The sequence below is a fragment of the Nonomuraea sp. NPDC047897 genome, assembly GCF_043204415.1.
Taxonomy (GTDB): Bacteria; Actinomycetota; Actinomycetes; order Streptosporangiales; family Streptosporangiaceae; genus Nonomuraea.
Genome location: NZ_JBIDCC010000007.1, coordinates 373,452 through 420,107, shown reverse-complemented (window position 1 = coordinate 420,107; position 46,656 = coordinate 373,452). Strand labels below are relative to the sequence as shown.

44 protein-coding genes, 2 tRNA genes and 2 pseudogenes (1 of these 48 cut by a window edge) are annotated in these 46,656 nt (G+C 69.0%); 29 read left to right on the top strand and 19 right to left on the bottom strand.

Annotated features, from left to right (window positions below):
• Positions 1–485: 485 nt before the first annotated feature.
• Positions 486–782, bottom strand: coding sequence for a nucleoside triphosphate pyrophosphohydrolase (locus ACGF0J_RS18825; protein ID WP_393147307.1), 297 nt, complete (start codon positions 780–782; stop codon positions 486–488).
• Between the two features lie 153 nt (positions 783–935).
• On the bottom strand, positions 936–1,961 hold the full coding sequence (locus tag ACGF0J_RS18820; protein ID WP_393147306.1) for a hypothetical protein: 1,026 nt from the start codon (positions 1,959–1,961) through the stop codon (positions 936–938).
• A 418-nt stretch (positions 1,962–2,379) separates the two neighbouring features.
• Between ACGF0J_RS18820 and ACGF0J_RS18815 the strand changes: the two genes are divergently transcribed.
• Positions 2,380–4,254: a DUF2075 domain-containing protein gene (locus ACGF0J_RS18815; protein ID WP_393147305.1), complete on the top strand. Its 1,875-nt coding sequence runs from the start codon at positions 2,380–2,382 to the stop codon at positions 4,252–4,254.
• 520 nt (positions 4,255–4,774) lie between these two features.
• Here ACGF0J_RS18815 and ACGF0J_RS18810 read toward each other — a convergent pair.
• Positions 4,775–4,847: transfer RNA gene (locus ACGF0J_RS18810), tRNA-Arg, on the bottom strand.
• 1,083 nt (positions 4,848–5,930) lie between these two features.
• On the opposite strand from ACGF0J_RS18810, the gene ACGF0J_RS18805 reads away from it, so the two are divergent.
• Entirely contained in the window at positions 5,931–6,983 is a 1,053-nt protein-coding gene (locus tag ACGF0J_RS18805; RefSeq protein WP_393147347.1) for a D-alanyl-D-alanine carboxypeptidase family protein, read from the top strand.
• Here ACGF0J_RS18805 and ACGF0J_RS18800 read toward each other — a convergent pair.
• Both ACGF0J_RS18800 and ACGF0J_RS18795 read right to left on the bottom strand, forming a co-directional pair.
• Complete coding sequence (locus ACGF0J_RS18800) at positions 6,980–7,738, bottom strand: SAF domain-containing protein (protein WP_393147304.1); 759 nt, start codon at positions 7,736–7,738, stop codon at positions 6,980–6,982. The genes ACGF0J_RS18805 and ACGF0J_RS18800 overlap by 4 nt on opposite strands.
• Entirely contained in the window at positions 7,735–8,541 is an 807-nt protein-coding gene (locus tag ACGF0J_RS18795; protein ID WP_393147302.1) for an S-methyl-5'-thioadenosine phosphorylase, read from the bottom strand. The genes ACGF0J_RS18800 and ACGF0J_RS18795 overlap by 4 nt, the downstream gene beginning before the upstream one ends.
• A 133-nt stretch (positions 8,542–8,674) precedes the next feature.
• On the opposite strand from ACGF0J_RS18795, the gene ACGF0J_RS18790 reads away from it, so the two are divergent.
• Both ACGF0J_RS18790 and ACGF0J_RS18785 read left to right on the top strand, forming a co-directional pair.
• Positions 8,675–10,651: a DHA2 family efflux MFS transporter permease subunit gene (locus ACGF0J_RS18790; RefSeq protein WP_393147300.1), complete on the top strand. Its 1,977-nt coding sequence runs from the start codon at positions 8,675–8,677 to the stop codon at positions 10,649–10,651.
• A 524-nt stretch (positions 10,652–11,175) separates the two neighbouring features.
• Positions 11,176–11,325 (top strand): hypothetical protein, encoded by a 150-nt coding sequence (locus ACGF0J_RS18785; protein ID WP_393147349.1) that lies wholly within the window; start codon positions 11,176–11,178, stop codon positions 11,323–11,325.
• 14 nt (positions 11,326–11,339) lie between these two features.
• On the opposite strand, the pseudogene ACGF0J_RS18780 reads toward ACGF0J_RS18785, so the two are convergent.
• The 3 genes and pseudogenes from ACGF0J_RS18780 to ACGF0J_RS18770 all read right to left on the bottom strand — a co-directional run.
• Positions 11,340–11,480 (bottom strand): annotated as a pseudogene (locus ACGF0J_RS18780) (FmdB family zinc ribbon protein); the annotation flags it as partial.
• Positions 11,481–11,548: 68 nt separating this feature from the next.
• Positions 11,549–13,051: a potassium/proton antiporter gene (locus tag ACGF0J_RS18775; RefSeq protein ID WP_393147298.1), complete on the bottom strand. Its 1,503-nt coding sequence runs from the start codon at positions 13,049–13,051 to the stop codon at positions 11,549–11,551.
• A gap of 23 nt (positions 13,052–13,074) precedes the next feature.
• Positions 13,075–13,644 (bottom strand): 5-formyltetrahydrofolate cyclo-ligase, encoded by a 570-nt coding sequence (locus ACGF0J_RS18770; protein WP_393147296.1) that lies wholly within the window; start codon positions 13,642–13,644, stop codon positions 13,075–13,077.
• A gap of 24 nt (positions 13,645–13,668) precedes the next feature.
• Here ACGF0J_RS18770 and galU point away from each other — a divergent pair, with 24 nt between their 5' ends.
• From galU to ACGF0J_RS18715, 11 genes are all read left to right on the top strand, one after another.
• Positions 13,669–14,571: a UTP--glucose-1-phosphate uridylyltransferase GalU gene (gene galU / locus ACGF0J_RS18765; RefSeq protein WP_393147294.1), complete on the top strand. Its 903-nt coding sequence runs from the start codon at positions 13,669–13,671 to the stop codon at positions 14,569–14,571.
• On the top strand, positions 14,558–15,745 hold the full coding sequence (glp, locus tag ACGF0J_RS18760; protein ID WP_393147292.1) for a gephyrin-like molybdotransferase Glp: 1,188 nt from the start codon (positions 14,558–14,560) through the stop codon (positions 15,743–15,745). The genes galU and glp overlap by 14 nt, the downstream gene beginning before the upstream one ends.
• Positions 15,746–15,783: 38 nt before the next feature.
• Positions 15,784–16,212 (top strand): cyclic pyranopterin monophosphate synthase MoaC, encoded by a 429-nt coding sequence (gene moaC / locus ACGF0J_RS18755; protein WP_393147345.1) that lies wholly within the window; start codon positions 15,784–15,786, stop codon positions 16,210–16,212.
• On the top strand, positions 16,209–16,685 hold the full coding sequence (locus ACGF0J_RS18750; RefSeq protein ID WP_393147290.1) for a molybdenum cofactor biosynthesis protein B: 477 nt from the start codon (positions 16,209–16,211) through the stop codon (positions 16,683–16,685). The genes moaC and ACGF0J_RS18750 overlap by 4 nt, the downstream gene beginning before the upstream one ends.
• Before the next feature lie 40 nt (positions 16,686–16,725).
• The gene (locus tag ACGF0J_RS18745; RefSeq protein ID WP_393147288.1) at positions 16,726–17,370 is read left to right on the top strand and encodes a GNAT family N-acetyltransferase; all 645 of its coding nucleotides are present in this window, start codon (positions 16,726–16,728) and stop codon (positions 17,368–17,370) included.
• Between the two features lie 124 nt (positions 17,371–17,494).
• Complete coding sequence (locus tag ACGF0J_RS18740; RefSeq protein ID WP_393147286.1) at positions 17,495–18,082, top strand: hypothetical protein; 588 nt, start codon at positions 17,495–17,497, stop codon at positions 18,080–18,082.
• A 47-nt stretch (positions 18,083–18,129) separates the two neighbouring features.
• Positions 18,130–18,203 (top strand) — tRNA-Ala (locus tag ACGF0J_RS18735).
• 402 nt (positions 18,204–18,605) lie between these two features.
• Positions 18,606–18,887 carry a UTRA domain-containing protein gene (locus ACGF0J_RS18730; protein ID WP_393147284.1) on the top strand — a complete coding sequence of 94 codons (282 nt, stop codon included), beginning with the start codon at positions 18,606–18,608 and terminating at the stop codon, positions 18,885–18,887.
• A 9-nt stretch (positions 18,888–18,896) separates the two neighbouring features.
• Positions 18,897–19,538 (top strand): 2'-5' RNA ligase family protein, encoded by a 642-nt coding sequence (locus tag ACGF0J_RS18725; RefSeq protein ID WP_393147283.1) that lies wholly within the window; start codon positions 18,897–18,899, stop codon positions 19,536–19,538.
• A 731-nt stretch (positions 19,539–20,269) separates the two neighbouring features.
• Entirely contained in the window at positions 20,270–20,500 is a 231-nt protein-coding gene (locus ACGF0J_RS18720) for a hypothetical protein (RefSeq protein ID WP_393147281.1), read from the top strand.
• A gap of 466 nt (positions 20,501–20,966) precedes the next feature.
• Positions 20,967–21,353, top strand: coding sequence for an NUDIX domain-containing protein (locus tag ACGF0J_RS18715; RefSeq protein WP_393147343.1), 387 nt, complete (start codon positions 20,967–20,969; stop codon positions 21,351–21,353).
• A 90-nt stretch (positions 21,354–21,443) separates the two neighbouring features.
• Here ACGF0J_RS18715 and ACGF0J_RS18710 read toward each other — a convergent pair whose 3' ends face one another.
• Both ACGF0J_RS18710 and ACGF0J_RS18705 read right to left on the bottom strand, forming a co-directional pair.
• On the bottom strand, positions 21,444–21,665 hold the full coding sequence (locus ACGF0J_RS18710; protein WP_393147279.1) for a tyrosine-type recombinase/integrase: 222 nt from the start codon (positions 21,663–21,665) through the stop codon (positions 21,444–21,446).
• 350 nt (positions 21,666–22,015) lie between these two features.
• The gene (locus tag ACGF0J_RS18705; RefSeq protein ID WP_393147277.1) at positions 22,016–23,230 is read right to left on the bottom strand and encodes a serine hydrolase domain-containing protein; all 1,215 of its coding nucleotides are present in this window, start codon (positions 23,228–23,230) and stop codon (positions 22,016–22,018) included.
• Positions 23,231–23,410: 180 nt separating this feature from the next.
• Here ACGF0J_RS18705 and ACGF0J_RS18700 point away from each other — a divergent pair, with 180 nt between their 5' ends.
• The 7 genes and pseudogenes from ACGF0J_RS18700 to ACGF0J_RS18670 all read left to right on the top strand — a co-directional run bounded on the left by ACGF0J_RS18700 (position 23,411) and on the right by ACGF0J_RS18670 (position 30,992).
• Complete coding sequence (locus ACGF0J_RS18700; protein WP_393147275.1) at positions 23,411–24,001, top strand: TetR/AcrR family transcriptional regulator; 591 nt, start codon at positions 23,411–23,413, stop codon at positions 23,999–24,001.
• 229 nt (positions 24,002–24,230) lie between these two features.
• Positions 24,231–24,821 carry a TetR family transcriptional regulator gene (locus ACGF0J_RS18695; RefSeq protein WP_393147273.1) on the top strand — a complete coding sequence of 197 codons (591 nt, stop codon included), beginning with the start codon at positions 24,231–24,233 and terminating at the stop codon, positions 24,819–24,821.
• A 50-nt stretch (positions 24,822–24,871) separates the two neighbouring features.
• Complete coding sequence (locus ACGF0J_RS18690) at positions 24,872–25,759, top strand: NmrA family NAD(P)-binding protein (protein WP_393147271.1); 888 nt, start codon at positions 24,872–24,874, stop codon at positions 25,757–25,759.
• Between the two features lie 434 nt (positions 25,760–26,193).
• Positions 26,194–29,493: a WD40 repeat domain-containing serine/threonine protein kinase gene (locus ACGF0J_RS18685; RefSeq protein WP_393147269.1), complete on the top strand. Its 3,300-nt coding sequence runs from the start codon at positions 26,194–26,196 to the stop codon at positions 29,491–29,493.
• A 365-nt stretch (positions 29,494–29,858) separates the two neighbouring features.
• Positions 29,859–30,101: a hypothetical protein gene (locus ACGF0J_RS18680; RefSeq protein WP_393147268.1), complete on the top strand. Its 243-nt coding sequence runs from the start codon at positions 29,859–29,861 to the stop codon at positions 30,099–30,101.
• A 50-nt stretch (positions 30,102–30,151) separates the two neighbouring features.
• Positions 30,152–30,241, top strand: a pseudogene (locus ACGF0J_RS18675) (IS5/IS1182 family transposase); the annotation flags it as partial.
• 511 nt (positions 30,242–30,752) lie between these two features.
• Positions 30,753–30,992 (top strand): nitroreductase/quinone reductase family protein, encoded by a 240-nt coding sequence (locus tag ACGF0J_RS18670; protein WP_393147266.1) that lies wholly within the window; start codon positions 30,753–30,755, stop codon positions 30,990–30,992.
• 63 nt (positions 30,993–31,055) lie between these two features.
• Here ACGF0J_RS18670 and ACGF0J_RS18665 read toward each other — a convergent pair whose 3' ends face one another.
• The 3 genes from ACGF0J_RS18665 to ACGF0J_RS18655 all read right to left on the bottom strand — a co-directional run bounded on the left by ACGF0J_RS18665 (position 31,056) and on the right by ACGF0J_RS18655 (position 33,029).
• Positions 31,056–31,598, bottom strand: coding sequence for a hypothetical protein (locus ACGF0J_RS18665; RefSeq protein WP_393147264.1), 543 nt, complete (start codon positions 31,596–31,598; stop codon positions 31,056–31,058).
• A gap of 345 nt (positions 31,599–31,943) precedes the next feature.
• Positions 31,944–32,609 (bottom strand): GNAT family N-acetyltransferase, encoded by a 666-nt coding sequence (locus ACGF0J_RS18660; protein WP_393147262.1) that lies wholly within the window; start codon positions 32,607–32,609, stop codon positions 31,944–31,946.
• 33 nt (positions 32,610–32,642) lie between these two features.
• Positions 32,643–33,029, bottom strand: a complete 387-nt coding sequence (locus ACGF0J_RS18655; protein WP_393147260.1) for a MerR family transcriptional regulator — start codon at positions 33,027–33,029, stop codon at positions 32,643–32,645.
• 77 nt (positions 33,030–33,106) lie between these two features.
• Between ACGF0J_RS18655 and ACGF0J_RS18650 the strand changes: the two genes are divergently transcribed.
• Positions 33,107–33,772: an SDR family NAD(P)-dependent oxidoreductase gene (locus ACGF0J_RS18650; RefSeq protein ID WP_393147258.1), complete on the top strand. Its 666-nt coding sequence runs from the start codon at positions 33,107–33,109 to the stop codon at positions 33,770–33,772.
• 211 nt (positions 33,773–33,983) lie between these two features.
• Here the strand turns inward: ACGF0J_RS18650 and ACGF0J_RS18645 are convergent, their stop codons facing one another.
• Positions 33,984–34,679, bottom strand: a complete 696-nt coding sequence (locus ACGF0J_RS18645; RefSeq protein WP_393147256.1) for a hypothetical protein — start codon at positions 34,677–34,679, stop codon at positions 33,984–33,986.
• A 213-nt stretch (positions 34,680–34,892) separates the two neighbouring features.
• On the opposite strand from ACGF0J_RS18645, the gene ACGF0J_RS18640 reads away from it, so the two are divergent.
• Together ACGF0J_RS18640 and ACGF0J_RS18635 are read left to right on the top strand one after the other, a co-directional pair.
• Complete coding sequence (locus tag ACGF0J_RS18640) at positions 34,893–36,746, top strand: FAD-dependent monooxygenase (RefSeq protein WP_393147254.1); 1,854 nt, start codon at positions 34,893–34,895, stop codon at positions 36,744–36,746.
• Complete coding sequence (locus ACGF0J_RS18635) at positions 36,629–37,759, top strand: RNA-guided endonuclease InsQ/TnpB family protein (protein ID WP_393147341.1); 1,131 nt, start codon at positions 36,629–36,631, stop codon at positions 37,757–37,759. The genes ACGF0J_RS18640 and ACGF0J_RS18635 overlap by 118 nt, the downstream gene beginning before the upstream one ends.
• 61 nt (positions 37,760–37,820) lie before the next feature.
• On the opposite strand, the gene ACGF0J_RS18630 is transcribed toward ACGF0J_RS18635, so the two are convergent.
• Together ACGF0J_RS18630 and ACGF0J_RS18625 are read right to left on the bottom strand one after the other, a co-directional pair.
• Positions 37,821–38,333 (bottom strand): hypothetical protein, encoded by a 513-nt coding sequence (locus tag ACGF0J_RS18630; RefSeq protein WP_393147252.1) that lies wholly within the window; start codon positions 38,331–38,333, stop codon positions 37,821–37,823.
• Positions 38,330–39,061: a 2OG-Fe(II) oxygenase gene (locus ACGF0J_RS18625; RefSeq protein WP_393147250.1), complete on the bottom strand. Its 732-nt coding sequence runs from the start codon at positions 39,059–39,061 to the stop codon at positions 38,330–38,332. Before ACGF0J_RS18625 ends, ACGF0J_RS18630 begins: the two co-directional genes overlap by 4 nt.
• A gap of 477 nt (positions 39,062–39,538) precedes the next feature.
• On the opposite strand from ACGF0J_RS18625, the gene ACGF0J_RS18620 reads away from it, so the two are divergent.
• Positions 39,539–40,150 (top strand): DUF6461 domain-containing protein, encoded by a 612-nt coding sequence (locus ACGF0J_RS18620; protein ID WP_393147248.1) that lies wholly within the window; start codon positions 39,539–39,541, stop codon positions 40,148–40,150.
• A gap of 144 nt (positions 40,151–40,294) precedes the next feature.
• On the opposite strand, the gene ACGF0J_RS18615 is transcribed toward ACGF0J_RS18620, so the two are convergent.
• The 3 genes from ACGF0J_RS18615 to ACGF0J_RS18605 form a co-directional block, all read right to left on the bottom strand.
• Complete coding sequence (locus ACGF0J_RS18615) at positions 40,295–41,026, bottom strand: FadR/GntR family transcriptional regulator (RefSeq protein ID WP_393147246.1); 732 nt, start codon at positions 41,024–41,026, stop codon at positions 40,295–40,297.
• A 136-nt stretch (positions 41,027–41,162) separates the two neighbouring features.
• Complete coding sequence (locus ACGF0J_RS18610; RefSeq protein WP_393147244.1) at positions 41,163–43,076, bottom strand: exo-alpha-sialidase; 1,914 nt, start codon at positions 43,074–43,076, stop codon at positions 41,163–41,165.
• A gap of 103 nt (positions 43,077–43,179) precedes the next feature.
• Positions 43,180–43,896 carry a FadR/GntR family transcriptional regulator gene (locus ACGF0J_RS18605; RefSeq protein ID WP_393147242.1) on the bottom strand — a complete coding sequence of 239 codons (717 nt, stop codon included), beginning with the start codon at positions 43,894–43,896 and terminating at the stop codon, positions 43,180–43,182.
• Positions 43,897–44,035: 139 nt separating this feature from the next.
• On the opposite strand from ACGF0J_RS18605, the gene ACGF0J_RS18600 reads away from it, so the two are divergent.
• The 3 genes in view from ACGF0J_RS18600 to ACGF0J_RS18590 are tightly spaced (at most 6 nt apart) and all read left to right on the top strand, a layout consistent with a single transcriptional unit that may run on beyond the window.
• Positions 44,036–45,643: an ABC transporter substrate-binding protein gene (locus tag ACGF0J_RS18600; protein WP_393147240.1), complete on the top strand. Its 1,608-nt coding sequence runs from the start codon at positions 44,036–44,038 to the stop codon at positions 45,641–45,643.
• A 6-nt stretch (positions 45,644–45,649) separates the two neighbouring features.
• A complete protein-coding gene (locus tag ACGF0J_RS18595) occupies positions 45,650–46,609 on the top strand; it encodes an ABC transporter permease (RefSeq protein WP_393147238.1) in 960 nt (319 codons plus the stop codon).
• A protein-coding gene (locus ACGF0J_RS18590) for a dipeptide/oligopeptide/nickel ABC transporter permease/ATP-binding protein (protein ID WP_393147236.1) crosses the window boundary here: on the top strand, positions 46,606–46,656 show its start. It continues 1,941 nt past the right edge of the window; the window shows 51 of its 1,992 coding nt (coding positions 1–51); it begins with the start codon at positions 46,606–46,608; the stop codon falls past the right edge of the window. The genes ACGF0J_RS18595 and ACGF0J_RS18590 overlap by 4 nt, the downstream gene beginning before the upstream one ends.

The following is a 46,656-nucleotide window of genomic DNA, read 5'->3' as shown; positions in this document are numbered from 1 at the left end:
CGCTGAAAGATCTCCCATAACTCATCAGGCACCAGCCGCTGCAGGAACACTTCCACGACCCATACAACGAGCAACCACCAAATGAGTCACGCTCTAACTCGCGGCATGATGGGCACCGCTGTGTACTCGGTTGATCCGGCGACGCAAGAGTACCTGGCGAAGCTGCTGGAGCCGCGTCTGTGAGTGCCCCTACGTAGTTTGGGGCGCCCATACGTCCACGTCCAGTAGCGCCGCATCCCTGAACCGATCAGATTGGCAAGGGTGAGCCTGCTGACCTGCTGGAGCCGGCCAAGCTGTGGGAGGCGGCCGAAGTCCTCACCTGGCCGTGTCCGGTGCAGTCTGCTGCCAGCATCTACGGGTGGTACTTCCTTCAGCGTACGCATCCCAGCTTGCCCGCCGACCGCCACCTCTATATGGGAATTGCCCCTCGCCGCATGGCGACCCGGGCGAGCAAGCAGAATCTTCGGAGCAAGGCACGTGCGGCGTCACGCCAAGTAGAGGCGGTCACGAAATGTACCGCGCTCTTCACGTTTGGTGGCTGCCAACTTTTCGACCTCAGCCCAGTCATGCCCGTGAACCGCTGCTAGCGCGCGAAGAACCTCATACACATCGGCGATTTCCTCCACGACCTCGGCACGAGACGCCTCGTTGAGCTCGGTCGCCTTTTCGAACAGTTTCGCCAGCAGGGCTGTACGATAATCGGCCTCGAGCACGGTAATGACTGCTTCTCTGCCGTCTTGGCGGATGATATCCGGGATATTGTCCCGTACCAGCTTGCCCATTCTCGCGTCCTCCGCTTACCGAAGCCCCACGTGTAGGGCATGCGTCCGGCCGGCCCGGCCCTCCGCGCTGGAGAGAGTCGGACCATCCAGATATCCCTACGGGTTGGCCGATCCGTCCAATTGATACATGTCATTGAGGCAAGATCAGAAATATCAAACGTTCGCCCATGCCTGCATCATGTGATCACGCCGGGATGCTGGGGCTGGTAGACGAACGAACGCATCGCCGTCGTCCTGGTGGACGCAGTCGATGCCGTACCGGTGGAGTAACAGGACGTCGCGCTCTGTCGGACGGGTTGGGAAGAGCGCGGTCAGCCGCGTCGCCTGCTGTGGGCTGTGGGGGGCGTAGTCGAGAAGCTGTCCGAGAGCTTGGCGGACGAAGGCGTGACCGGCCGACCGCTTGGCCTCGATGATCTCGACACAGTCGCCGGTGACAACGTATAGGTCCGTAATGCCGGCGGCAGTACGGATGCGTCTGGCCTCGACGCCGTTGAGTGTCGCTCGGTAGCGCTGCACCAGCAGGGCTTCAGCGCGGTGGATCAGTGTGGTGCCGCCGGAGCGGGTGTAGCTGCTGTCCTCGACGTTGACAGCCTCCGGGGCAATGACCTGCGCATCAGAGGCGGTGAGGGCTGCCGTGACCTGCTGCTCTTGGCGGGCGGCTTCGGTGACGGCGGTCAGCGTCTCGATGCCGAGACCGTCGATGATCGCACTGCCCTTCTCCCCATCCAGGAAGCGCATGTTTTGGAAGTTGTCGTTCGGGTTGAAGCCCGGAAGGTCCCAGATCTCAGCGTAGGGAATCTCGGTGGGTTGGAAGCTGAGCAGGCTGTAGACGTTGTGCCAGGAGCCTCGGTCGGGATGGGGGACCCACATGGTGTCGGCAAAGGCGCTGTTACGGAAGCTGCACCCCACCTCGCCGACCCCCCGGACGAGCTTTCCTCCAGTGAAAAGCACGACATCGCCGGTGCGTAAGGTTCCCATCCGGCGGTCGTGGTTGCCCGTCGCGCCCCAGAACCGGGCCTCGCCGCTTGGATGCATGGCCTCCAGAGCTGTCCGTTGCTCTTCGCTCAGGGTCACCGCCCGGAACTCCACTCGGTAGTCGACTTCATGGTCCAGCGTGTCGCGCCAATGCTGCTGTGCCTGCTTGCTGCCGTACGAGGGCTGGATGACGACCTGTGTCATAGGGGGCTTACTCCTGTCCATGGAGAAGGCAAGACCGGCTTCTGAGCGCTTCGCCAGGAGGCCGGCAGGCCGCCTCGCGGAGTAGCGATGCTCGTTAAGTCCGATCTTTGCGCATATCTCCGACAAGTAACCTATAGGTGCTTCACAGGGGTGGTCCGTGCACGCCGTGCTGAAACCGACTGAACTGGAGTGACTAGGCCAAGTGAATGCCCTCAAAAGGGTTATAACCCGACAGACGGATCAATAAGGCGATTGGTCTATCCAGGCAGCCGAGCCTGAGCGCATCGAGGAGGGTGCGCGCACGGCTTCCGCTCTGGCGTGCCGGTCGGCGCGGTTGACATACCGCTCGCGCTACCCCTCGTTCTCCCTGTCCGCGTCTGCTGGCCCCTGGCCGGCGTCGTCTTGAAGGAGCGCTTTCGTGGGGTTGCAATGCCTTTATCGGGGCAGTGCCAGCGAGCTAGACACAGCCATCACTCGCGACGACTTCATCGATGACCTGGAGAAACGCTTCCGAGAGGCGTTCTGGCAGGATCCGGATGAGCGGGAAGTCCGCTCCTGGCGCAAGAGCATTCCCACCGTCGTCCGCTTGCTCGTCGACGCTGGCCTCGGGGACGTTCAGGTTCTGCTGGAGTTAAAGGCCCCGATCACCGACGTGCGCATGGACATGGTTCTCGTCGGTACCTTCCCCGAGACGGACCTCAGGTCAGTTGTGGTCGTGGAGAACAAGCAGTGGTCCCGGATCCACCCAGACGCTGAAATGGTGCGGCTCAGCAGTGACGGGACACCGCAACTGCATCCGGCCAACCAGGTATGGGGCTATCTCCAGGTGTTACGCGGCTACGTGCCCATGCTTCGCGACGAGAAATTATGCGGCATCGTCAATCTGCACAACGCGCCCGCCCACCTGGTTCACGCCATCCGGCCCACAGTCCAGGGCCTGGGGGAACTGGTGCAGAGATGGGTTGCTGTGTATGGGGCGGAGCATCATCGCAAGGAGTTCAGCGACGTGCTTCGCCGGCGACTGTCTGGCAAACACGCCGCACAGCAGGCCGAGATGTTGCTGGAGGCACCGGTCAAGCCGGCCGAAGGCCTCATGGCGCATGTCGCCCAGTGTGTCCGCGAACGCACGGTCTTCCCACTGCTGGATGAACAGCGCGAGGCCTACGACCATGTCCGCAACCTCGTGGCCACGAGCAAGCAGCGCACGCGCAAAGAGATCGTCGTCATCGTCGGCGGCCCCGGCACCGGGAAGAGCGTTATTGCCGTGGAACTGCTCGGCACACTGGCCCGGCAGAAAGTCAACGTCGTTCACGCAACTGGCAGCCGATCCTTCACCCGGACATTGTGGAAGTACGCGGGCCTGCCCGGTAATCAGCGAGGCCTCTTCACCTACTTCAACTCCTTCTCTGACGCCACCCCCAATGACATAGACGTAATCATCGCGGACGAGGCGCATCGTATCCGCGAAACCTCGCGTAACCGCAAGAATGAGAGGGATTTACGTGAGCCCCCTCCGCAGATCGACGAGTTGATCCACGCCGCCCGCGTTCCGGTGTTCCTCCTCGACGAACACCAGGTCGTGCGCCGCGGCGAAGTGGGATCTCTTGAGCTCATCCGCAACAAGGCCGAACAGCTAGGCTGCGGAATCCGGGAGATCAACCTCCGGCACCAGTTCCGATGCGCAGGCTCTCCGGAGTACGTCGACTGGGTCGAACGCTTACTCATGCTCCGGCCCAGCCACGGGCGACCGGTCTGGCAGCCGCTGGAAAACTTCACCCTGTATGTCGCCCGCACGCCGCTTGCGATGGAGAACTATCTCAAAGCTCTGATGACGGAAAACTATACGGCCCGCATCGCTGCAGGCTTCTGTTGGCCATGGAGCGAGCCGAACGCCGACGGGACCCTCCGGGATGATGTGAGCATCGGCGACTGGCGGCGGCCGTGGAACTCGCAAGCGTCGGACTACTTGGGTGATATCCCGCCATCGTCGCTGTGGGCCACCGATCCCGCCGGGTTCGGGCAGATCGGCTGCATCTACAGCGCCCAAGGCTTCGAGTACGACTATGCCGGCGTCATCATCGGCCCTGATCTTGTCTGGCGGAACGGGTGGCATACCGAGCGTCGCCACAATGTAGATCGCGACCAGTACCAAGCCCCAGACTTCAGCATGGTTGTCCGCAACACCTACCGGGTCCTGGCCACCCGCGGCATGCGTGGCGCCGTCCTGCACGCGTACGATCCGGCTACCAACCAGCTCTTGATGGACCTTGGCATCCCCATCCTGGAGGAATGATCTGTCTGGCGTTCACGGCCTCGACCAACAGCTCTGACGGGCGCCACGGGAACGCTGATGGATCAGCCGGATCAGGTTGGTCATCTTGGTGTGCGTGATGTGCCGCGGTGAAGGCGGCCGGCCGTGCCGGGCCCAGCAGACGGACAACGAGACGTCCACAACGCGGCGGGCGATCTTCGCTGAGGTACCTTCGCCATCCGTCACATCCCCGCGATGGCATCGAAGGCTTTGTGCGCGCCGCTTCTCGTACCGGTTCGATCGCCCGCCCGCTCTCGCGATCGGCGCGCTGACGAGCACAGATCATGAACATGCCCATGCTCGCTCTGTCGAGCCGCAGGTGCGCCACGGAACACCTTCGTGACTTGGGAAAGACGCAGCTTGATCATCCCGGCTATATCCCGTGATCATGGCCCTATGGCTGCATGCGGGTGCCGTCGACGGCCTAGCTGGGGTTGAGGAAGCAAAAGACCTGCGGCTGGGAAACCGCAGGTCAGATGGCGAAAAGCGTGGTGGAGATGAGTGCCCCCGGCAGGATTCGAACCTGCGGCACCCGCTTTAGGAGAGCGGTGCTCTATCCCCTGAGCTACGGAGGCGGACTCCCGTAAGCCTAGCGAAAGTCCGGCACTGTGTGGGCCGTGAAGGCGGGGTGACTTTGGTGGGTGGGTCATGGGTGCTGTGAGCGGCGGTAAAGGGATGCCTGGTGCGAGTGGGCGGGGTGGGCGGGGTGGCTAACGTCGGTGCGGTGATCAGGAGGCGACGTCAGGACGTGCATCGGCGGCCAGTGGTGTTGTGTGCGGCGTTGCTGGCGCCGGTGATCTTTGCTGGGGGGCTGCTGGCGGGGCAACTCAGCGGGTACGAGCGGGCTGGGTGGGAGCGGGCGGATCTGGGGCGGGGGGTGCGGGTTCGGGCCGAGCGGCCGGTGGGGTGGGAGCCGGTGCGGGTTCCGGCGCCTGGTCGGCCTGATGTGGTGTATGCCGGGTTCGTGCCGGGGATGCCGGAGTCTCCCGTTGGTCCGCACGGTGTGTCCGCGGGGACGGTTGTGTCGGCGTCGGCGTCGGGCGAGGGGGCGGTTGCTCGGGCTGGGAGGGCTGCCGTGCCCGTCGCGACCGCGCGGCGGCGGAGTGCGGTGCCGGAGGAGTTGCCATGGGAGAGGTGTCCGAGGGAGTGGGTGGATACGTGGATGTGGGAGGTGTGCGGGGAGTACGAGCGGGAGGCGGGTGACGGCGTGTCCGCCGGGTTCGCGAGGCGGGCTGAGCGCTCGGGGCGTCAGGTTTCCCGCCGGCCTCATGTTCGGGAGTCCCGGCAACCGCCTCCTGCGGCGGCCCCTCAGCCGTCGCTGTCCGCGGTGCCGGAGGAGGGTCTGGAGTGAGGCGTGGCCTTGAGGTGATCGTGTCCGGGGGTGCGTGAGGATCCCGCCAAGGTGACTGGTCGAACCGGTGCGACGGTGCGGGCGTACCCATGGATATGGGTGTTGAGCGGGGCGTTCGGGTGGTTGGCGTCCGGAACGGCAGGACTGATCGTACAAAGGGCGCTTTCGTCTCATAACGGGTCTCTGGAGTTGGGTCCGGGCACTGCGGGGGCTGTAGTAACGTGCGTGCCTGACCCAGGTAACGAGTGTGCAAACGGAGGAGTCGGACGTGCCACCCCCCCGATCAGCTGGCCTGATCGCGGTCGTCATGGCGGTGACTTCGCTGGTTGTGGTGCCTGGACGGGCGGAAGCCGACGTACGGCGGAGCGCTCGAACCGCGCAGGTCGCGGACAAGGATCCCGCCAAGCTCACCGAGCTGCGCAAACAGGCCGAGAAGTCGGCAGAGGAGCTCGAAGAGGCGACCAAGGCCCTGGACAAGCGCCGGGCGGGGATCGCCGCCGCCGAGAAGGAGCTGAAGGTCAAGCTGCAGACGTTGCAGCAGGCCGAGCGGAAGCTGGCGGAGAGCCGGCAGCCGGTGGCGCGACTGGTCGAGCTGATGTATCAGCAGCCCCTGGTGACCAGCGGCGTGATGCCGTTCCTGTCCGGCGACTCGAACGCCGACACGTTGCGCGCCATGACCAACGTGGGCCAGATGGTGAGCGAGCGGCAGGCCTCGGTGGAGCAGGTGGCCGCCCTGGCCAGGGACGCTCAGCGGGTGGCGGCCGAGGCGCAGGAGATCCGGGCCGGCAACCTGCTGGCGGAGGCGCAGTTGTCGGCCGAGGTGGACATGCTGCGCAAGCGCTCCGACAAGGTCGTGAAGTCGTTGACCCAGGCCCTGGTCAAAATGGGTATCAAGGTCGACAAGGTGGGCAGGGCGGCGTTCAGTTGCAACCCGCTGCGTGCTGCCACGGCCGGCAACTACCCGAACGGCCTCATCCCCAGCGCCATGCTCTGTCCCCTGCAGCAGAAGGGGCACAGCCTGCGCGCCGACGCCGCCATCGCGTTCGTCAGCCTCAGCGAGGCGTACCGGCGCCAGTTCGGCAGGCCGATCTGCGTGACCGACGCCTACCGCAATCTGGCCGAGCAGCAGTCGGTCTACTACCGGCGGCCCGGTTTCGCCGCGGTGCCGGGGCGCAGTAACCACGGGCTCGGGCTGGCGGTGGACCTGTGCGGCGGGGTGGAGAGGTTCCGGTCGCCGGAGTTCGTCTGGATGGAGAAGAACTCGAAGAGGTATGGGTGGTTCCATCCGGACTGGGCGTACAGCAGTCCTTTCGAGCCGTGGCACTGGGAGTATGACCCGAAGATCGACACCCTGCCCTAGCCGGGCTTGATGGTGATCGAGAGGTGGCCGCCGGCTTGGGCCGCGGCCAGTGTGCCCGCCTGGGCCGGGGTGGTGGCCAGCACGATCAGGGCGCCTTCGTCGTCGTCTGCCTGCGGGACGGTGACCACTCTGACGTCGTCGGCGACGAGCTGCGCCGCCTGACCTTCCCAGGCGGCGAGCACGCCGATGGTCGAGCCGGGGGAAAGCAGGCGGACCACGTCGGCGTCGGCGATGCGCACCGGGGTGGCCACGATGCCGGGGGGCAGGCGGAGCGTGTGGAGCAGGCGAGCGTCGGTGAGGGGCTCGCCTCGCCGCATGGGACCGGTCAGGACCCGCCCCACCGCGCCGGAACGGACCGCTCCGTCGGGAGGATGGTCGAGCGGTACCGTCCGCAGGTCGGACGCTCGGAGCACCCCCGGCGGGAGGTCGTGCGCGGCCACCAGGACCGGCGTGCCCGGGGCGGGGCGCAGAGCCGCATAACCGAGCAGGACGCCCGCGGCCGCCAGTACGGCGGCGAGCGTGCGGCGGTGGCGGTTGCCGAGGCGTCGACCGCCCGGCCGTCGGGTGCCGAGACCTTCCCTGCCGGGGCTTCGGGCGTCGAGACGTCCGCCGGCGACGTGGCGGTTGCCCGGGCGGCCGTTGCCCAAGCGGAGCCGGAGGCGCGCCGGGGCTCGGGACTCGTCCGGCGGGAATGCCTGGGCCGAGCCGGGCGGGTGCCGGGTCGGCGATGGGGCGAGGGTCCGGGAGCCGATCATGGCAGCTCGATCGGCAGCTTGAGGCCGTCCAGGGCTGAGCCGCACGGGCACGTACGGTCGGTGGGCAGGGACTGCACCGTGTCGGCCACCAGGGTGCGCATGCGGGTGACGTTCTGGGCGAAGAACGCCAGCACCTCCTCGTGCGTCACCCCCTCACCCGCCTCGACGCCCGCGTCATGGTCGGTCACCAAGGACAGCGAGGTGTAGCAGAGGGCCAGCTCGCGGGCCAGCACGGCCTCGGGGAAGCCGGTCATGCCGACGATCGTCCAGCCGTTGGCCGCGAACCAGCGCGACTCCGCCCGGGTGGAGAACCTCGGCCCCTCGATGACCACCAACGTGCCGCCGTCGACCGTCTCCCACCCGCCCTCCCGCGCGGAAGCCACCGCGACCGCGCGGCCGGTGGGACAGTAGGGGTCGGCGAACGACACGTGGACGGCGCCGCCCAGGTCGTAGTAGGTCTGGACGCGTCCGGAGGTGCGGTCGACGAACTGGTCGGGCACCACGATCGCGCCGGGACCGTGCTCGGGGCGGAGCGAGCCGACCGCGTTGGGCGCGAGCACCTGGCGCACCCCGAGGGAGCGCAGCGCCCACAGGTTTGCCCGGTAGGGGATGGCGTGCGGCGGGAAGCGATGGTCCCTCCCGTGCCGGGGGATGAAGGCGACGGAACGCGCACCGATCCGCCCCACGGTGACGATGTCGCTCGGTGGGCCGTAGGGGGTGGTGAGCTCGACCTCCTCCGCCTCCTCCAGCAGGGAGTAGAGGCCGGAGCCGCCGATGACGCCGATGTCTGCGCTAGTGACCATGGCGCCGAGGGTAGCGGCATCGTTCGAGGGGGCGTCGCGGTGGAACGGCGTTCTGTGGATAACGCTTCTGAGGGCCTGTGGACAACTCGGGTGCGTGGCGTAGCGGCCTCGTCGCGTTACGTAGGATCGGCGCATGCGGCAACGGGGCCTCGCGCTCATCATCATCGCGCTCATGCTGGGCATGCTGCTCGCGGCGCTCGATCAGACGATCGTCTCGACCGCCCTGCCCACGATCGTGAGCGACCTCGGCGGCCTGGAGGAGCTGTCGTGGGTCGTGACGGGCTACATCCTGGCCTCGACCGTCTCCACGCCCCTGTGGGGCAAGCTGGGCGACCAGTTCGGGCGCAAGAGGCTGTTCATCGCCGCCATCGTCGTCTTCCTGGCGGGTTCGGCGCTCTGCGGGCTCAGCCAGAGCATGCGCGACCTGATCCTCTTCCGTTCCCTCCAGGGGCTCGGCGGCGGCGGGCTGATGGTGCTGGCGCAGGCCATCGTGGGCGATGTGGTGTCGGCGCGAGACAGGGGCAAGTACCAGGGGTGGTTCGGCGGGGTGTTCGCGGTCGCGAGCGTCATCGGCCCGCTGCTGGGCGGCCTGTTCGTCGACCACCTGTCGTGGCACTGGGTCTTCTACATCAACCTGCCGATCGGCGCCGCCGGGCTGTTCGTGATCGCCGTGGTCCTGCCGTCGGACCGGAAACGCGGCCGGCGCCGGATCGACTACGCGGGCGTGGTGCTGCTCGGTGGCGCCACCTCGTGCCTCGTGCTCATCACGACGTGGGGCGGCACGACCTACCCGTGGAGCCACCCCGTCATCATCGGCCTCGCCCTGGGGGCCGCCGCCATGGCCGCGGGCTGGGTGGTCGCGGAGCGGCGGGCGCGGGAGCCGGTGCTGCCGCTGGAGTTGTTCGCCGTCAGGGCGTTCACGATGTCCTCGGCGGTCGGCTTCGTGGTGGGGTTCGCGATGTTCGGCGCGCTGACGTACCTGCCGCTCTACCTGCAGGTCGTGCACGGGGTCAGCCCGACCCTCTCGGGCGTCCACCTGCTGCCGATGATGGTCGGCATGCTCGGGATGTCCGTCGTCTCGGGGCAGATCATCAGCAAGACCGGCAAATATCGATTCCTGCCCATCGCGGGCACCGGGTTGGCCGCCGTCGGGCTGCTCCTGATGTCCACGCTGACCGAGCACAGCAGCACAGCGGTGATGGGGGTGGAACTGCTGGTGTTCGGGGCGGGGCTGGGCATGACCATGCAGGTCCTGGTGATCATCGTGCAGAACGCGGTCGCGTTCAGGGACCTCGGTGTGGCCACCTCCGGTGCCACGTTCTTCAGGCTGATCGGCGGCGCGTTCGGAGTCGCGGCGCTGGGCGCCGTCTTCACCGCGCGGCTCGACGACGACCTGGCCGAGGTGGTCAGGACGACGGCGCTGCCGCCGGGGTTCGACCCGGCGCGGGTGCAGGAGGACCCGACGGCCATCCAGAGGTTGCCGCCGCAGCTCACGGCGGAGTTCGTGCACGTGTACGCCGACTCGGTCGCCATGGTCTTCAGGGTCGCGGCGCCGATCATGCTCGTCGCGTTCCTGCTCACCTGGCTCATCCCGCAGCAGCGGCTCAGGGAGACGACCAAGGCCGCGGATCTGGCGGAAGGGCTCGGGGCGACGTCGGCCGAGCGTTCGTCACTGGAGGAGGTGGAACGTGGCCTGGTACGGCTGGCGGACGCCGACCTGCGCAGGGGTTTCTACGCCAGGCTCGGCTCGCTCGCCGGGTTGACGGGGGTCGCGCCGGAGGGCGTGTGGCTCATTGCCAGGCTCGACGGCAAGGCGTGGGTCAAGGCGGAGGAACTGGCCAGGCGGGCCAACGTCAGCAGGGCCGGCGGCCGGCCGTACGCCGACCAGGTCATCGACATGGGGCTCGTGGAGCGGTCAGCGGACGGCGACCACCTGCGGCTCACCGAGGAGGGACAGCGGGCGGCGCTTCGGCTGCTGCGGTCTTCGCACGAGAGTCTGAGCCGGTTGGTGGCCGACTGGGGGCCTCACCCGCAGCTCGAAGAGCTCTGTCATCGCCTCACGCCGCAGCTTCTCGGCGCCAGCATCGACCGGCCCGGCCGATCGGGCTGACCGTCCGAGAGGGGCTGACGGTGCATCAGGGCTGGGTGCGCGGGTGGGCTGACCGTGCATGCGGGGCTGATCGTCCGGGGGGTGGGCGTGCATGCGGGCCTGACCGTCCGGGCGGGGTGTGCGGGCGGGCTGACCGCGCATGCGGGGCTGACCGTCCCAGCGGGGCTGGGCAGGCGGGAGGGCTCACCGTGTCGAGTTGGGCATCGCGCCGAGAGTCGGGGTAGCCGTGCCGGCCAGGGCGGGCGGGGCGGTGAGGGCTGGGTGTGGGTCGCGGCCGGTGCCGGGGTTGTGCCCGTTGGCGGTTAGGGCCGGGGGTTCGGGGCTCGCGCCGGTTCGCTTGTACCGGACCTTTCGCCCGGGTGGCGCACGGCTGGATGGAGGGGGCGGGCCGTCGAGCAGCGGGCACATCGGGGCTGGGCCGACGCGGGGTCCGGCTGGGGTGTCCGGGGCCGTGTCGTCGGCCAGCCGTTCGGAGAGCGTGCCGAGCCGAGGGTCAGCTGGAGGCGGCGGCCGGGGCGGGGGCCGTGGAGGACGACGAGGAGGACGACGAGGAGGACGACGAGGACGCGTCGCCGGACTTCGACGAGGACGAGCCCGTAGAAGAGGAGGACGAGGAGTTGGGCGAGGACGCAGGCGTCGACGAAGTGGACGACGAACGGCTGTCGGTGCGGTAGAAGCCCGACCCCTTGAACACGATGCCCACAGCAGAAAAGACCTTGCGCAGGTTGCCCTGGCAGGCGGGGCAGACGGTCAGCGCGTCGTCGGTGAACTTCTGGACGACCTCGAGCTGCTCACCGCAGTCGTGGCAGGCGTACTGGTAGGTCGGCACGCGCTCCTCCTTCAGGCTCTGGCACTCGAGCTATGCGACTGCTAATGGTAACCGATGCGGTCAATCGGCTATTCCAGTCCCCTCTCGCCGTACCAGCCGGCCAGCTTGCCGCGCCGGCTGACCGCGCGCAGGCGGCGTTCGACCTGGTCGCGGCAGGCGGCGGTGGTGACGACGAGGAGCTGGTCGTCGGAGCGGATGCGGGTGTCCCCGCCCGGCACGAAAGACCGGCCGTCGCGGACCACGAGGGTGACCGCCGCTCCGGCCGGCAGCCGCAGCTCGTAGACCTCCACACCGTGCAACTGGGACCCCGACGACACCTTGACCTGCAGCAGGTCGGCCTGCAGTTCCTCCAGCGGCGCCGACTCGACCTCCAGGTCGTGTGCCTCGCCGGGCGTCGTCACCCCCAGCTTCTTCGCGACCCACGGCAGCGTCGGCCCCTGCAGCAGGGTGAAGACGATCACGATGATGAAGACCTGGTTGAAGATGTCCTTGGAGCCCTTGACGTCCGCCGCCCACGGGATCGTCGCCAGCACGATGGGGATCGCGCCGCGCAGTCCCGCCCACGACAGGAACGCCTGCTCCCGCCAGCTGACGTTGGCCAGCCGCAGCACCCGGGCCAGTGCGGTGCTGACCGCCACCGACACCGGCCGCGCGATCAGGACGAGGACCGTTCCCGCGATGAGGCCGGGCAGGATCGCGGAGCCCATCTCCTTGGGGGTGGCGAGCATCCCCAGCATGACGAACAGCCCGATCTGCGCCAGCCACGCGGCGCCCTCGGCGAAGCCCCGGGTGGCGGCCCGGTGCGGCAGCCGCGAGTTGCCGAGGATGAGCGCCGTCAGGTAGATCGCCAGGAAGCCCGAGCCGTGCAGCAGCACGGCGCCGCCGTACGAGACGAAGGTCAGCGCCAGCACCGCGATGGGGTAGAGGCCGGAGGCCGGCAGGGCGACGCGGCGCAGCGCGTACGCGCCGGCCGGCCCGACGGCGAGGCCGACGGCCGCGCCGATCACCAGCTCGATCGTGGTGTCCAGCACGAACGTGCCGAGGGACGGCGCGCCGGCCACGCTGCTCAGCAGGACCACGGCGATGACCGTGGGGGCGTCGTTGAAGCCCGACTCGGCCTCCAGCGCGCCGGCCAGGCGGGGCGGCAGCGGCAGGCGGCGCAGCACGGAGAACACCGCGGCGGCGTCGGTGGGCGCCAGCACGGCGCCGAGGATCAGCGCGGTCGTCAGGTCGACGCCCAACAGCGTCTTGACGATCATCGCCACCACCACGATGCTGGCCGCGACGCCGACGGTGGCCAGGATCAGCGCCAGCGGCACCGATCTGCGCACGTGGGACCAGGTGGTGGTCAGACCGCCCTCGGCCAGGATGACGGCCAGCGCGATCATGCCGATCTGCTTGGCCAGGTCGGGGTCGTTGAACGGGATGCCCAGCCCCGCGTCGCCCAGCGCCAGCCCGAACCCCAGGAACAGCAGGAGGCTCGGCAGGCCGCTGCGGTGCGCCACCCGCACGGACGCGATCGCGGCGATGACGATCGCCGCGCCGAGAAGGAGCCAGACATCCAGCGTCATATGGCCCCCTCTCGTATGTGCGGTCACATAAGACTAGTGAGTCCCTCGGGGCTGATCGCCCAGCGGACTCGCTGGTCGTGGGGTTCGGCGGGCACGCCGTCGATCAACTCGCCCTCGTGGAGCAGCGCGACCGTGGGGACGTTCGGACCGACCCGGGCCAGGGCGCGGTCGTAGGAGCCGCCGCCGCGGCCGAGCCGTACCCCCGACAGCCGGTCCACGGCGAGCGCCGGCACGATCACCAGCGCCGCGGTGCGGATCGCGTCGACCCCGCGCCGCGTGTCGACCGGTTCCATCAGCCCGAACCGGCCCGGCGCCAGCGTGTCGGGCCCGTCGTAGACGGCCCAGTCGAGGTCGTCGTCCTCGCGCAGGACGGGCAGGATCACGGTCGCGCCGTGCTTCCACAGCGCGAACACCAGCCCGTGCGTCTCCGGCTCGGTGCCGATGGACCAGTAGCAGGCCACCAGCCCGGCCATCTGCGCCCACGGCTGGTCGAGCAGCGTCTCGCGGACGGTGACGGCGTTGGCGCGCCGCTGGTGCGGGGTGAGGGAGGCGCGCGCGGACAACAGCTCGCGACGCAGGTTCAGCTTGTCCACAGGGACCTCCACTAGGGTCTATGTATGGCTGACTTCGACCCTGTGACGAAAGCCGTCGTGCCCGCCGCGGGTCTGGGCACCCGGTTCCTTCCGGCGACCAAGGCGACACCCAAAGAGATGCTGCCCATCGTCGACAAGCCCGCTATCCAGTATGTCGTCGAGGAGGCCGCGTCCGCCGGGCTGCTCGACGTTCTCATGGTCACGGGCAAGAACAAACGCTCGATCGAGGACCACTTCGACCGCGCGTTCGAGTTGGAGGAGGTCCTCGAAGCCAAGGGCGACGAGCACCGGCTGTCCCAGGTCCGCGAGCCCGCCTCGCTGGCGACCCTCCACTACGTACGGCAGGGCGAGCCGAAAGGGCTCGGCCACGCGGTGCTCTGCGCCAAGCAGCACGTCGGCGACCACCCGTTCGCCTGCCTGCTCGGCGACGACCTCATCGACCAGCGCGACGAATTGCTCAAGCGCATGATCGAGGTGCGCGACACCTACGGCGGCAGCGTCATCGCGCTGATGGAGGTGCCGAAGGAGCAGGTGTCGCTGTACGGGGTGGCCACGATCGAGGCGACCTCCGAGGACGACGTCGTGCGCGTCACCGACCTGGTGGAGAAGCCGCCCGTCGAGGAGGCGCCGTCCAACTGGGCCATCATCGGGCGCTACGTGATCGACCCGGCGGTGTTCGAGGTGCTGGAGAACACCCCGCCCGGCCGCGGCAACGAGATTCAGCTCACCGACGCGCTGCGCACGCTCGCCGGGCGCGGCTCCGACCAGGGTGGCCCCGTTCACGGCGTGCTGTTCCGCGGGCGCCGCTACGACACCGGTGACAAGCTCGACTACCTGCGCACGGTGGTGAAGTTCGCGGCGGACCGGCCGGACCTGGCGCCCGAGTTCGTGCCGTGGTTGCGGGAGTTCCTCGATGAAATCGGTTGACGCCCACCTGGCCGACATCCTGGCCACCGTACGGCCCCTCGCGCCCCTCGAACTGGAGCTGGAGCGGGCGCTCGGCACGACGCTGGCCGAGGAGGTGACCTCCCCGGTGCCGCTGCCGCCGTTCGACAACTCGGCGATGGACGGCTATGCCGTACGGGCCGCCGACATCGAGCAGGTGCCGGCCCGGCTGCCGGTCATCGACGATGTGGCGGCCGGGTCACGGGAGCTGCGGGCCGTGGGGCAGGGCCACGCCGTACGGATCATGACGGGCGCGCCCGTGCCGGCCGGTGCCGACACGGTCGTCCCGGTCGAATGGACCGACGGCGGCACGGTCACCGTCACCATCGACCGCACCGCCCCCGCGGGGAACGCCATCCGCCGGGCGGGCGAGGACGTGCAGGCCGGTGAGGTCGTGCTCAAGCCCGGCACCGTCATCGGCGCCGCCCAGCTCGGCATCATCGCCGGGGTGGGCCGCCGGCGGGTCAAGGCGCGGCCGCTGCCGCGCGTCGTCGTGCTGTCGACCGGGGCCGAGCTGGCCGAGCCGGGCGCGCCGTTGCAGGCCGGCCAGATCTGGGACTCCAACAGCTTCACGCTGACCGCCGCCGTCAGGGAGGCGGGGGCGGAGGCGTTCCGGGCCACCACCGTCAACGACGACCCGGCCACGTTCCTCGACCAGCTCGACGCGCAACTCGTCCGGGCCGACGCCGTCGTCACCAGCGGGGGCGTCTCCATGGGCGCCTACGAGCCGGTCAAACAGGCGCTCGGGCCGCTCGGCACGGTCCACTTCGAGCGGGTGGCCATGCAGCCGGGGATGCCGCAGGGGTTCGGCGTGGTGGGGGAGGACCAGGTGCCGATCTTCGCGCTGCCCGGCAACCCCGTCTCGTCGTTCGTGTCGTTCATGCTGTTCGTCCGGCCCGCGCTGCGCAAGATGCGCGGCCTGCCGGCCGGCTTCCCGGAGACCGTGGAGGCGTACGTCGTCGGCGCGCTGCGCTCACCGGCCGGGCGGCGGTCGTTCCTGCGCGGGGTGCTGGCCGACGACGGCACCGTGACGCCGGTGCGGGGGCAGGGCTCGCACCAACTGGCCGCGTTGGCCACGGCCAACGCCCTCATCGTGGTGCCCGAGGACGTCACGGAGGTGCCCTCCGGCACGGCGGTCCAGGTGATCAAACTGTGAGCGAGTTCACCCACCTCGACGAGACGGGCGCGGCGCGGATGGTCGACGTCTCCGCCAAGGACGTCGGAGCGCGTACGGCCACGGCGACCGGGCGGGTGCTGCTGTCCGGCGAGGCGGTGGCGCTGCTGCGATCAGGTGAGGTGCCCAAGGGCGACGCGCTCGGCGTGGCCCGGATCGCCGGCATCATGGGCGCGAAACGGACACCCGACCTGATCCCGCTCTGCCACCCGATCGCCCTGCACGGCGTCAAGGTCACGCTCGACGTCACCGACTGGGGCGTCGCGATCACCACCAGGGTGAAGACGGCCGACCGCACCGGCGTCGAGATGGAGGCGCTGACCGCGGTGTCGGTGGCCGCGCTCGCGCTGATCGACATGGTGAAGGCGGTGGACCCGGCGGCCGTGGTCACCGACGTACGGGTCGAGGAGAAGACCGGCGGCAAGACGGGGGTGTGGACGCGGCCATGATCCGAGCGCTCGTCGTGACGGTGTCGAACCGGGCCTCCGCCGGGGTGTACGAGGACCGGTCCGGGCCGCTGCTAGTCTCGCTGCTGGAGGACGCGGGCTGCGCCGTGGAAGGGCCCGTGGTGGTGCCCGACGGCGAGGCGGTCGAGGCGGCGCTGCGCGACGGGGTCGCCGCCGGGTACGACGCGATCGTGACGACAGGGGGGACGGGACTGACGCCGCTTGACCTCACGCCCGAGATGACCGCCCGGGTGATAACCCGGGAAGTCCCCGGCATCGCCGAGGCCATCCGGCAGGCGAACCGCGACAAGGTCCCCACCTCCATCCTGTCCCGCGGTCTCGCCGGCCAGGCCGGCGCCACACTCGTCGTCAACCTGCCGGGCTCCACCGGAGGCGTACGCGACGGCGTCGCCGTCCTGGCACCCGTGCTCAAGCACGCGGTCGACCAGATCCGCGGAGGCGACCACCCGCGCTGACCTGTGGCGGGGGCGACGCCCAAGGAGGGATGATGGTGGCGTGGATCGACTTCGTGGCTGGCCGGCGACCCTGAACGAGGGGCCCGTGGGTCTGCGCCCGCTCCGGCTGGCCGACGTTCGCGTATGGCGTGAGACACGGCTGCGCAACGCCGACTGGCTGCGTCCCTGGGAGCCGAGCAACCCGGAGACGCCGCTGTTCCGCACCGGGCTCGGCCCGTACATCTCCATGGTCGGCACCCTGCGCCGCGAGGCGCGGCAAGGCATGGCGCTGCCGTGGGTGATCACGCACGGTGGCCGGTTCGTGGGACAGCTCACCGTCGGTGCGATCGTCTGGGGGTCGGCCCGTTCCGCCCAGGTGGGCTACTGGATCGACGGCAGGATGGCGGGGCAGGGCATCACCCCCACCGCGCTGGCCATGGCCGTCGACCACTGCTTCTTCACCACCGGCCTGCACCGGCTGGAGGCCAACATCCGGCCCGAGAACCAGGCCAGCCGCAGGGTGGTTGAGAAGCTCGGATTCAGGGAAGAAGGCATACGGCGTCGCCAACTCCACATCGACGGAGCCTGGCGTGACCACATCTGCTACGCGCTGACCGTGGAGGACGTTCCCGGCGGGCTGCTCGTGCAGTGGCGTCGCGCACGTGAGTCAGCCGCTCGCGGAGGGTCTCCGGTAGAAGAGGTTTGACGATCTCGCGACACACCGCACCGAATGCTCGTCAATCAGTGACACGCGGTCTTACGGTGCGTGACGTGAGCACATCGAAGACGCCGTCGACACGCAGGCGTCTTCGTCGTGCCCGGAGGTGGCCGTGAGCAGCGTCCTCCTCTATCTCGCCATCGTCGTCATGTGGCTCGGCGTCCTCGTGCCCATGTGGCTGCGCCGCGACAAGACCAACCTGGCCGAGCTGGCCGAGCTGGAGGAGTACTACACCGGCGAACACCAGCTCCCCGACCTCGAACGCCTCGAAGCCCCGCCCGCCACCGACCTGACGTTCCCGGAAGGCGAACGGGTCGACCCGCGCCAGTTCCGCGCCCGCCGCCGCGCCATCATCGTCGCCCGGCGCCGCCGGCTGCTGTTCTTCACCGCACTGCTCGTCATCGCCTCCGTCGTCACGGCCGCGGTCCAGATGATGCCGTGGTGGGGGGTCGCCCCGTCCGTGGTCATCACGCTGGCGTACCTGGCGTTCCTGCGCATCGCCGTACAGGTGGACCGCGAACGCCGCCAGCGCGCCGCCCAGGCCCGCGCCGACCGAGCCCGCCGCGTGCGCGAACAGCGCCGCGCCGCCCGCCTCGCCGCCGAGCAGGAGGAAGCCGAGATCATCGAGCTGGCGGCCCGGCAGGGCGACGTCCTGTTCGACCAGTACGCGGATCCGCCGGCTCGGGCGGTGGGGGACTGAGGGTGGCGCGAGGACCCCTCGAAGTTTGCTAATCTGGTCGAGGTCTTGGGGATGTAGCGCAGTCCGGTAGCGCACTTCGTTCGCATCGAAGGGGTCAGGGGTTCGAATCCCCTCATCTCCACCCAGGTCAAAGGCCACTTCCAGTGATTGGAAGTGGCCTTTTTGATCTTCCGAGTGACAAAGTGAGTGACATGCTGACGAGCCGCTAGACGTCCGTAAGGTCGTCAAAGATGCGATCCTTCGTGAAGGAAAACCGACGCCTCCAACGTCGCTCCCGATCGAGGTACGGCAGAGCGAGGGGTGACAAAAAGCTCCTGACCTCGCACCTTGAACACGAGATCACGTTCGCCGGTACCGGTGTGGTGCCACCGGACATCGCTGAGGCGGCAGGTTTAGACGAGGGAACCGAGATGGTCATCCGGCGCCGTACCCTCCGGGATCGCGACACACGCAAGCCGGAAGAACTCGGGGCCAGCTATCTCCCGAAAGGGCACGCCAGCGGGACTTACCTTGAGGAACCGACGTGCCCAAGGCGCTCTTCCTGTGCATGGAAGACCTCAGCGGCAAGCGGTACGCGCACGCTCGCGACCAATGGCTAGTTCGCGTGCCCACTGCCATCGAAAGCGATCTGCTGGACCTCGCCACCGGCAGCCAGGTCATCCACGTCATCCACGTCGCGCGAGCCGACGATGGAACCCTCTTGGAAGTCTCGGAATCCATCTGGCCTGCAGATCGCATCGTCGTGATCGACGAATACCCCATCACGCAGCAGGCCGAGCCGCCTAACGTGCCCTCCGACATCTAGGGAAACAGCATGGATCACACCCCGATCGAGCGTGTGCCCGAGGTCCGTAACCACTGGTGGTGGCGGCCCGGCTGGCGTGAAGGACGGCACTACTATGCGTGCCACCTGTCCTTTGAGGATCAGCCCACGCTGCACGCCCTTGTTGATCCTTACCAGGACGCCTTGAAGACCTTCGGGGTTCTCGATCTCATTCCTCATCCCTGGCTCCATCTCACCATGCAGGGCATCGGGTTCACAGACGAGATCAGCGATGAGGCCGTAGAGACGATCGAAGAAGCACTTCGATCGGAGTTGCGACGGATCGTTCCCCCTGTTGTGACATTCCATCGGCCAGTCATCGTGCCGGAAGCTATCTACCTACCGGCGTTGCCCGCCACACCGATTAAGGATCTTCGGACCTCTTGCCACAGGGCCATCACTACGGCGCAGATGATAGAGCCCGAATCACACCCGTACCGGCCACACGTCAGCATCGCCTACGTCAACGCGGAGACCTCGACCGAGGACATCGCGCAGGCACTCGACCAGGTCGACGCAGGCCCGGTCGAGGTTACGATCTCGTACGTGTCCCTCATGGTGTTCCACCGTGATCGACGCATGTACGAGTGGACCAAAGCAACCCGCATTCCCATCGGCAATAACCCGGCATGACGGCGACACGGCCCAGGAGCACGGGCCGCAGCCCTCTGTGAAAACTTTCTGTACGTCTTCAAGGCGGCCCCACGGGGGCCGCACGCGCCGCCGTCTTGGCACGCCGCCGCCTCCCGCTGGCGCTCCCGGCGGACGGCTAAAAGCACGCCGGACGGCTGGCGCGGGACGAGTGGAGGGGCCGCCGTGCGACGGTACAGATCTGATCACAGAGGAGCGCACTTCTCCGGTCACGGGGCCGACCTGGTAAGCGCACGCGTGCGCGGTCACGGTGCCGGCCTTACTGCCTGCCTCCGGCGGGGGCGCTCCGGCTCCGGGCAGCCAAGATCGTTCCCTTCCCCGTCTGGAGTGGGCTGCCGTGGAAGCCTGCCCGCCTGCCGCCGTCCCAGGGCAAGCCCTAGCAGACCAGCCGCGGGGCCGCCTTCGCTCCATCACGGCCCTGGGCGCCGGGCGCGCGGCCGGGGCAGCCCCGCGGCTGGTCCGCTACCCCTACGGATGGGACGACGGCAGACGGGCAGGCCAAGGGTGATGCTGGCGGGAACATGCGCATCCTTCGTAAGCCGTCGCCAACGTATCCACGACATACCAGAAATATACCGCCGCACTCTATGGTTACATCCACAACTTTGGCAGGACATCCAGGATGCTATCCGGTGATTGTCGGGTGTTCACTCGACATTTATTCGGCCATCGTTGAACTAGCCTCTAGTGTCAACTTCAAGGGAAGGCGTTTTGTGAAGCGATTCTTTACGATCGCCATGCTGGCAGCAGCGACGTGTTTGACGCTGACGGTCAACGCGGCCCCGGCCAGCGCAGATACTGTCCATTCCTACTACCGCTCCAGTACGGCGTGCTACAAGGCCGCCAAGGTTCTTAACGCGCTCAGTATTGTGGGGAGAAAGAAGTACTATTGCTTGTCCAATCCGCGCATCGCCGTCTATAAAGTGATGCGTGTGACGAAATAGTGCGGTTGCCTGGCCAGACAACACATGTGCTCAATCGATCCCCTCGGATGCTTCACACCGAAGCGATCAGAAGTCGCTGCCGGTAAGCGGCCATGTGACAAAGTGAGTGACATCAAGGGTGCCCAGAGTGACCCGGCGATGCACTACGATGCACATGAACAGGCGGATTGCCCTGGCAATACGCAAGGTGGAGCGATCAACTCTAATGCTTCGCATCGAAGGGGTCAGGGGTTCGAATCCCCTCATCTTCACCCAGGTCAATGGCCGCTATCAAGAGATTGGTAGCGGCCATCTGCGTTGCTGAGTGACTAACTGAGTGACTACGCCGGATGGGAGCCAGCGATGCGGACCCGTCAAGGTGCTCGGATTGTGCTGCTGGATCAGGACGATCGCATTCTGATGATCCAGCACAGGAACGACGGCGTGATCGTCGTACCCTGGGTCTCCGGTCGGCGAGTTGTTCTGGGTGCCCCCGGGCGGAGGAGTGAAGGATGACGAGGGCTTCCTTCAGGCCGCTCGCAGAGAGTTGCTGGAGGAGACCGGACTGACGGAGGTCGAGTGGGGGCCGTGTCTGTGGATCCTCGACGCGGACGTTCGGTGGGGTGGCAAATCCGTGCATATGCACGAGCGGTACTTCCTCGCGCGGGCATGCGGCATCGAGGCCATCACGCGCACCCACCTGGAACCTGGCGAAGTGCAGGCGATCGTTGAGCATCGGTGGTGGTCCTTGGCTGAGCTTGTCGCGGCCGAGACCACGGAGACTCTGCGGCCCGTGGGACTTCCGGGGCTGTTGGCCGAGGTGCTGTCCGTTGGGGGACAACCGTCAGGTGAACCGCGTGCCCTGCGCATCTAGGGGCCCGTCCTGGTGAAGTGTCACCAAGGGGAAGGCCGCTCCCGGGTTGTGGAAGCGGCCTTTCTCTCTGCTGTATGACCAACTGGCGGACTATCCGTTCCCGAAGATCTGGTCCATCGCGTCAGCCCCTTCCAGCAGCACCGGACGAAGCTGCTTGCGATAGACGGTCTCGGTGACGGTGGTGTTACGGTGACCGACCAGGCGCGAGATGGCCTCGATTGGCATGCCGGAATCGGAGAGCAGAGAGACGAAGCTGTGCCGCATCTCGCGCGGCGTCCACTCCTTCTCGTTCAGGCCGGCCTTCTTGAGCACGGCCCGGAAGGAGCGGCGGGCGTTGTGGGAGTCGAGTTCTGGTGCCGACCTTGGAGGCGAAGACGAGGTTGTTGTCCTGCCAGCTCGCGCCCGCGGCCTTGCGGGCCACGTCCTGGCGCTCGCGGTGGAAGTGCGGCGGATGAGGGCTTGGTCGCCGGCGTCGCACAACTCGTACACGGTGGCGCGGCAGTGGCATGTCCAGGCGATCACCCGTATCCGGTGGAAGCGGAGGCCGTAGGGGTGCCATTCCAGGCATACAGGGTGGCCTGGCCGCCCCGCACACGGCGATGGTGCGCTGGGTCGAGGACGACGGGCGGAGCGACCTGCCCCGGCCGTCCCCCGCACGGCCGCTAATCGACCAGTGCCTGGTATACGAGCTGACGGAGCTGACCGAAGATGGGCTGAACGCTGGATGGGATGCACTGGGACAGGAAGATCACAGTGAGCTCCTCCGCCGGATCCACCCAGAACGCCGTCCCCGCCGCTCCACCCCAGCTGTACTCACCCTCCGAGCCGAGATCCTTCTGCTTGGCGGCATCCTGGACGACGGCGAAGCCGAGCCCGAACCCCGACCCGCCGTTGGAGACCTCGGAGAACACTCGTCGGCCGAACTCTTCCAGATCGGCGCCACCGGGGAGGTGGTTGCGCGTCATGTAGGCGACCGTGCGCGGCCCGAGAACACGAGCCCCCTCGAGTTCCCCGCCGCGCAGCAACATCTGCGTGAATCGGTGGTAGTCGCCCGCAGTGGAGATCAGCCCGTGGCCACCCGACAACATCGTGGGCCGTTGCGGCGGGGGCGGAATCGGCACCAGACGCCCCTCCGGCGCCTGGCCGTACAAGGTGGCCAGGCGCGTTGGGTCAGTGGGCTCGAACCCGGTCTCATGCATCCCGAGCGGCTCGAAGATCCGCTCGGCGAGGAACCGGTCGAGCGGCAGACCGGAGATCACCTCGATGAGCCTGCCGAGCACGTCGGTGGCGACCGAGTAGTTCCACTGCGATCCCGGCTCGAACAGCAGCGGCAATGCGGCCCACCGCTCCACGCACGCCGCCAGGTCCAGCCCTGTCGGGTAGGGGCCGTCGAACCCCGCCGAACGGTACATTTCGTCCACCACGCTCTGACGGTAGAACTCATACGTCAGGCCCGCCGTGTGGGTGAGCAGATGCCACACACGGATCGGCTCCGTCGCCGGTCGCGTGGAGGGTGCGGCCGCGGGTCCGCCCTCGTAGACACGCATGTCGGCGAACTCCGGAAGGTACGTGGCCACAGGGTCAGTGAGCAGCAGTTTCCCCTCCTCATACAACGTCATCACCGCCACCGACGTGACGGGCTTCGACATGGAGTAGATCCGGAACAACGTGTCCTGCTCGACGGGGAGTCCGGCTGCGATGTCGCGGCTGCCCTGAGTCGACAGGTGCGCGATCTCACCCTTTCGGCTGATCAGGATCAGCCAGCCGGGCCACCGGCCGTCATTCGTCCCTGCGGCGAAGTATCTGTCGATCCTGGCCAACCGTCTGGGATCGAACCCGACCTTTTCGGGGGGACACGTCACGGACACTTCGCTCACGACAACCTCCGGTCGCTTCAGGTTTTCTGGTCAAAGGATGAGCCGCGGCCCAGCAGGGCCGGCATGCGGCACGGGTCGGCCAACGGCGTCCGTGCGAGATTCGGCGCGGTCGTCGCCCCATCGATCAGGACTTTGTGATACGAACGTATCACAGCCATGATACGGATGTATCATGACGACGTGTCGACGAAAGTGGATCACGAAGAACGCCGCCATCAAATCGCCGAGGCCGTCGTACGCATCGCCGCCTCGCGCGGCCTCCACGCGGCCAGCATGCGCGAAGTCGCCGCCGAGGCGGGCGTTTCACTGCGGCTGGTGCAGTACTACTTCCACACCAAGAAGGAGTTGCTCGCCTGGGTGCTCGCCTACCTGGGCGAGCAGCTCGGCCGTCGGGTGACACGCGCGGTGGCCGCACGCGGTGAACCCGCGTCCCCCCGAACCTTCCTGTACGCGGCGCTGACCGCACTCCTGCCCACCGACGAGGAGAGCCGCCGCATCGTCCTGGCCTACACCGCGCACTTCACGCTCACCCTTACCGACCCTGACCAGGAAGCCGGCTTGTCCTACGCCAACACCCTGCGCGACCTCCTGGCGAAGCGGTTCGGCCAGGCCGAGGCGAACGGCGACCCTAGCACCAAGGCCGCCACGGCACTCGCCCTGGTATCCGGTCTGCAGCTGGCCGTGCTCGCCGGTCAGTACACGGGCGAGGAGGCGGTGGCACTGCTCACCAGCCACCTCGATGAAGCGTTCCCCATGCCGGGCACCGGCTGAGCATGGCAGGAGAGCCGGCACACAGCCGAACCCCGCGTCGCGGTCGGACTCGACTATGGGATGGGTGGTGGCCTGCTCCGGCCCGGGAGCGGCATGCGGTCGACCTGCTCTGCTGGGATTTCGAGGACGTCGGCCAAGGTGTGGGGCTCGTCTGGAGGCTGCTGGGTATGGCGGATCAGCGTAGTGGACCATGTCTTGTAATCATGTAATTGATTGATAGTATGGGTGCATGGGAGCGGACAAGGCGGCACGCACAAGGGAGCGCATCCTTGATGCGGCCCTGGACGAGTTCTCCGCCAAGGGGTACAGCGGCGCTCGCACCGCGGCTATCGCCAAGCGTGCCGGTGTCAACGTGCAGCTGATCTCCTACTATTTCGGTGGCAAAGAAGGTCTACTGGAAGAGCTTCTGTCGAACTGGCAGGAGCGACGCTCGAAGTTGGTCCCGGACAGCAAGGCCGAGCCGTTCCTGGAGAGCTTCCGCATGGTGTTGAACGCCACCTTGCGTGATCCCCGGCGAGCCCGTCTGGTGGTGTGGCAGGCGCTCGGTGATTACCCCGGCGACGCCGACGCGCTGGCGCAGGAATGGCGCACAGTGGCCTCCGCCGCCGTCGAGCAGACGCGCGCCCGGCAGGCGTCGGGAGAGATCGGCGACGGCCACTCGCCCGAGTTCGTGGCACTGCTCTCCTTTCTGCTCGCCTTCGCCCCGGTTGCGCTTCCGCAGGTGATCGAGGGGGTCTACGGGGTGGAACCGTTGTCGCAGGAGTACCGGCAACGCGTGAGCGAGGACCTCTTGGCCTTTCTTGATGTACGGCACGCATGAGGCCCGTCCTCATCGATGAAATCATTCAACTGATTGAATAAGGAGAACTCATGACCAGTGTTCTTGTCACAGGAGCCACCGGCCAGCAGGGCGGCGCCGTCGTCGCACGCCTCCTCAAGCACGGCCACGAACCCGTCGCTTACGTCCGCGACCCCGCAACACCGGCGGCGGACGCGCTCGCCGCCCAGGGCGTCCGCCTCGCGACCGGCGATCTCGCTGACCGCGAAGCCCTCACCAGGGCGGCGAAGGGCATGGATGCGATCTTCGGGCTGACCGTTCCCTTCGGCGAGAACGGCGCCGCCGAGGAGATCGCCCAGGGCCGCGCCCTCGCCGACGCGGCGGGCGCGGTGGGCGCACACCTGGTGTACTCCTCGGTCAAGGGGGCGGCGAGCGACGTCAACTTCACCGTCGAGCATGCCTCCGCCAAGCAGATCGTGCACCGCTACCTCATCGAGCAGGGCACCACTTTCACGAGCGTGCAGCCGGCCTACTTCATGGAGAACGCGCTCAACGTGGGCCTGACTCGGCTGAACCAGGGCGTCTACGCCTTCCCCCTCTCACCTGACCGCAAGCTCGACCAGGTCTCCGTGCTGGACATCGCCGGCATGGCCGTCCATGCGATCGAGAACCCCGCCAAGCTGTACGGCAGAGCGATCGATGTCGTCTCCGACAGCGTGACTACCCTGGAAGCCGCGCGGTGCCTGTCCGAGGCCATCGGCTCGCCCTTGCCGTACGAGAACATTCCCATTCCGATGATCCGCCAGTGGGCCGGGGACGAGATCGCCGACATGTTCCAGAGTTTCGAGGACAACCGGGCGCACACCGATATAGCCGCGCTGCATGCGGAGTTCCCGGAAGTGGGCTGGCACTCCTACCTGGCCTGGGCGCAGACTGTCGACTGGGACCAGGTGCTCGCGCAGCAGCCTAGCTGGGGCTGAACACCCTCCGGGAAGGCAGTAGTCCTGGACGCACGCGGCGTCGACTCGGTCTCACGGTGACGCGGTGACCTGGAGGGTGTCGATCCGGTGGCGCAGTCGTACGGGCATGACCTGCCGGACGGTGTTCAGCGCGCGTCGCGGCTTCCTCGACGGGACAGCTTCCCCGCTCCGCCGCCTGTGCGGGGAAGGCCACGACAGACGCGGCAACAGGGAGCACGGCCAGGGCGGCAAGCTTCTGAATCTTGTTCACGTCAGGGTTGGAGGCGTCCGGATCGAGAAGGGTTCGGCACTCCTTTCGAGTTCCGCCCGCCGCAGCGTAGGGCCCACGACGGCCCACCCCGGCGCGTCCCAGGGATGGGATCGCTCAGAAGGAGCGATGCGCACATCGGTATTTCGGGCGGAACTTCGTCGGTGACGAGTGCATCAAACCGAGCGTGTTGATCGAAGGAGACCCTCAGCGGCTCGGTCGTTACTGGCTGGCCGGGCGGTTAGGCGCCGGTGGCCAGGGCGTGGTGTATGAGGCATATGCCGAGGACGGCCGCCGGGTGGCCGTCAAGGTGCTGTACGGCGATCAGGTGGCCCAGCTCGGCCGGGAGGCGGCGGCCGCCCAGCGGGTGGCCTCGTTCTGCACTGCGCCGATCATCGAGGCCAAGCTGGAGGGCCCGCGTCCCTACATCGTCAGCGAGTACGTGGAGGGCCCGAGCCTGCGCACGGCGGGCAGGACCTTCGCGGGTGACGACCTGCACCGCCTGGCCACCGCCATCGCGACGGCGCTGACCGCCATCCACGACGCCGGGGTGATCCACCGCGACCTCAAGCCCGACAACGTGCTGCTGGGCCCGGATGGCCCCCGCGTGATCGACTTCGGCATCGCCAGAACCGCCGAGATGTCGCTCACCGCGACCGGCGTGGTGAGCGGCACGCCCACCTACATGGCCCCTGAGGTGTTCATCGGCCAGCGAGCGGACGCCTCGGCGGACGTGTTCGCCTGGGGAGCCGTCATCGTCTTCGCCGCCACCGGCCGTGATCCGTTCCACGCCGAGAACCTGGGAAGCGTCATGCACCAGGTGTTGTCGGCCACCCCCGACCTGTCCGCGCTGCCCAGCACGCTGCGCCGGTTGGTCTCCTCGGCACTGGCCAAGGAGCCGGCCCAGCGGCCGACCGCCCGCGAGCTGCTGCTGGCGCTGGTCAGCGGCGACGGCGACCTCGACACCGCCCGCCTGCTCGCCCAGGGCGGCCACCGGGCCGCCGGGATCGGCGCGCAGGGGCACGATCCAGCGCTCGGCACGCTGGCCGAGCAGGCGTACACGATGCTCGATCCGGCCGAGCGCGAGCTGGTCCCCGAGGTGTTCCTGCGGCTGGTGACGGTGGACGAGGCGGGCGAGCTGTCGGCCCGGCACGCCGAGCTGGCCGAGCTCGTCGAGGGGCGGGCGCCGCACGAGGTGGCCGCCGTGCGCAGGATCCTCGCCGTGTTCTGCTACCTCCTGGCCAGGCAGGACGGGGGCGTACGGCTGGCCAGGCCGGCCCTGCCCCAGGCCTGGCCGCGGTACCGCCGGTGGATCGAGACCAACCGCGACGGCCTGGCCGTACACCGGCAGATCCTCGCCGCGGCGCGACGCTGGGAGACGGCGGGACGCCGGGACGGCGACCTGTTCCAGGGCAGCAACCTGGACAAAGCGTTGGAGTGGGCGGCCACCGCCCGCCGCGACATCACCCTGTCGCCCACCGAACGCGACTTCCTGTCCGCGGCGGCCACCCTGACCAGGCACAGGGCCAGGCGGGCCCGGCTGACCTCGCTGAGCCTGGGCGGGCTGCTGGTGATCGCGCTGGTGGCCGGCGGGCTGGCCGTACAGCAGAGCGCGGTGGCCGACGACCGGGCCGAGCAGATCGCCGGGCAGCTGACCAGGTCGGAGGCGGCCAGGCTCGCGGGGGTGGCGACCACGACCCGCGGGAGCGACCCTCGCCAGGCGATGCTCGCGAGCCTGGCGGCCTGGCGGCTGGACCGCACGCCGGCCACCAGGGCGGCCCTGGTGGCCTCGCTGGCGCAGCGCGAGACGGCGATGTTCCGTGACCCGTCGACCGCGGGCGACACGGTACGCACGCTCGGCGCCGACGGCCGGACGCTGATCAGCGCCGATTCCACCGCGACGCGCGCGTGGGACATGCGCAACGGCCGGCTCCTGCGGACACGCGGCGCCCGGCCGGCCGAGCCGATGAACAGCGTGACGCTGAGCCCGTCGGGCAAGGTGCTGGTGACCGTGACGGCCAGGCGCGCATCCGCGGTGGACGTCGTCAGCGGCAGGCCGATCAGCGACTACGTCTTCCCCACTGCCAAGGATTTCACGAACGAGTGGGTCGACGTGGCGTTCGAGCGGGACGATTCCGTCCTGCTCCAGGAGGCTGACCGGCGTACCCGCTGGGACCTGCGAACCGGCGCCGCCAAGGTCCTCGGGCCCGCCCCCGCGGGCACATTCAGCCGGGACGGGGTCTGGCGGGCCGCACGGCGCGGTCGCCAGTTGGAGCTGACCAACCTGAGGACCGGGGCGAAGGACTTCATCGGCGACAAGGACGGCGCCGGCACCCAGGGCACCTGGAACGGTGGCGCGGCCGTGTTCGGCGCCGGCCTCGTCGCGACGGTGGCATCGCGGTCCATCCAGTTCTGGCGCAGGTCGGACACGCAACTGCTCACCACGGTCCAGGTACGGGGGGAATTCGATGAGGCGGTGCAGGGGGCCTTCGACGGAAGCACGTTCCGCTACCTGCTGGGCGACCAGGTTTTCTCGGTGGACGTGGCCGACCTGACCACCGAGGACGACGATCATCTTGTGAGCACGGCGGCGCTGAGCGGCGACGGGCGGCTCGTGGTCCGCGACGGCGAGCTGTCGGCCGTCGGCGGGAGGAAGGTCGGCGCGTTGCCGGAGGCGGAGTACGCGGTATTCAGCCCGGATTCCCGTTTCGTCGCCACGTTCGGGCCCGGGGTGCGGATCGTGGACACCGCCTCGGCCGCCGTCCAGGGCACGCTGCGCACGTCCGCCGTGCAGGTGGCCTTCTCTCCCGACGGCGCCAGGCTGGTTGTGGTCACCGAGAAGGGCGGGGTCGAGCTGTGGGACCGGCAGACCAGGCGGCGCATGTGGTCGGCCGAGGCGGGCGCGGCGAAGTACGCGGCCTTCTCCTCCGACGGGCGGACGCTGGTGGTGGCGGGCGACCGCACTCACCTGCTGGAGACGGCCGCAGGCAAGGCGTTGGGGCCGGCGTTCGGCGGCGGCGGCAGGAACGCCGAGGGGGTGCGCGCGTATTTCACCCGCTCCGGCAAGGCAGTCGTGGTGCTCGACGCGCGGCGACGGATGACGGTCTGGGACGTGGCCACGCGCCGCAGGCTCGCCACCGCGCGCGGGTTCGGCGACACCGCCGCCTACTCGCCGCGCGAGGACCTGCTCGCCAGCTTTCAGGTGGGGGGAAGGGTGCGGCTGGTCGACGTGATGTCGGGCACGGACCTGGGCGCGCTGCTCGACCAGGGCGGCGGGCAGGACCCGGAGATCGGGCAGCCGCTCGACGTGGCGTTCACCGGCGACGGGTCGGCGGTGCTGACCGTGGACGGCGACGGCGCGGTCAGGCGGCACGCCGTGGGCGGGGAGGCGTTGGCGGCGGCGGTGTGCGCGAAGGCGGGCGGGCTGAGCGCGGCCCAGTGGCGGGTGATCGTACCCACGCTGCCGTACAGAAAGGCGTGTCCCTAGCCGGCGACGGCGACGAAGCCCGTGCCGCGGTGGGTCACGTCGAGTGCGTCTTTCTTGTAGCACTCATCCAGTGCTTTACGAAAGGCGGTGTCATCGTAATTTCCACACCCGGAAATAATTGCTCCGGTGGCGACAAAAGTCAGCGTTAAGCGTATCTTCCGTGGAGTCCTGGCGCGAAAGCGGCCTAAATATATGGAGAGGTAGATGCCGCCATGCCGGGGACGCTTGTATACGTATTTGGGAAGATCGTAGATGTGTGCGCGTGGTGGCGCTACCTCATGCCGCTATGCCGTCTATCGGGCGGCCCCTGACAACAAGGCCGTCGAGAGCGCCCAAGCTTCCTTCAGGGGCGAGGGGGCGGTCTCTTGGATCTGGTGGCCATCTTCGAGCTGGAGGATGCGACGGATGAAGGCTTGGCCGCCGCCGCTGCACAACTCGTACACCGTGGCGCGGCAGTAGCCGTGGCCCTCATAGAGGAGTTCGGCATCGCGAACGCCACCGGCCAGAAGGTCATGCGCGCTCTGCGAGCTGACGGCTTGATTCGTACCGAGCCCGGCATGGGCAGCTTCGTGACGACCCCTGAGGAGCGCCAGGCGGCCGGGGACTAGTGATGAAGCTGCCGCCCGAGGACGCCGGGGTGAGGTACTTCCGTCGGCCGTGCGACCTCTACAAGGAGAGGAACACCGTCGAGCGGCTGATCAACCAGCTCAAGGCCTGGCGGGGCGTGGCCACCCGATACGACAAGACCCTCAGCGCCGCCGTTGACCTGTCCGTGTCGCCTCACGAGTTCTTCACCGCGTCGGCTCGCGCCCTGACCACCGGTCTGGTGAAGGCGGGCGTGCGCCAGCTGGCGGTGGTCGGACTGGCATCGATCATGCCCGGTGCTTCGGGTGCTCCGCTGATGGACGAGCCCGGTTACCCCAACGAGTACCGCGCCTTCTACCTCGGCCACGCGGCGGGTCTCGCCGTGCTTCAGGAATGCGACCTTGACTGGGCATACGTCGCTCCGGCAGGCGACTTCGACCATGCCGGAACGCGCACCGGCCGGTACCGGATCGCCGACCATGCGGACCCGGCCAGCAGGATCACGTACGCGGACTTCGCGGTGGCGCTGCTCGACGAGATCGAGGTCCCTCATCACCGCCGTGCCGCCGTCAGTATCCGGGAGGTGTGATGTCCGAGGTCCACGACAGTCCGAACCCCTGGGTCGCCGAGCACATCCGCCGTTTCAGGAAACCGGCGGTCGGCCGCGGCCAGGCGTGAACGATTTGCTGCTGACGACCCGGGGCCGGAGAACCGGCGAACTGCGCCGCACCGCGCTGGTCTACGGAGTCGACAGCGACCGCTACATACTGGTGGCCTCCGACCGCGGTGCGAACCGCCATCCGGCCTGGTATCTGCTCCTGCGCGTTGGGAAACGATCATTGTGTGTCCGGGACACGATCAGCGAACCGTCGAATCTGTGCAGCTGGACACCCGTTCACGCGCGGCTGACGTGATTGCGTCCTTCCAGGTGGACCGGCCTGCTTCCCATTCCCAGGTGCGCCGCTTGAGGGCCGCTGTCAACAATTGAGCGCGATGGTGGTCTGGGGCCGGCCCGAGACGGGGTCCAAGGCTATGGGGAACGTTCGCCCGTCTGTCACCCGGATCTTCACTGAACTCGGCCCCGTCCACTTGACCGAGTCGAAGGCGTCGTCGGGGTCGTCGTCGTTCATGCAGCCAAGATTCCACTCCTTGCTGAGCAACCCGTCGTCTCTGCGGAGGCTGAGCCACATCACCGAGTCCGGCCCGAGACCCGCCGGCGACTGCTGGAGCCGGATCCTGTACGGGGCGGGCCCGTCGACGAAGCCGGCTTCCTCGGTTGCGGTGAACGAAAGGGCGACCGACCCCACGAACAGCGCGCCACTCGCACCCAGCCCGGCGAGGACGCCGATCAGGACGCGTAGCCACCTCCACCGCAGTCCGAGGGCGGCGCACGCCATCAGGAGGCAGGCCAGCGCACCGAACGCGAACGGATGGTTCAGATGTTCCCTCAACAGCACCAGGTCGGAGTCGTGGAAGTACGCCAGAACCGCGAGGCCGCCCGCGCAGAGTGAGGCGGCCACCAGTACGAGTGAGCGAGGAGGCATGGAGGATCCCATCGGTGAGGTGCCACCGAGATCATGACAGGACTGCGGTGCCGTAACCCCCAAGTACACAGAATCACGACGAAACCCGCACAGCCTCCTGGGGCGACACATGGCCGCTGGAGTGGAACGGCCACAGGCCGTGATCTTGACGCCCGTCCAGCCGCATGATCAAAAGAGACGCCGACCGTCCCGCCAGGGGCCGCGAAGTCCCTCGCAGCTGTTCCCTACGGCTGGTCTCCGGCCTTGTCGACGACCTTGGCCGTCATCCGTGCGCTCCACACCAGAGGGGTGCCCGTCCCGGAGCGGCGCCGCTCCTTGGAATCAGCCGAGGTCCGGGTGGGGAACGTAGCGGTCTGGATGGATCAGTGCGAGTCCCGCGTCGTCGGCCATCAAGGTGTCCATGTCCGCGATGTGCCAGCCGGCGCCGAGCAACGCGGACACGAGGGGATGCATGCCCGGGACCGCTATCCGGGCGATGCGCGCCTGGGCGGTGGCGAGGGCGCCGAGCACCGCGTCCACGCAGTCCTGTGGGCCGGCCCCGCCGGCCGGACCGATCACGAGATCGTGGCCGGTCTGGCGCACAGCGTCGTAGCCCCGGTCCGTTGCGTAGAAGGTGACGCCCGGCAGGGCGGAGTACCAGGCGAGGGTGGCGTGCCGGGCACCTCCGGATGCGCGGATGTCCAACGCCGTGATGTTCTCCGGCCGCGTTCGTCGCACCGGTGGCGTGGGCAGAGCGGAGGTCGGCCCGGTCAGATAGAGCAGCGGGGTCCAGGGACGCAGGCCGTGCCGGACGTAAAGGGCGATGGCGCGTGGGTCGGACGAGGCAAAGGTCACTTTCGGTCCAGCTCCGCGCAGCAACTCCGCGAGCAGGGCCCGGCCCGCCCCTGAGGACTGATGCTCGGGCAAAACGAATAAATCGCCCAGATGGACTCCAGGGGGGTCGAAAGGAGTAAACCGCGCACCCTGAGGTGCAACGACATTTCGCATCCGGCTCGTCCTGGTTCGGGGCCCCTTGGGGTTTCACTCAGGTCGGGATCGTGGCCCTTGAGCTGACCGTAGCGCCGCATCGAGGATCGTATCCAGCATCCCCTGGGAGCTCTGGAGTTGAGCGATCGTCTCGCCGATGCGGACGCGTTCGCGCCGCAGGTCCTCGATGAAGGTCGGGCAGCCGGTCGGCACCACCAGCTCGTCCTCGCCGTGAACGCAGTGCAAGACCCGGGCGATGACCGCGGTGGGGAGCCCCGCGGCGAGCATGGCGCGGATGTGGCGCACCGTCGCGATGTCCGCCTCCGTGTACTCACGGTAGCTGTTGACCAGCCGGACCGGCCTGAGCAGGCCCTGCTCCTCGTAGTAGCGCAGCAGTCGCCTGCTCACCCCGGTCTCGTGAGCCAGGTCGCCGATCCGCATGCGGATCCTTTCGCTTGACCTTCACATGGATGTGACGCCTTACCGTCCCAAGTATCGCTGACCACGAAGGTGAGGAGATGTCGATGTCGAGTGCAGTGATCATCGGTGCGGGTCCAGGGATAGGACAGGCTGTGGCTCGCCGGCTGGCCAGGGAAGGGCTGGCGATCACGCTGATCGCCCGGAGTGGACGGACGCTGCGTGCCGTGGCCGAGGCGGTTGATCCTCTTGGCGTGCCGGTTGTCATGACGGAGGCCGACAGCACCGATCAGGCCGCGTTGAACGCCGCACTCGACCAGGCCGTCAGCGAGCACGGCGTGCCGGACATCGTCGTGTACAACGCCGCGATCATCCAGGCTGACGCGCCGGGCGAGCTGTCAGTACGCGGTCACATGGAGGCATGGACGGTGAACGTGGTTGGCGCGCTCAACGCCGCCGCCCACGTCGCGCCCGCGATGGCGGCACGCGGCAACGGAACGTTCCTCATCACGGGCGGCATGCCCGAGCCCAAGCCGCAATACGTGAGCCTGTCGCTGGGCAAGGCCGGGGTCCGAACCCTGGTCACGCTGCTCGACCAGGAGTACGGCCCCTCCGCGGTGCACGTGGCGAGCGTCACCGTGGCCGGCCCGGTCGCCCCCGGCACTGACTTCGACCCGGATGACATCGCCGAGCACTACTGGCGGCTGCACACGCAGCCACGACACCAGTGGGAGCCGGAAGCTCTGCACGCCGGCGGCTCGCGATGACCGGCTCCGTGGCAGCGGATGTGCTCACCGGGCTGCTCCAACGTTGGCAGCGGGCCTTCAACGAAGACAACTCGGCCGAGATCGTCCCGCTGTTCGGCCGGGACGCGCTCTTCCAGGGCATCAGTCCACGGCTGCGACGCGGCCCGCGCCGGAGGGTTCCGAATCGGGTCGGTGACGTCTGGGCGCAGCGCCCCCTGCTCGTCCAGGTGCTTCAGAGCTTTGGATCTTGCTCTGGGAGGTAGGGGCTGAAATGGTCGGCGACGAGCCTCGCGATCGCAGCGGCGTCGAGGGAACCGTCGACTTCGATCACGCGGATGCCGAGGCGGCGGGCGGTGCGGACGGCGTCCTCCGCGACGAGGCGATCCCGGGCCAGGCGGTTGGCCTGTGCGCGCGCCGGATCGCTGACGCGGTGCCCGAGCGAGGCGGCGCGCGGTAGCTCATGGAGCTGATGCCGGCGGAACTCTGGCGTCGGCACCATGACGACCATCCGGCGCGGTGAGTCGATGACGGGCGCGACGAGTTCGGGGCGCAGTCCCCAGCCTTCGGCGATGATCGGGTGGCCTGAGACGAGCGCGCGCAGGTCGTCCAGGGCCCATGCGAACCGGTCGGGGAAGCCGCCCAGGGTCGCGGCGGCCATCTCTTCCGGGGTGGTGTGGACCCACACCTGGTCCGGGTCGGGCTCGGTGGCCGGCTCGCCGAGGCCGACGCGGCGGGCGATCCGGCGATCGTGGTGACCGCGAGCGTCGTGGTAGTCGTAGTGATAGACGGTGATGCGGAACTGGACGGCCAGGAGCCGGGCCACGGTCGACTTTCCGGCCCATTGGCCACCGCCGATCCACAACGCGCGGCGCAACGTGCCGAAGGGATCCCAGACGTCGCTGTCGGCAGGGGAGTGGTGGCCGGTCATCTGGTGTCCTCCTATGGTGAGGTGCGGCGGGTGATCTCGGCGGCGTGGTCGGCCCAGTCGGCCGCGGACGGACGTCGCGAGCTCTCCCGGCCGCCACGGCCCCGGCAACGGGTGCGGGCGAGCCGCAACCGCGGGCGGTTGCGGGCGAGCCGCAACCGCCCGCGCCGCAGTGGTGTTGATTCTCCCGGACCAGCGGCGACAAAGGGGGGCACCATGCGTGGCGGGGCACAGCCGGCAGCCGGGACGGGCGTCGACGCCGCCGTCGACACCGGTGTCGACACCGCCGTCGCCGTGGTCGGCGGCGGACCGGTCGGCACCCTCCTCGCGCGGGAGCTCGCCCTGCTGCGCATCGACGTGACGGTGCTGGAGAAGCTGCCCGGCCCCGACGGCATCTCCAAGGCGGGCACCCTGCACGCGCGCACCGCGCAGACGCTGGACCGCCGCGGGCTGCTTGAGGCGGTGCAGCCGGGCCGGCACGTCGCCTCCCGGGACACGGGGCGGCCGGTGCGGTTCCACTTCGCCTCGATCTTCGAGCTGGACCTGTCCCGCGTCGTCGACGAGGGGCCGGTGATCGTGGGCAGCCCGCAGGCCTTCGCCCAGGAGGTCTTCGCGGCGGACGCCGTACGGCTCGGCGCCCGGGTGCAGCGTGACGCGGAGCTCGTCGGACTGGACGAGTACGACGACCGCGTGCGGCTTCGCCTGCGCTCCACGTCGGGCGCCGAACGGACCCTCACGGCCCGCTGGATGATCGGCGCGGACGGGGCGCGCAGTGCCGTGCGGAAGCTGAGCGGCATCCGGTTCCTGGGCGACGGGCCGACCGTCGCCGCGCTCATGGGCGAGGTGCGGCTGCTGGACCCGGCCGGTGCGCCCGCCGGCTGGCAGCGCACCCCGCGCGGCTGGACCCTCCTGTGGGTCAACCCCTACGGACTGAGCCGCGTGTGCACCTACGACTACCGGGGCCCTCACCCGGACCGGCACACGCCCGCCACCCTGGAAGAGCTGCGGGGCGAGGTGGAGCGCATCTCCGGGCAGCCCGTCCCGATGGCCGACCCGGCCTGGATCTCCCGCTTCAGCGACGCCTCGCTCGAGGCGGAGCACTACCGCAGGGGCCGCGTCCTGCTGGCCGGCGACGCCGCGCACGTCCACTTCCCGGCGGGCGGCCACGGCGTGAACCTGGGCCTCCAGGACGCCGTCAACCTGGGCTGGAAGCTGGCCGCCGAGATCCGCGGATGGGCACCGGACGGGCTCCTCGACACGTACCACAGCGAGCGGCACCCGGTGGCGGCGGCCGTGCTGAACAACGTACGGGCCCAGGTCGCCCTCATGAACCCCGACCCGCGCACGGACGCCCTGCGTGAGCTGTTCGCCAGGCTGATGCGGTTCGACGAGGTCAACGCCTACCTGAGCACCATGATCACCGGTGTGGGAGTGGTGTACCCGGTGGGCGCGCCCGCCGACGACCCGCTGGCCGGGCGGATGGTGCCGAGTCTGCCGGTGAAGACGCCCGACGGCCCCGCCACCCTGGCCGAGCTGCTGCGTCAGGGGCGCCCGCTCCTGCTGGACCTGACCGGAGACGCCGGCCTGCGGGCCGTGGCGGGCCCCTGGGCCGACCGGGTGGACATCGTGCCGGCCACTCCGGTCGGCGACGGTTGGCGCGCGGAGGCGTTTCTCGTCCGCCCCGACGGCTACGCCGTGTGGTCGGCCCGCGGGGTCAGCCATCAGAGCCTCCCGAGGGGAGCGGCGGCTTCAGCCGCCGGGGGAATCGGGAGCGGGAGGGCCGTCAAGGCCCGAGCGTGCCCTGACCCGCCAGGTCTGCGCATCACAGGTCTCCTTCCGGGTTTTGTCGGTGCCTGCCGGTACCGTGGTCGCGTCGTTACCGAACGTGGGAGGTGGGTGTGCGCAGGTCGTTCAAGTTCCTGCTGCGCCCCACCAGCAGGCAGGCCGCCGCGCTGGCCGCTTGCCTGGAGGATCACCGGCAGCTGTACAACGCCGCTCTGGAGCACCGGCGCACCGCCTACGCCAAGGCGGGTGTCGCGGTTCGGTACGGGGACCAGTCGGCGGAGTTGAAGCACATCCGCGCCGACGATGGAGAGGGTCAGGGCCGGTGGTCGTTCTCTTCCCAGCAGGCCACGCTGCGACGGCTCGACAAGGCGTTCCGGGCGTTCTTCGACGGGGTCAAGGCCGGGCGCAGGCCGGGGTTCCCGCGTTTCAAGGGGCGGGGCTGGTTCGACACGGTGGAATGGCCGAAGGACGGCGACGGCTGCCGGTGGGACTCCCAGCCCGAGCATCCGGCCGCCACGTTCGTGCGCCTTCAGGGCGTCGGCCACGTCCGGGTGCACCAGCACCGGGCCGTGAAGGGCCGGGTCAAGACGATCAGCGTCAAGCGCGAGGGCTCGCGCTGGTACGTGGTGCTGTCGTGTGACGAGGTGCCCGCGCAGCCGCTGCCCGCGACCGGTCTGGTCGCGGGGGTCGACCTGGGTGTCGCCTCGCTGGTCACGACCAGCGACGGCCACCACATCGACAACCAGCGGCACCTGGCCGCTTGCGCCGGCCGTCTCGCATCGGCCCAGCGCGATCTCGCCCGCAAGAAGCGCGGGTCCAAGCGTCGGCGTAAGGCCGTGGCCCGGGTGGCGGCGTTGCACGCCAAGGTGCGGCGGCAGCGGGTGGACGGCGCGCACAAGGCCGCCTTGGCCCTGGTGCGTGGGTACGACGTGATCGTGCACGAGGACCTGCGGATCACCCACATGATGCGCTCGGCGTCGGGCACGATCGAGGCGCCCGGCCGTAACGTCGCCGCCAAGTCCGGGCTCAACCGTTCGATCTTGGACGCGGGTTGGGGGGTGTTCCTGACGATCCTCGCGCACAAGGCTGAAAGCGCCGGTCGAGAGCTGATCGCAGTCGATCCCCGCAACACCTCCCGCACCTGCGCCCGCTGCGGGCACTGCGCGAAGGACAACCGTCTCACCCAGGCCGCGTTCGCCTGCACGGCGTGCGGGCACACCGCGCACGCCGACGTGAACGCGGCGACCAACATCCTCAGGGCAGGGCTTGCCCTTCGCCAGGCTGCTCAAGCGGCTTAGCGAGAAGCCGCTCCCTTCAGGGAGCGGAGGAGTCACGACGCCGACATTCTGCGGGCTGCCCTCACTCGCTGGTTCGGCCCCGAAACGTGGTGATGCGACCGTCGCGAACCTCCCACCAGCCGCCGTCGGCGCTCGCGCCGCGCAGCCCGTCCAGGACGCCGGGGCCGGCCAGGGCAGGGACGCGCGGATCGCCCAGCGACCCGAAGGCGTAGGTGCGGGACGGCTCCCACGCGGTGCTGTGCCTCAGCCGCAGCGCGAGCCGGACGAAGCCGGGAACGGCCGCAGCGATCACCCACGCGTCCGGGGTCTGCGCGGTCATCCGGCGGGCCGCGCGCAGCCATGAGGCCGCCGTCTCGGGCCAGTCGACCACCGCGAGGACCGTGCCGCCGCCCGCCTCCCACTCCTCGGTGAAGACGGCGGCGGACTCCGTGGAGGCGGCGTCCCTGCTGTGGCCCACCACCACGGTCCCGATCCGGGGGACCGTCAGCAGCCCGGTGAGCGCGGCCAGTTCGGCGGCCGTATGCGGGCCGGGCCGTGGCGGTTCCCGGTACGACTCCCGATCGGCGGCCGTCACGACGCGTCGTGGAAGACCAGGCCGAGCGCGTGCCGCCGGCCGGAGTGGACGGTGCTCACGCCGTGCCGGACGGCACCGGCGGACCATCCGCGTCTGGTCCGTACCGGCCGGTCGCGGGTGGTGAAGACGAGGCCGTGCCCCTGGTGCAGCACGGCGGCGGTGCCACGCGACTGGGCCCGGGGCCGCTGTTCGACGAGCAGGAACTCTCCGCCGGTGTAGTCGGCGCCGTACTCGTCCAGGCCGATCACGACCTGAAGGGGGAAGACGAGATCACCGAAGACGTCGCGGTGCAGGGCGTTCCAGTCGCCCTTCTCGTAGCGGAGCAGGATCTGCGACGAGCGGTTCTGTCCCGCCTCGTGACACATCGCCAGCCACTCGTGAAGGTCGTCCGGCCAGGGCGCCGGGCGGCCGAGCCGCGCGGCCCAGTCACGGGCGACGGCCAGCAGCCGTGGGTAGAGGGCCGCACGCAGTTCCGCGACCACCGGAGGCAGTTCGTGGGTGAAGTAGCGGTACGTTCCGGAACCGAAGCGGTGGCGCGCCATGTCGACGGTGCCGCGGAACAGCTCCGTCCGCTCGTACAGGCGGGCGATCGCCCGGCACTCCTCCGGGTCGAGCAGCCGCGGTGTCAGGGCACAGCCATGCGCGTCCAGGGTCTCGGCGAGACTGGCCCAGTCGGCCTCGTCGACGCGCCTGCCGGCCGCGCCGGGCACGATGTCGCCGGTGGTCATGTGTCTCTCCGGAGCCAGACGGCGAGGGAGACGCCCGCGAACGCGATCAGGGGCTGTTCGGTGATCGCGGTGCAGGCGTCCGGCTCCCGCACCCGGCCGGGCCGTAGAGTCGTCATCGTCGTTCCTCGTCAGGTTGTCCCATACCCTCCGAACACCACACCGGGCCTCTCCGTTGCAGCGGTGCCCGCCCTTCAACCGCCGCGCTCGCGGACGCCGCCTTCCGCCTGGCGCCGCTCCTCATGATCGACTGTAGGGTGAGGCGTTCGCTCCCATCCCCCCGATCCTGGGCGGGGGAAGCGCCGTCGAGGCTCTCGGTGTGGTCTCAAGCGGCCTGACCATGATCTGGCCGGCCCGCTCAGCCCACGGCCTTGCCGCCCCGCGCCGCCAGCCGGTCGCCCCCAGCGCGTCGGCGGCATGAGCCGATCGCGGCGACCCCTGTTCGGGACGGGTTTCTCCCGAGACGCTTGAGAGGCGGCCATGCAGTCACGGACCTACCTGTACGACGTTCTGGTCTCGACGCTCTTCACCGAGGGGCTCGATGCCGAGATGGACCTGTGGGCGTTGGGATTCAGCGCCCTCTGGATCAAGGGCGCGGACCTCGATGCCCTCGCCCCGGCCCTCCATCTGGACGTCGCCACCTGGACCCCGTGCCACCTGAGCGAGATCCTCGACCACAGCACCAGGGACGGCTCCAACTGGGTGGCCGAGGTCAACGGCTGGATCGGGATCGCGCCGGGGCATTGCGACGATGCGTTTCTGCTGTCCATCACCGAGGACGGTCGTCAGGCAGTCGGCCTCCGCATGGACATCCACGGCAGGGCTTCCTTCACGTACGCCCGTGAGGGACGCGTGATCGTGTCCTTCGATCCGACCTGGCCGCAGGAGCGGTCCGGCGACGACCCGCACGCGCTCGACCACCTGATGGATGGACTGCGCTTCCAGATCACCGATGGCGGGCTCCTCGACGATCGTGTGGAAGAGGACGAGAGCATCAGCTCCGCCTTGGCGCTGATCGGACGCATCACGGAAACCGACATCGCCGCCGACTGGTTCCAGGCTGGGCACTCGCGTATCCGCCCCACCCCCTGACGGCGCACGCTCGGGCACGGGGGGTGCTGTGTTGATCGCTCTGCCGGCGGCTTGGTTTCTGGCCCTGGCCGGCATGATGATCTTGTTCCAGCTGGACGGCCCGAGGTGACCCCGGGCGACGCCGGACGTCCGTACCGGCCCGCGTCAGCCGGCCGCCCGGTCCTGGCGGCCCGTCACCCCGACGGGCTGAGACGGCGACTGATCAGCGTGCGCCGGCGCGCGTGCGACGCGCGCCTTGACGTCCCGGAAGTGCAGTCGCATCGCCTCCCGGGCGGCCTCGGCGTCCCGGGCGCGAAGTGCCGCCACGATCCGGCGGTGGTTGGCGACGATCTCCGCGGTCCGCTCCTCCGGCGGGCCGAGCGTCGGCTCGACCTCGTGGTAGACGTCCCAGAACAGGCCGATCAACTGCAGCACCAGCTCGTTGCCGCACGACTCGTACAACAGCGCGTGGAACGCCCGATCGGCTCCCCGGTCCCGATCCATTCCACCGACCAGGGCGTCCAGCGCGGCGAGCCGGGAGGCGCTGGTGCTCTGGGCCACCTGGCCGATCAGCCCGGTCTCGATCAGTTCGCGAACCTCGACCAGATCGTGCAGGGCGCGGATCCCGCCGCCCGGCTCCGAGCGCACCCGGAAGGCGAGCGACGGGGTCAGCACGTCGAGCGACGGGTGCCCGACGAACGTCCCATGACCGTGCCGGATCTCGACGATGCCCAACGCCCGCAAGGCCCGCACGGCCTCGCGGACGCTGTTGCGGCTGGCCCCGAGCAGCTCCATGAGCTGCGCTTCGGTCGGCATCGGCGCCCCGGGGGCCAGTCCGCGTTCGTGGATCAGGGCGACGATGCGCTCCTGGAGCGACGCGCCGTCACGCGTCCGCATGCTGTCCTCCACGCTCGTCGACGTCCTTGTGTCAGAACATCCCACCTCCTCCTCCCGCAAGGCCAGGCGGGGCGGAAGATTTCACACCGACGACATGGACGTGCCACCGGACGGACGTGACGGGGTCGCCGCTCGTTCAGCCGACGCGGTCGAAAGGCAGCCGCAGCCCGAGCCGGCCGCCGATCGGGAGGTTGTGTCGCCGGATCAGGTCCAGCTCGGTGCCGGTGAGGGCGCGCCGGTAGACGCGCACCTCGTCCAGCGTCCCGCGGAAGCGGTCGGCGCCGTCCATCCGCTGTCCGACGTGGATCCCGTCGAGCCCGAACTCCTTGCCGAGGGTCAGCGAACCGGCCGGCGCCTTCGCCGACGAGACCTGGACGCCGTCCACCAGGAGCCGCAGCTCGCCGCGGGTCCGCTGGAGGACCACGAAGTGCCACTGCCCGTCGTTGTACGCGCTCGGCGACTGCACGGTCACGTCGTACCGGTCGACGGAGAGGATCGCCCGGATGCGGTTGCTGGCCGGTTCGGCGCGCAGCCACAGCCCCGGCGGGTTGGTGCCCCGGTCCACCCGGTGGAACCAGAGGATCGCGTGCGCGCCGGTCCGGTCGGAGTAGCGGATCCAGGAGGTCAGCGTGAAGTCGTTCGCGCCGAGGTCGATGGAGTCGTCGAACGGCACCTCCACCCGGTCGTCGACCCGGTCCAGGGCCAGCCCGCCGCCGAACCGCCCGTCGGTGGTCTGCGCACCGCCGCGCACGTACGCCGGGTTGCGGTGCGGCGACGCGTCCGGCGTCGTCGGGCCGGGCGCCGGCGGCCCGGGGATGCCGGGCGGGGTGCCGTTGGGCGTCTCCAGGTACGCCTCGTTGAACCGGGCGAACCGGATCTGCTCGTACGGCGTGACGGTGCCGGCCTCGTACATGAGGGCGGCCTCGTCGCCGTCCAGGCGCACCATGTCGGAGTACGCCGACGGCCCCCAGTGGAAGACCTTGCCCTCGTCCCAGGTCTCGAAGCTGCGCCCCTCGTCGGAGGACGACCGGATGCCCATCGCTTCACGGGCGCCCGGGTGCATCGGTGAGGAGAAGAGGATGCGCTCGTCGCTGAACCGCAGCAGTGACGCCTGGACGTCGGTCGTGGCGAGCGCCGGCATGGTGCGGAACGGCGCGTCCCACGTCTGTCCGCTGTCGCTGCTGGTCGCGTACGCCCGGCTGCCCGGGTCGGTGCCGCGCTCGCGGGCCGAGGCGTAGATCCGCCCGTCGTCGAGCTCGACGACGGTGACCTCCTGGGCGATGACCGTGCCGTCGTCGCGGAACGTCTCGGCGCCGATGTTCCAGGTCGTCCCGCTGTCGTCGCTGTAGAGCAGGTGTGTGCCGTAGACGTGCTTGCCGACCCGGTCCCAGCTTTCGAAGTTCGCCCCGACGACGAGCCGGCCGGCGTGCGGGCCGTGCTTGAGCTGGATGCCGTGCATGGGGCCGGTGGCGTACCAGAAGTTCCACTCCGGGCGCTTGCCCTCGGTCATCTCCCTGGCGGCCGACCAGGTCGCCCCGTGGTCGTCGCTGAACTGCACCCAGGGGTCGCGGTCGCAGCCGTTCGGGCACGGCTCGGCGCCGTTGCGGGTGGTCACCAGCACGACCCGCCCGGTGCGCTCGTCGACGATCGGCACCGGGTTGCCGTGGGTCGTGCCGTTGCCCTCCGAGACGACCTGCAGGGGTCCCCAGGTACGCCCGCTGTCGGTGGAGCGGCGCAGCACGAGGTCGATGTCCTCGTCGTCGCCGCAGTCCTTCACCCGTCCTTCGGCGAACGCCAGGAGCATGCCGTTCGTGGCCCGGACGACGGCGGGGATGCGGAAGCAGGCGTATCCGAAGTCGCCCTGCTTGTAGAGCACCTGCTCGTCCACGAACGGCGCGGGGTCGGGGTTGGTGGCGGACTCGAAGGCCGGCGCCGCTGCCGCCGGCGCGCCGAGCGAGCTGACGAGTAAACAGGCGAGCGCCATCACGGCGCCCGCACGGTGGCGCAGGGCGCGCCTGGTGCGGCCCTGCGGGGGGTGACCAACGTGCATGTCCTCGCCCTTCCATGAGTGGAGGAGAATGTGAGCGGAGATCCTACGTCCAACGTCGGATGTCCGGAAGGGGCGAGGAGCCATGACGGCTCGGTGTCTGTCGTCACCAGGGGGGCGGCGAGAGGCGGGCCAGCCGGTTGCGCACGCCCTCGAAGTGGGCCTGGACCGCCGCGGCCGCCGCGGCGCGATCGCCGGCCGTGACCGCCGCCAGGATGTCGCGGTGCCGCTTGGCCACGTCCTCCGGCGTCTCGTCCGGCGTGCCGATCTCGTCGCGGAGCTGGTGGTAGACGTCCCAGAACGCCCCGAGGAGCTGGCCGACCAACGGGTTGCCGAGCGGGCGGTAGAGCAGGTCGTGGAAGAGCCGGTCCGTCTCGGGGGAGACCGCGCCGACGCGGGCCTCCGCCTCCATGCGGGCCATCACCTCGGCGACCGGCCCGAGGTCGGCCTCGCCGCCGAGGTCGATCAGCCGCAGGACCAGTCCGCTCTCCAGGATCTCCCGGATCTCGGTGAGGTGGCCGAGTTGGTTGCGGCCGTCCTGCATCGTGATGCGGCTGTGGAAGGCCAGTTCGTCGACCAGCCCCGCCAGCGACATGCGTCCGACGAACATGCCGAAGCCGTGGCGGATCTCCACGATGCCGACCGCCTGGAGGGCTTTCAGCGCCTCCCGGACGGAGTTGCGGCTGACGGCCAGCTCCTCCATCAGCTCCGACTCGGTCGGCAGCGGGTCGCCCGCGACCAGCCCACGCCGGAGAATCAGGTCCTTGACGCCCTCCTGGGCCTCCACGGCCCGGCTGAGCCGGGAGCGCGGGACAGTGGTCATGAAAAATCCCTCTCTGATAGGGGCTTAGGTAACATTCCGGAAATCCTCTGTTGACCTCAGGCTGCTCTCGCCTCTAGCGTCCACATTACGCACAAGATAGGACATGGGATGTCCCATGTTCTACCCCCAGGAGGCATCCGTGAGCTCTGACCTCAGCCGCCGCGACTTCCTGCGTCACAGCGGGGCAACGGGTGCGGCGGCGTTCATCGCGGCCACCCTCTCCGCCTGCTCGGGAGGCCCGGCCTCCACCGGCTCGGTCGGGGCGGGCTCGGACAAGGATCTCATCACCGCCGTCATCGGGTACGGCAACGACCAGAGCTGGGACCCCACCCAGACAGCCTCGGCCTTCGCCATGGCCGGCATCGCCCACGTCTACGAGGGCCTGCTCGACACCGACCCGATCACCCGCGAGCCGTACCCGGCCCTGGCGACCGCGCTCCCATCGGACCTGAACGCGACGACCTGGAGGTTCACCCTCCGCGACGGCGCGAAGTGGCACGACGGGCAGCCCGTCACCGCCGACGACGTCGTCTTCAGCTACCAGCGGGTCCTCGACCCCCAGGCGAACGTCCTCGTCGGCAACTTCTTCCGCTCCTGGCTCAAGGAGGTCAAGAAGGTCGACGACAGGACCGTCGAGCTGGTCTTCGCGTTCCCCTTCCCCGACGCCGCTCCCCGGCTCACCATCGCGAAGATCATGCCCAGGCACGTCTTCGGGCAGCCGGGCGCCTGGGACGCCGCCAAGGGCGGCAAGGCCGTCGGCTCCGGGCCGTACAAGCTGGTCCAGCACAACCCCAAGTCCAACACCGCCTTCGAGGCGTTCGACGGCTACAACGGCCCCCGCCCGGCCTCGGCCAAGAAGATGAACTGGCTGAGCATCGTCGACGCCGCCGCCCGCGTCGCCAAGATCTCCGGCGCCTCCGCCGAGGCGCAGATCGCCGACAACATCCCGTACGCCAACGTGGACCGGCTCAAACAGCAGGGCCTCACGGTGGAGGGCGGCGCCGGCATGAACCACCTGTTCCTGATGTTCAACACCGGCGCCAAGCCGTTCGACGACGTCCGCGTCCGCCAGGCGCTGCACTACGCGATCGACAAGCGGAAACTCATCGACGTGGCGCTCAAGGGCCACGGCACCGCCTCCAGCTCGTTCCTCAACGAGGGCCACCCCGACCACAAGCGGGCCGCGGTCGTCTACGACCACGACCCCGACAAGGCCAAGGCGCTGCTCAAGGAGGCCGGCGTCAGCGGCCTGACGGTCAACCTCATGTCGGTGAACGTGAGCTGGCTCGTCGACTGCCTGCCCACCATCGCCGCCTCCTGGGAGGCCATCGGCGTCAAGACCACGCTGGAGCCGCAGGACACGGCCGCGCTGTTCACCAAGATGGACCAGTTCCAGGACTACCAGGTGGTCGCCGCCGCCTCGAACCCCAACCAGTTCGGCATGGACGCCGACCTGATCATGCGGTACAACTACGTCTCCGGCGGCCTGTGGATGAAGTACAGCCACTACGAGGGCAGCAAGGACGCCAAGGCGCTGTTCGCCATGATGGACGAGGCGACCAAGGAGCCCGACAAGGACAAGAAGGCCGGGCTGGTGCACCGCTACCTCGACGTGATCGCCGAGCAGGCCGTCCTCTACCCGGTGGTGCACACCGAGCTGATGTCCGCCTGGGACCCCAAGAAGCTGACCGGGGTGCGCGCGCAGCCGTACCCGGGCATCAACCTGCTGCAGTCCAAGCGCGTCTGAGCCGCCATGGTCCTCATCGCCCGCCTGCTCCTCCGGCGCGTCCTCATCCTGGTGCCGCTGCTGCTCGGGGTCGTCGCGTTCGTGTTCGTCGTGATGCGCTTCTCCGGCAACAAGCCGGAGTACGCCTACTTCCAGGGCGCGAACCCGACCCCCGAGCAGATCCGCCAGTTCCAGCTGGAGAACGGCCTGCTCGACCCGCTGCCGCTGCGCTACCTGCGCTTCGTCGCCGACCTGGTCCAGGGTGACATGGGCACCAGCGTGCTCACCCGCAAACCGGTCATCGAGTCGGTGACGACGGCGCTGCCGCTGACGCTCCAGCTCACGTTCCTCGGCCTGGCCGTGGCCGTGGGGCTGGCACTCGTCCTCGGCGTCATCGCCGCGCTGTTCCGCGACCGCTGGCCCGACCAGGTCATCCGCGTCGTCTCGCTGGTCGGTGTCGCGGCGCCCGCGTTCTGGCTGGCCCTGCTGATGATCCAGTGGCTGGCGGTCGGCGAGGGCCTGTTCCCGACCGGCGGCTACATCAACCCGGCCGACTCCTTCACCGGCTGGCTGCGCTCGATGACGCTGCCCGCCCTGTCGCTGTCGCTGCCGGCCGCCGCCCAGCTCACCCGCGTCATCCGCACGTCCATGGTCGAGGAGCTGGACCGCGACTACGTCCGCACGGCGATCGGCAGCGGCCTGCCGCCCGTCGTCGTGGTGGGTCGCAACGTGCTGCGCAACGCGCTCATCAACCCGCTGACCGTGCTCGGCCTGCGCATCGGCTACCTCATCGGCGGCACCGTCGTCATCGAGCAGATCTACGGCCTGCCCGGCATGGGCCAGCTCATGATCAACGCGGTGCGCGACGGTGACCCGGCCGTGGTGCAGGGTGTGGTGCTGACGATCGCGGTCGGCTTCATGGTCGTCAACCTCGCCGTCGACATCCTCTACCTGCTCGTCAACCCCCGCCTGAGGAGCGCCGCATGAGACGTGCCCTGGGGGAGCGCCTGTCCAGGCCCGGCATCGGCTTCCGC

Bases quoted from the DNA above. Each gene is read 5' to 3' on its own strand.
- ACGF0J_RS18825 (WP_393147307.1), bottom strand. From the start codon at position 782: ATGGGCAAGCTGGTACGGGACAATATCCCGGATATCATCCGCCAAGAC.
- ACGF0J_RS18820 (WP_393147306.1), bottom strand. From the start codon at position 1,961: ATGACACAGGTCGTCATCCAGCCCTCGTACGGCAGCAAGCAGGCACAG.
- ACGF0J_RS18805 (WP_393147347.1), top strand. From the start codon at position 5,931: ATGGCGGTGACTTCGCTGGTTGTGGTGCCTGGACGGGCGGAAGCCGAC.
- ACGF0J_RS18800 (WP_393147304.1), bottom strand. From the start codon at position 7,738: ATGATCGGCTCCCGGACCCTCGCCCCATCGCCGACCCGGCACCCGCCC.
- ACGF0J_RS18795 (WP_393147302.1), bottom strand. From the start codon at position 8,541: ATGGTCACTAGCGCAGACATCGGCGTCATCGGCGGCTCCGGCCTCTAC.
- ACGF0J_RS18790 (WP_393147300.1), top strand. From the start codon at position 8,675: ATGCGGCAACGGGGCCTCGCGCTCATCATCATCGCGCTCATGCTGGGC.
- ACGF0J_RS18775 (WP_393147298.1), bottom strand. From the start codon at position 13,051: ATGACGCTGGATGTCTGGCTCCTTCTCGGCGCGGCGATCGTCATCGCC.
- galU (WP_393147294.1), top strand. From the start codon at position 13,669: ATGGCTGACTTCGACCCTGTGACGAAAGCCGTCGTGCCCGCCGCGGGT.
- glp (WP_393147292.1), top strand. From the start codon at position 14,558: ATGAAATCGGTTGACGCCCACCTGGCCGACATCCTGGCCACCGTACGG.
- moaC (WP_393147345.1), top strand. From the start codon at position 15,784: ATGGTCGACGTCTCCGCCAAGGACGTCGGAGCGCGTACGGCCACGGCG.
- ACGF0J_RS18750 (WP_393147290.1), top strand. From the start codon at position 16,209: ATGATCCGAGCGCTCGTCGTGACGGTGTCGAACCGGGCCTCCGCCGGG.
- ACGF0J_RS18725 (WP_393147283.1), top strand. From the start codon at position 18,897: ATGGATCACACCCCGATCGAGCGTGTGCCCGAGGTCCGTAACCACTGG.
- ACGF0J_RS18695 (WP_393147273.1), top strand. From the start codon at position 24,231: ATGGGAGCGGACAAGGCGGCACGCACAAGGGAGCGCATCCTTGATGCG.
- ACGF0J_RS18690 (WP_393147271.1), top strand. From the start codon at position 24,872: ATGACCAGTGTTCTTGTCACAGGAGCCACCGGCCAGCAGGGCGGCGCC.
- ACGF0J_RS18660 (WP_393147262.1), bottom strand. From the start codon at position 32,609: ATGCGAAATGTCGTTGCACCTCAGGGTGCGCGGTTTACTCCTTTCGAC.
- ACGF0J_RS18655 (WP_393147260.1), bottom strand. From the start codon at position 33,029: ATGCGGATCGGCGACCTGGCTCACGAGACCGGGGTGAGCAGGCGACTG.
- ACGF0J_RS18650 (WP_393147258.1), top strand. From the start codon at position 33,107: ATGTCGATGTCGAGTGCAGTGATCATCGGTGCGGGTCCAGGGATAGGA.
- ACGF0J_RS18645 (WP_393147256.1), bottom strand. From the start codon at position 34,679: ATGACCGGCCACCACTCCCCTGCCGACAGCGACGTCTGGGATCCCTTC.
- ACGF0J_RS18640 (WP_393147254.1), top strand. From the start codon at position 34,893: ATGCGTGGCGGGGCACAGCCGGCAGCCGGGACGGGCGTCGACGCCGCC.
- ACGF0J_RS18625 (WP_393147250.1), bottom strand. From the start codon at position 39,061: ATGACCACCGGCGACATCGTGCCCGGCGCGGCCGGCAGGCGCGTCGAC.
- ACGF0J_RS18620 (WP_393147248.1), top strand. From the start codon at position 39,539: ATGCAGTCACGGACCTACCTGTACGACGTTCTGGTCTCGACGCTCTTC.
- ACGF0J_RS18615 (WP_393147246.1), bottom strand. From the start codon at position 41,026: ATGCGGACGCGTGACGGCGCGTCGCTCCAGGAGCGCATCGTCGCCCTG.
- ACGF0J_RS18610 (WP_393147244.1), bottom strand. From the start codon at position 43,076: ATGCACGTTGGTCACCCCCCGCAGGGCCGCACCAGGCGCGCCCTGCGC.
- ACGF0J_RS18605 (WP_393147242.1), bottom strand. From the start codon at position 43,896: ATGACCACTGTCCCGCGCTCCCGGCTCAGCCGGGCCGTGGAGGCCCAG.
- ACGF0J_RS18595 (WP_393147238.1), top strand. From the start codon at position 45,650: ATGGTCCTCATCGCCCGCCTGCTCCTCCGGCGCGTCCTCATCCTGGTG.